This is a genomic window from Streptomyces sp. NPDC018031, assembly GCF_044327625.1.
Lineage (GTDB): Bacteria > Actinomycetota > Actinomycetes > Streptomycetales > Streptomycetaceae > Streptomyces.
The window spans coordinates 617,048-673,711 of record NZ_JBIRFT010000002.1 but is presented as its reverse complement, the minus strand read 5'-3'; the positions used below and the strand labels follow the sequence as shown (position 1 = coordinate 673,711).

The 56,664-nt window shown below is 73.9% G+C and carries 53 protein-coding genes; 16 read left to right on the top strand and 37 right to left on the bottom strand.

The genetic code is table 11. The features are described 5' to 3' along the window. Window positions 1-31 precede the first annotated feature (31 nt). The 5 genes from ACH4B3_RS09265 to ACH4B3_RS09245 all read right to left on the bottom strand — a co-directional run bounded on the left by ACH4B3_RS09265 (window position 32) and on the right by ACH4B3_RS09245 (window position 4,868). Window positions 32-679, bottom strand: a complete 648-nt coding sequence (locus ACH4B3_RS09265) for a GNAT family N-acetyltransferase (RefSeq protein WP_398462124.1) — start codon at window positions 677-679, stop codon at window positions 32-34. Between the two features lie 315 nt (window positions 680-994). Beyond that, window positions 995-1,804 (bottom strand): MetQ/NlpA family ABC transporter substrate-binding protein, encoded by an 810-nt coding sequence (locus ACH4B3_RS09260; protein WP_398462123.1) that lies wholly within the window; start codon window positions 1,802-1,804, stop codon window positions 995-997. 89 nt (window positions 1,805-1,893) lie between these two features. After that, on the bottom strand, window positions 1,894-2,664 hold the full coding sequence (locus ACH4B3_RS09255) for a methionine ABC transporter permease (protein WP_398462122.1): 771 nt from the start codon (window positions 2,662-2,664) through the stop codon (window positions 1,894-1,896). After that, window positions 2,661-3,758: a methionine ABC transporter ATP-binding protein gene (locus ACH4B3_RS09250; RefSeq protein WP_398462121.1), complete on the bottom strand. Its 1,098-nt coding sequence runs from the start codon at window positions 3,756-3,758 to the stop codon at window positions 2,661-2,663. The genes ACH4B3_RS09255 and ACH4B3_RS09250 overlap by 4 nt, the downstream gene beginning before the upstream one ends. A 462-nt stretch (window positions 3,759-4,220) precedes the next feature. Next, window positions 4,221-4,868, bottom strand: coding sequence for an HAD-IA family hydrolase (locus ACH4B3_RS09245; protein ID WP_398462120.1), 648 nt, complete (start codon window positions 4,866-4,868; stop codon window positions 4,221-4,223). Window positions 4,869-5,016: 148 nt separating this feature from the next. Between ACH4B3_RS09245 and ACH4B3_RS09240 the strand changes: the two genes are divergently transcribed. Then, window positions 5,017-5,385, top strand: coding sequence for a hypothetical protein (locus ACH4B3_RS09240; protein ID WP_398462119.1), 369 nt, complete (start codon window positions 5,017-5,019; stop codon window positions 5,383-5,385). Next, a complete protein-coding gene (locus ACH4B3_RS09235; protein ID WP_398462118.1) occupies window positions 5,378-5,842 on the top strand; it encodes a hypothetical protein in 465 nt (154 codons plus the stop codon). Before ACH4B3_RS09240 ends, ACH4B3_RS09235 begins: the two co-directional genes overlap by 8 nt. A 194-nt stretch (window positions 5,843-6,036) precedes the next feature. Here the strand turns inward: ACH4B3_RS09235 and ACH4B3_RS09230 are convergent, their stop codons facing one another. The 3 genes from ACH4B3_RS09230 to ACH4B3_RS09220 form a co-directional block, all read right to left on the bottom strand. After that, window positions 6,037-6,540, bottom strand: coding sequence for a GNAT family N-acetyltransferase (locus ACH4B3_RS09230; RefSeq protein WP_398462340.1), 504 nt, complete (start codon window positions 6,538-6,540; stop codon window positions 6,037-6,039). 142 nt (window positions 6,541-6,682) lie between these two features. After that, window positions 6,683-7,204, bottom strand: a complete 522-nt coding sequence (locus ACH4B3_RS09225; protein WP_398462117.1) for a sigma-70 family RNA polymerase sigma factor — start codon at window positions 7,202-7,204, stop codon at window positions 6,683-6,685. Window positions 7,205-7,351: 147 nt separating this feature from the next. Then, window positions 7,352-8,494, bottom strand: coding sequence for a glycerophosphodiester phosphodiesterase (locus ACH4B3_RS09220; RefSeq protein WP_398462116.1), 1,143 nt, complete (start codon window positions 8,492-8,494; stop codon window positions 7,352-7,354). Between the two features lie 329 nt (window positions 8,495-8,823). Between ACH4B3_RS09220 and ACH4B3_RS09215 the strand changes: the two genes are divergently transcribed. Both ACH4B3_RS09215 and ngcE read left to right on the top strand, forming a co-directional pair. Beyond that, window positions 8,824-9,501: a lysophospholipid acyltransferase family protein gene (locus tag ACH4B3_RS09215; protein ID WP_398462115.1), complete on the top strand. Its 678-nt coding sequence runs from the start codon at window positions 8,824-8,826 to the stop codon at window positions 9,499-9,501. A gap of 168 nt (window positions 9,502-9,669) precedes the next feature. After that, window positions 9,670-12,567 carry an N-acetylglucosamine/diacetylchitobiose ABC transporter substrate-binding protein gene (gene ngcE / locus ACH4B3_RS09210; RefSeq protein WP_398462114.1) on the top strand — a complete coding sequence of 966 codons (2,898 nt, stop codon included), beginning with the start codon at window positions 9,670-9,672 and terminating at the stop codon, window positions 12,565-12,567. A 15-nt stretch (window positions 12,568-12,582) separates the two neighbouring features. On the opposite strand, the gene ACH4B3_RS09205 is transcribed toward ngcE, so the two are convergent. From ACH4B3_RS09205 to ACH4B3_RS09150, 12 genes are all read right to left on the bottom strand, one after another. Then, window positions 12,583-14,124 carry an MFS transporter gene (locus ACH4B3_RS09205; protein ID WP_398462113.1) on the bottom strand — a complete coding sequence of 514 codons (1,542 nt, stop codon included), beginning with the start codon at window positions 14,122-14,124 and terminating at the stop codon, window positions 12,583-12,585. Continuing rightward, on the bottom strand, window positions 14,121-14,672 hold the full coding sequence (locus ACH4B3_RS09200; RefSeq protein WP_398462112.1) for a TetR/AcrR family transcriptional regulator: 552 nt from the start codon (window positions 14,670-14,672) through the stop codon (window positions 14,121-14,123). The genes ACH4B3_RS09205 and ACH4B3_RS09200 overlap by 4 nt, the downstream gene beginning before the upstream one ends. An 81-nt stretch (window positions 14,673-14,753) precedes the next feature. Beyond that, window positions 14,754-16,181, bottom strand: a complete 1,428-nt coding sequence (gene argH, locus ACH4B3_RS09195; protein WP_398462111.1) for an argininosuccinate lyase — start codon at window positions 16,179-16,181, stop codon at window positions 14,754-14,756. A 147-nt stretch (window positions 16,182-16,328) separates the two neighbouring features. Beyond that, complete coding sequence (locus ACH4B3_RS09190) at window positions 16,329-17,525, bottom strand: argininosuccinate synthase (protein ID WP_398462110.1); 1,197 nt, start codon at window positions 17,523-17,525, stop codon at window positions 16,329-16,331. Between the two features lie 350 nt (window positions 17,526-17,875). Then, window positions 17,876-18,262: a DUF488 domain-containing protein gene (locus ACH4B3_RS09185; RefSeq protein WP_398462109.1), complete on the bottom strand. Its 387-nt coding sequence runs from the start codon at window positions 18,260-18,262 to the stop codon at window positions 17,876-17,878. Window positions 18,263-18,453: 191 nt separating this feature from the next. Next, a complete protein-coding gene (locus tag ACH4B3_RS09180; RefSeq protein ID WP_398462108.1) occupies window positions 18,454-19,029 on the bottom strand; it encodes an arginine repressor in 576 nt (191 codons plus the stop codon). Between the two features lie 7 nt (window positions 19,030-19,036). Further along, entirely contained in the window at window positions 19,037-20,254 is a 1,218-nt protein-coding gene (locus ACH4B3_RS09175) for an acetylornithine transaminase (protein WP_398462107.1), read from the bottom strand. Between the two features lie 47 nt (window positions 20,255-20,301). Beyond that, window positions 20,302-21,249, bottom strand: coding sequence for an acetylglutamate kinase (gene argB, locus ACH4B3_RS09170; RefSeq protein WP_398462106.1), 948 nt, complete (start codon window positions 21,247-21,249; stop codon window positions 20,302-20,304). After that, on the bottom strand, window positions 21,246-22,400 hold the full coding sequence (gene argJ, locus ACH4B3_RS09165; RefSeq protein WP_398462105.1) for a bifunctional glutamate N-acetyltransferase/amino-acid acetyltransferase ArgJ: 1,155 nt from the start codon (window positions 22,398-22,400) through the stop codon (window positions 21,246-21,248). Before argJ ends, argB begins: the two co-directional genes overlap by 4 nt. Beyond that, window positions 22,397-23,425, bottom strand: a complete 1,029-nt coding sequence (gene argC / locus ACH4B3_RS09160; RefSeq protein WP_398462339.1) for an N-acetyl-gamma-glutamyl-phosphate reductase — start codon at window positions 23,423-23,425, stop codon at window positions 22,397-22,399. Before argC ends, argJ begins: the two co-directional genes overlap by 4 nt. 279 nt (window positions 23,426-23,704) lie before the next feature. Continuing rightward, window positions 23,705-24,535 carry a MerR family transcriptional regulator gene (locus tag ACH4B3_RS09155; protein ID WP_398462104.1) on the bottom strand — a complete coding sequence of 277 codons (831 nt, stop codon included), beginning with the start codon at window positions 24,533-24,535 and terminating at the stop codon, window positions 23,705-23,707. 236 nt (window positions 24,536-24,771) lie between these two features. Further along, on the bottom strand, window positions 24,772-25,869 hold the full coding sequence (locus ACH4B3_RS09150) for a methyltransferase domain-containing protein (protein WP_398462338.1): 1,098 nt from the start codon (window positions 25,867-25,869) through the stop codon (window positions 24,772-24,774). Between the two features lie 265 nt (window positions 25,870-26,134). On the opposite strand from ACH4B3_RS09150, the gene ACH4B3_RS09145 reads away from it, so the two are divergent. The 7 genes from ACH4B3_RS09145 to ACH4B3_RS09115 all read left to right on the top strand — a co-directional run bounded on the left by ACH4B3_RS09145 (window position 26,135) and on the right by ACH4B3_RS09115 (window position 33,106). Next, entirely contained in the window at window positions 26,135-26,893 is a 759-nt protein-coding gene (locus ACH4B3_RS09145) for a VOC family protein (protein ID WP_398462103.1), read from the top strand. Window positions 26,894-26,899: 6 nt separating this feature from the next. Then, a complete protein-coding gene (locus ACH4B3_RS09140; RefSeq protein ID WP_398462102.1) occupies window positions 26,900-27,655 on the top strand; it encodes a 2-phosphosulfolactate phosphatase in 756 nt (251 codons plus the stop codon). A 209-nt stretch (window positions 27,656-27,864) separates the two neighbouring features. Continuing rightward, the gene (locus ACH4B3_RS09135; RefSeq protein ID WP_398462101.1) at window positions 27,865-28,731 is read left to right on the top strand and encodes a GyrI-like domain-containing protein; all 867 of its coding nucleotides are present in this window, start codon (window positions 27,865-27,867) and stop codon (window positions 28,729-28,731) included. 540 nt (window positions 28,732-29,271) lie between these two features. Then, window positions 29,272-29,472, top strand: coding sequence for a hypothetical protein (locus tag ACH4B3_RS09130; protein ID WP_398462100.1), 201 nt, complete (start codon window positions 29,272-29,274; stop codon window positions 29,470-29,472). Continuing rightward, window positions 29,469-31,040: an alpha/beta hydrolase gene (locus tag ACH4B3_RS09125; RefSeq protein ID WP_398462099.1), complete on the top strand. Its 1,572-nt coding sequence runs from the start codon at window positions 29,469-29,471 to the stop codon at window positions 31,038-31,040. The genes ACH4B3_RS09130 and ACH4B3_RS09125 overlap by 4 nt, the downstream gene beginning before the upstream one ends. A gap of 302 nt (window positions 31,041-31,342) precedes the next feature. Beyond that, the gene (locus ACH4B3_RS09120) at window positions 31,343-32,494 is read left to right on the top strand and encodes a pyridoxal-phosphate dependent enzyme (RefSeq protein ID WP_398462337.1); all 1,152 of its coding nucleotides are present in this window, start codon (window positions 31,343-31,345) and stop codon (window positions 32,492-32,494) included. Between the two features lie 264 nt (window positions 32,495-32,758). Next, the gene (locus ACH4B3_RS09115; RefSeq protein ID WP_398462098.1) at window positions 32,759-33,106 is read left to right on the top strand and encodes a VOC family protein; all 348 of its coding nucleotides are present in this window, start codon (window positions 32,759-32,761) and stop codon (window positions 33,104-33,106) included. Between the two features lie 239 nt (window positions 33,107-33,345). On the opposite strand, the gene ACH4B3_RS09110 is transcribed toward ACH4B3_RS09115, so the two are convergent. After that, entirely contained in the window at window positions 33,346-34,797 is a 1,452-nt protein-coding gene (locus ACH4B3_RS09110; RefSeq protein WP_398462097.1) for a PLP-dependent aminotransferase family protein, read from the bottom strand. Between ACH4B3_RS09110 and ACH4B3_RS09105 the strand changes: the two genes are divergently transcribed. Together ACH4B3_RS09105 and ACH4B3_RS09100 are read left to right on the top strand one after the other, a co-directional pair. Continuing rightward, on the top strand, window positions 34,796-35,911 hold the full coding sequence (locus ACH4B3_RS09105) for a DMT family transporter (protein WP_398462096.1): 1,116 nt from the start codon (window positions 34,796-34,798) through the stop codon (window positions 35,909-35,911). The genes ACH4B3_RS09110 and ACH4B3_RS09105 overlap by 2 nt on opposite strands. Window positions 35,912-36,304: 393 nt before the next feature. Beyond that, window positions 36,305-36,517, top strand: a complete 213-nt coding sequence (locus ACH4B3_RS09100) for a DUF1918 domain-containing protein (RefSeq protein ID WP_398462095.1) — start codon at window positions 36,305-36,307, stop codon at window positions 36,515-36,517. A 273-nt stretch (window positions 36,518-36,790) separates the two neighbouring features. Here ACH4B3_RS09100 and ACH4B3_RS09095 read toward each other — a convergent pair whose 3' ends face one another. Then, window positions 36,791-38,059, bottom strand: a complete 1,269-nt coding sequence (locus tag ACH4B3_RS09095) for a glycoside hydrolase family 10 protein (RefSeq protein ID WP_398462094.1) — start codon at window positions 38,057-38,059, stop codon at window positions 36,791-36,793. A gap of 222 nt (window positions 38,060-38,281) precedes the next feature. Between ACH4B3_RS09095 and ACH4B3_RS09090 the strand changes: the two genes are divergently transcribed. Beyond that, window positions 38,282-39,151 carry a 3-hydroxybutyryl-CoA dehydrogenase gene (locus ACH4B3_RS09090; RefSeq protein ID WP_398462093.1) on the top strand — a complete coding sequence of 290 codons (870 nt, stop codon included), beginning with the start codon at window positions 38,282-38,284 and terminating at the stop codon, window positions 39,149-39,151. A gap of 281 nt (window positions 39,152-39,432) precedes the next feature. On the opposite strand, the gene ACH4B3_RS09085 is transcribed toward ACH4B3_RS09090, so the two are convergent. From ACH4B3_RS09085 to ACH4B3_RS09075, 3 genes are all read right to left on the bottom strand, one after another. Further along, the gene (locus ACH4B3_RS09085) at window positions 39,433-39,849 is read right to left on the bottom strand and encodes a hypothetical protein (RefSeq protein ID WP_398462092.1); all 417 of its coding nucleotides are present in this window, start codon (window positions 39,847-39,849) and stop codon (window positions 39,433-39,435) included. Continuing rightward, window positions 39,846-40,226 carry a hypothetical protein gene (locus ACH4B3_RS09080; RefSeq protein ID WP_398462091.1) on the bottom strand — a complete coding sequence of 127 codons (381 nt, stop codon included), beginning with the start codon at window positions 40,224-40,226 and terminating at the stop codon, window positions 39,846-39,848. Before ACH4B3_RS09080 ends, ACH4B3_RS09085 begins: the two co-directional genes overlap by 4 nt. 114 nt (window positions 40,227-40,340) lie before the next feature. Beyond that, entirely contained in the window at window positions 40,341-41,510 is a 1,170-nt protein-coding gene (locus tag ACH4B3_RS09075) for a helix-turn-helix domain-containing protein (RefSeq protein WP_398462090.1), read from the bottom strand. A 362-nt stretch (window positions 41,511-41,872) separates the two neighbouring features. Between ACH4B3_RS09075 and ACH4B3_RS09070 the strand changes: the two genes are divergently transcribed. Then, entirely contained in the window at window positions 41,873-42,133 is a 261-nt protein-coding gene (locus ACH4B3_RS09070; protein ID WP_398462089.1) for a hypothetical protein, read from the top strand. A gap of 61 nt (window positions 42,134-42,194) precedes the next feature. Here ACH4B3_RS09070 and ACH4B3_RS09065 read toward each other — a convergent pair whose 3' ends face one another. The 10 genes from ACH4B3_RS09065 to infC all read right to left on the bottom strand — a co-directional run bounded on the left by ACH4B3_RS09065 (window position 42,195) and on the right by infC (window position 53,828). Then, entirely contained in the window at window positions 42,195-42,725 is a 531-nt protein-coding gene (locus ACH4B3_RS09065; RefSeq protein WP_398462088.1) for an NUDIX hydrolase, read from the bottom strand. A 137-nt stretch (window positions 42,726-42,862) separates the two neighbouring features. Next, complete coding sequence (locus ACH4B3_RS09060; protein WP_398462087.1) at window positions 42,863-44,200, bottom strand: transcriptional regulator; 1,338 nt, start codon at window positions 44,198-44,200, stop codon at window positions 42,863-42,865. Between the two features lie 275 nt (window positions 44,201-44,475). Further along, window positions 44,476-45,834 (bottom strand): PP2C family protein-serine/threonine phosphatase, encoded by a 1,359-nt coding sequence (locus tag ACH4B3_RS09055; protein ID WP_398462086.1) that lies wholly within the window; start codon window positions 45,832-45,834, stop codon window positions 44,476-44,478. Window positions 45,835-46,167: 333 nt separating this feature from the next. Beyond that, the gene (gene pheT, locus ACH4B3_RS09050; RefSeq protein WP_398462085.1) at window positions 46,168-48,675 is read right to left on the bottom strand and encodes a phenylalanine--tRNA ligase subunit beta; all 2,508 of its coding nucleotides are present in this window, start codon (window positions 48,673-48,675) and stop codon (window positions 46,168-46,170) included. Beyond that, a complete protein-coding gene (gene pheS, locus ACH4B3_RS09045) occupies window positions 48,675-49,814 on the bottom strand; it encodes a phenylalanine--tRNA ligase subunit alpha (protein ID WP_398462084.1) in 1,140 nt (379 codons plus the stop codon). The genes pheT and pheS overlap by 1 nt, the downstream gene beginning before the upstream one ends. A 225-nt stretch (window positions 49,815-50,039) precedes the next feature. Then, on the bottom strand, window positions 50,040-51,203 hold the full coding sequence (locus ACH4B3_RS09040) for an ATP-binding protein (protein WP_398462083.1): 1,164 nt from the start codon (window positions 51,201-51,203) through the stop codon (window positions 50,040-50,042). Between the two features lie 42 nt (window positions 51,204-51,245). Next, entirely contained in the window at window positions 51,246-52,079 is an 834-nt protein-coding gene (locus ACH4B3_RS09035) for a TrmH family RNA methyltransferase (protein ID WP_398462082.1), read from the bottom strand. 297 nt (window positions 52,080-52,376) lie between these two features. Next, complete coding sequence (gene rplT, locus ACH4B3_RS09030; RefSeq protein ID WP_398462081.1) at window positions 52,377-52,769, bottom strand: 50S ribosomal protein L20; 393 nt, start codon at window positions 52,767-52,769, stop codon at window positions 52,377-52,379. A gap of 101 nt (window positions 52,770-52,870) precedes the next feature. Further along, entirely contained in the window at window positions 52,871-53,065 is a 195-nt protein-coding gene (gene rpmI / locus ACH4B3_RS09025; RefSeq protein WP_197991099.1) for a 50S ribosomal protein L35, read from the bottom strand. Window positions 53,066-53,195: 130 nt separating this feature from the next. Next, a complete protein-coding gene (gene infC, locus ACH4B3_RS09020; protein WP_398462336.1) occupies window positions 53,196-53,828 on the bottom strand; it encodes a translation initiation factor IF-3 in 633 nt (210 codons plus the stop codon). A gap of 342 nt (window positions 53,829-54,170) precedes the next feature. On the opposite strand from infC, the gene ACH4B3_RS09015 reads away from it, so the two are divergent. Then, window positions 54,171-54,539 carry a DUF1844 domain-containing protein gene (locus tag ACH4B3_RS09015; protein ID WP_398462080.1) on the top strand — a complete coding sequence of 123 codons (369 nt, stop codon included), beginning with the start codon at window positions 54,171-54,173 and terminating at the stop codon, window positions 54,537-54,539. A gap of 205 nt (window positions 54,540-54,744) precedes the next feature. On the opposite strand, the gene ACH4B3_RS09010 is transcribed toward ACH4B3_RS09015, so the two are convergent. Beyond that, a complete protein-coding gene (locus ACH4B3_RS09010) occupies window positions 54,745-55,497 on the bottom strand; it encodes an aquaporin (RefSeq protein WP_398462079.1) in 753 nt (250 codons plus the stop codon). Window positions 55,498-55,790: 293 nt separating this feature from the next. Then, the gene (locus ACH4B3_RS09005) at window positions 55,791-56,564 is read right to left on the bottom strand and encodes an SseB family protein (RefSeq protein WP_398462078.1); all 774 of its coding nucleotides are present in this window, start codon (window positions 56,562-56,564) and stop codon (window positions 55,791-55,793) included. Window positions 56,565-56,664: the final 100 nt, after the last annotated feature.

Here is a 56,664-nt window from a genome sequence, read left to right as displayed (position 1 = left end):
CGGTTGGTACGGACGTATAGGACGGGGTGGGTCAGCTCCAGTCGGCGAACGCGGAGAAGTCCGTGCCGCCGGACGCTCCGTCGGCGCCGGTCTCCAGGTCCTCGGGGAGCAGGCTCCACACGATGAGGTCGGTGCGCAGCTCGGTCCAGCGGCCGTCCGGGTCGTCGTCCGGCCGGGTCCGGGCTATCCAGGCGTTGCGCAGCACGCCCTCGCTGATGCAGCCGACCTTCTGGGCGACCTGCTGGGCGGCGGTGTTGTCGGCGGGGGTGCGCAGCTCCAGCCGCTCGAACTTCTGGTCGCCGAAGAGCCAGCCCGCGACGGCGAGCACCGACTCCGAGGCGTAGCCCTCGCCGCGCGCCCAGGGGGCGGTGAGATAGGCGATCTCGCTGGACCGGCAGCGCCAGTCGGTGTTGCGCAGCCGTGCGGTGCCCACCAGGCGCTGGGTGAGGAATTCGGTGACGGCGAAGACGATGCCGCGGCCCTCGACGCGCTCGGCGGGCGCCATGTGGTTGATCCACTCCCTGGCGTCGTCGGCGGTGTAAGGGTGGGGGGCGGAGGTCCAGGCGGTGACGAGTTCGTCGTTCATCATCTCCGTCAGCTCCGGGACGTCGGACTCGGCGAACGGGCGCAGCACCAGCCGGTCCGTGTTGAGGGAGATGTCCGGGAAGGTGGATGTCATGGGATCGCTCCGTAACCAGGGCCGGGGGCCATCGGGAGAGCCCAGCATGCAACATCGGCCCGGTGACGTGCAGCACGGGCGGCCCCGGGGGCGGCCGACGGCGGTGGTCGCCCCCGGGGGCGACGGCCGGGACGGCAGCGGCGGGTGCGGCGGGTGCGGCGGGCCGGCGCGTGGCGGCGCTTCCCGGAGGCCCGGTGCCGTCCGGCGGCCCTCCCGGAGGTACGGGCGGGCGTCGGCCCGGGCGCCGCTGCGGGCGCCCGGGTCGACGGATCAGACGGACCAGACGGACCAGACGGACCAGACGGACCAGACGGATCAGAAGGAAGCGATGACGGCGCCGTCGTACTTGTCCGCGATGAACTTCTTCACCTCGGGCGAGGTGAGCAGCTTGACGAGCTTCTTGACGTCCTCGTCGTTCTCGTGGCCCTTCTTCACGGCCAGCAGGTTGCTGTTCGGGTTGTCCTTGGGGGACTCCAGGACCAGGGCCTCCTTGGCCGGCTTCAGGTCGGCCTCGATGGCGTAGTTGCCGTTGATCACCGCGGCGTCCACGTCGTCGAGGGAGCGGGGCAGCTGGGCCGCCTCCAGCTCCTTGAACTCCAGGTCCTTGGGGTTCTCGGCGATGTCGGCGACGGTGGCCTCGCCGTCGATGCCCTCCTTGAGGGTGATGATCCCGTTGGCGTCGAGCAGCCGGAGCGCCCGCGCCCCGTTCGCCGCGTCGTTGGGCACCGCGACGGTCGCGCCCTTCTCCAGGTCGTCGGCGGACTTGACCTCGTGGGAGTACAGGCCCAGCGGCTCCAGGTGCACGTTGACCACGGAGACGATGTCGGTGTTCTTCTTCTTGTTGAAGTCGTCCAGGTAGGGCTGGGTCTGGAAGAAGTTCGCGTCCACCGAGCCGTCCTCGGTCGCCGTGTTGGGCGTGACGTAGTCGGTGAACTCCTTGACCTCGAGGTTCAGGCCCGCGTCCTTGGCCAGGTTGTCCTTGACGTAGTTCAGGATCTCCGCGTGCGGCACCGGGGTCGCGGCGACGGTGAACGCGTCCGAGTCGTCTCCGCCGCAGGCGGTGAGCCCGAGAGCGAGGGCTCCGGCGGTGAGGGCGATAGTGGCGGTCTTGACAGTGTTACGCACGAAAAGTGCCTTTCTTCCTGGGTGTGACGGGCCCGCCGCGGGTGCCGGGGGCACCGCGGTGATCCGGGGTTCGGGGGTGGAGCGGGGGGTCAGAGGGCCTTGGTGGTCTCGGCCGCCGGGACCGTCGCCGCCTGCGGCCCGGCCTCCGCGGCGCGGACGGCCGGGCGCCGCGGCCACAGCCGCAGCCCGGAGGCGGTGGAACGGCCGCGGTGCGACAGCGCCCGGGCGGCGAGGTCGCCGGCGAGCTGGATGACCGAGATCACGACGGCCAGGATGGCCACGGTGATCCACATCAGGCCGGCCTCGAAGCGCTGGTAGCCGTACCGGACGGCCAGGTCGCCGAGTCCGCCCGCGCCGACCGTGCCGGCCATCGCGGAGTAGCCGATGAGCGCCACGATGGTGGTGGTGGCGCCGGCGATCAGCGACGGCAGGGCCTCGGGGAGCAGGACCTTGCGGACCACGGTCCAGGTGCTGCCGCCCATCGACTGGACGGCCTCGACCAGCCCGTGGTCCACCTCGCGTACGGAGGTCTCCACCAGACGGGCGAAGAACGGGATGGCGCCGACGGCCAGCGGCACGATGGCGGCGTCCGGTCCGATGGTGGTGCCCACGATCCAGCGGGTGAAGGACATCAGGGCGACCATCAGGATGATGAACGGCATCGAGCGGGCGACGTTCACCACCTGGCCGACGACCTTGTTCACCACGGCGTTCTGCAGCAGCCCGCCGCGGTCGGTGAGGACCAGCAGCACGCCGAGCGGAAGTCCGCCGACGATGGCGATCAGCGCCGACCAGCCGACCATGTAGAGGGTGTCCCAGCTGGCCTGCTCCAGCAGGGGCTGCATCTCCGACCAGGTCACTTGGCACCTTCCTCGATCAGCTCGGGGCCGGCCGGGGCCGACTCGTCGGCTCCGGCGGCGCCGGACGCGCCGGTCACCTCGGGCACGGGTGTCACGTCGGCCACGTCGACCTGGAGGCCCTGCTCGCGCAGGAACCCGATCGGGACGACGTTCTCCTCGAAGCGGCCGGGCAGTTCGATGCGCATCCGGCCGACCTGCTTGCCCGCGACGGTGTCCATGGCGGCACCGAGGATCGAGACGTCGACGTTGTAGGTGCGCGCCAGTTCGGAGATGACCGGGCGGGTGGCGGCCTCGCCCCGGAAGGTGACGTCCACGACGGTGCGGTCCGGGGCGGACGCCTCGCCGCCGACCGGGAAGAGCGCGTGGGAGAGCTCCGAGCCGGGCGTGGCGAGCAGTTCGGCGACCGTGCCGGACTCCACGATCCGACCGCCGCGCATCAGCGCGGCCGAGTCGCAGATCGTCTTGACCACGTCCATCTCGTGCGTGATCAGCAGCACGGTGAGGCCGAGCTGCCGGTTGAGATCGCGGAGCAGGCCCAGGATGGAACGGGTGGTCTCCGGGTCCAGGGCGCTGGTGGCCTCGTCCGAGAGCAGCACCTTCGGGTCGCCGGCCAGGGCGCGGGCTATGCCGACGCGCTGCTTCTGGCCGCCGGAGAGCTGGGCGGGGTAGGCCTTCGCCTTGTCGGCGAGGCCGACCAGGTCGAGGAGGTCCAGGGCCTTGCGGGAGCGTTCCCGGCCGGAGACGCCGAGGATCTCCAGCGGCAGCTCGACGTTGTCCTGCACCGTGCGCGCGGACAGCAGGTTGAAGTGCTGGAAGACCATGCCGATGCGGCTGCGCGCCCGGCGCAGTTCCCGGCCGGCCCGCGGGCCCCGGCCGGCGAGGGCGGTGAGGTCCTGGCCGGCCACCGTGACCGTGCCGGAGCTGGGGCGCTCCAGGAGGTTCACGCAGCGGATGAGGGTGGACTTGCCGGCGCCGCTCTGTCCGACGACGCCGTACACCTCTCCTTCGCGGACGTGCAGGTCGACACCGTCGAGGGCGGTGACCTCGCGGCCTCGTGCGCGGTAGACCTTGGTGAGGCCTGTCGTGGTGATCACAGGGTTTCCGTCACTGTCGGGTGCGCGGCGGTGGTACCGCCGGGCGCGGGCATGCATTGCGGAACGCGGCAGAAGGAGGGCGCGGCGGCGCGGGGCGCGGCTGCGGGTTTCCGGTGACGCGATGGGTCCCCGGCCGGAGGCTGGGGGCGGCTCGGTCGGTACGGCGGCGTCGGCGTCACCGTCCGGGCCGTGGGCCCGCCGGGCCGGACACGGCTCGGGAGGGACAGGTCTCGCTTCGGGGCGCGAGGCTCAGGCAGGGGCCCTCAGCTGTCACACATTCGACACATACAGCGAGCACCGGGCGTCGTGATCGCCTCGGTCGCAAGGGTGCGGCTGCTCGTCGTGGTCATGCGGCAAGTAAAGCAGACGAGTAGATGGACGGATCAACCATGTCCGAATACCGGACAGCGGCGGTCAGGATATGGACTCTCGGCGGCCTGCCCGGGCGCTCCGCGCGCACCGTCAGTCCGCCACCACGATCTCCAGGCCGCCGGTGGTGGCCTGCACCGAGACGGCCGAGAGGTCCGCCGCCACCGCGTCGGCCTTGAGCTGCTCCCGGGGGTGTGTTGTGGTCAACGCCACGGTCCGCATCCCGGCGGCCCGGCCGGCCGACAGCCCGGCGGGCGCGTCCTCGAAGACCACGCACCGGGCGGGGTCCACCGCCAGCCGCTCCGCGGCCAGCAGGAACGGTTCGGGGTCGGGCTTGCCCCGGGTGATGTCGTCCGCGGTGACCAGCACCGGGGGCCGGATCCCGGCCTCGGCGAGCCGGGCCCGGGCCAGCTGCCCGTTGGCGGAGGTGACCACCGCCCACGGATGGGCGGCCAGGCCGGCTATCAGCTCGGCGGTGCCGGGCAGCAGTGCCACCCCGCCGGGCACGTCCTCCAGCTCCAGCTCGTCGATGCGGGCCCGGGCGCCCGCGACCCGGGCGGGCGGCAGCAGGTCGGCGATGATGTCGGTGGCCGGCCGGCCGTGCAGCTCGACGCGCGCGAAGTCCTCCGCGCGGATCCCGTACTCACGGGCCCAGCGGGTCCAGCAGCGGATCACCGAGTCCAGTGAGGAGACGAGCGTGCCGTCGTTGTCGAAGAGAAGGGCGTCGGCGGAGATCCTCAACTGAGTCTCACCTCGCAATTCGAGACGTACGAAGCGGCCAGCGTACGTGCCGCCCCGGGGGCGGGCGCAACGCGGTGTTTCGGGCCGATTAGAGTCTCCCCATGCCTGTCCAGCCCTGTGTCCGCCGCCGTGTCGCGCGGAGGCCCCGGTGATCGACGCGTTGACGATCGTGATCGGTGTGACCGCTCTCACTCTCGCCGCCTGGTGCGGGTTCGCCGCCTACCGGGACCAGCCCACCAAGGACTGGCACTTCATCGGCATGGCCGTGGTGACCGTGCTGGGGCTGGCGCAGCTGGTGGTCGGCATCGTGCGGCTGGCCCGCGGCGAGGAGCCCGACCAGGGCACCGCGATCTTCGTCGCGTATCTGCTCGGATCGGCGCTGGCGGTGCCCATCGGTGCCTTCATGTCGCTGGCCGAGCGCACCCGCTGGGGCTCGGCGACGGTGGCCGCCGCGGCCGTGGTGATGGCCGTCCTCGAGGTGCGGCTGTTCGACATCTGGGAGGGCACCGGTGGCTGAGCGGACGTCCCCGGCGGCCGGGAGCGGGACGGGGAACGCCGGACCGCGGACCGGCTCCGGAGCCCGGGCCGGCCTGGGCCAGGGCCCCGGCCGGCTGCTGGTGCTGCTCTACGGGGTGTTCACCGTCGCGGCGGCGTCGCGCTCCGTCTACCAGCTGATCGCCCAGTACGAAGAGGCACCGCTGGCGTACGTGCTCTCGGCGGTCTCCGCCGCGGTGTACGCCTTCATCACCCTCTCCCTGGTCCGGGGCGGCGAGGGGGCCCGCAAGGCGGCCCTGGTCTGCTGCGCCGCCGAGCTGCTGGGAGTGCTGCTGGTGGGCACCTGGACGCTCGCCGACAAGTCGGCGTTCCCCGACGAGACGGTGTGGTCGGACTACGGCATGGGCTATCTGTTCATCCCGATCCTGCTGCCGGTCACCGGGCTGCTCTGGCTGCGCCGGGCCCGACCGGACGCCTGACCCGGCACCCCCGTCCGGCGCCTGACCCGGCACCCCCGACCGGCGCCTGACCCGGCACACCTGACCGACACCTGACCCGGCCCCTGACCGACACCTGATGCGGCGCCCCCGTCCGGCGCCTGACCCGGTCCGCCTGGGCGGGGCGCCCCCGGCCCGTGCGGACCGGGGGCGAGCGGTCCCGGCGGGCGAACCGGTCAGACGCCGGCCGCGAGCGCCGGCTCGCCGACCGGCTTCTCCAGGAACACCAGGCTCAGCCGGCGACTGATCTCCTCGGTGCCGGTCTGGGCGTAGCCGCAGCGGCGGTACAGCCGCAGATTGCCCTCGCTGCGGTGACCGGTGAACAGCCGGTACCGGGTGGCCGCACCGGCTTCCGCCAGCCGCTCCTCGATCGCGGCGAGCAGCCTCCCGCCCAGTCCGTGCCGCTGCATCCGGGGATGCACGATCAGCTTGCCGATGGCCGCGACACCGTCCTCGTCGACCGTTCCGCGGACCGAGCCGACGACCTCCGTGCCGAGCCGGGCGACCAGCACCACGCCCTCGCCCAGCTCGGCGCGGAGGTCGTCGAGGGACTGGGTCAGCGGCTCGATGGAGTAGTCGCCGTACAGCTCGGCCTCGCGCTGATAGCACAGGTACTGCAGTTTGAGGATCTGTTCGGCGTCGTGCTCGGTCGCCGCAGAGATGGTCACGCTCATGCCCATGGTGCGCATGCCTCCCCATGTCTCGTCCGCCTGCCGGCCGGGTTCCGTCCGTCCGGGCGATACCCGGGCCCCGGTGCCGGCCGGGCCGGTGTGGCCTGACCGGAGCCGCTGTGAGGGTGCACGCGTCTCCGAGGCGCGATGGTTACGCACGCTCCTTTCCCCGGAGTTCAGGAGTCGCAACCTCCGCCGTCAGCATTCTGCGCAGGCAACCCAGACATCGGGAACGAACCGGGCCCAGGCTGCCCTGTGACATTCCCAACTCCGCCGCGATCTCCCGGTAGGTGGGGTCCGCACGGGACAGCAGGGCGCCGAGCAGCCCGGGACAGCGGCCGGGCAGCCGGCGGACCGCGGCGTGCAGCACCCGGCCGGTCTCGGCGTCCAGGAACCGGCGCTCGGCGGCGGACTCCGGGCCGAGCCCCGGGCCGCCGCCGACCGGGTCGTACGGCACCTCCCGGCGGGCCCGGCGCCGGGCTCCGCGGGCCTCGGCGCGGACCGCGGTCCGCAGCCAGCTGGCCGGGCGGGGCGGCGGGCCGGCGGTACGGGTGTGCTCCAGCAGCCGTACCCACACGCCCTGTTCCAGATCGGCCGGGTCGATGCCCGCGCCGTGCGCCTCCGCCGCCGCCTCGGCGGCCAGCAGCGGACGCAGTTCCTCCCATAGGTCCATGCCCCGCGTGACGTGGCCGGCCCGGGCGCGGTTTCCGGTCCGGCCGCGGCTCACCCGACCGGGCGACACCCGGCCGGGTGCGGGTGACGCGGCGGCGGCGCCCGGTGCCGGACCCCGCGCGTGCGCACGGGCCCGGCGCCGCGCGGGTCAGGAGGAGCGGAACGCCTCCCGGGCGAGCAGCCCGGTGTCCGGGTTGTCGGTGAAGATGCCGTCGATGCCCTGCTCGAAGTAGACCTTGAGGGCGGCGAGCGCGTCCCCGTAGGCGTTCGGGTCGGTGCCGCGGCGGAAGTCCACCGGCAGGAAGGTGTTCTCGTTCCGCAGGGTGTAGGGGTGCAGGACCAGCCCGGCCGCGTGCGCGTCCTTCACCAGGGTGGTGGGCGTGCCCAGCCTGCCGCTCGCGTCCCGGGGGATGATCAGCAGCAGGGTGGGGCCGATGCCCTGGGCGAACCGGGCGATCCACGCCAGGCCCTCGGGCTTCACCAGGTCGGCGACGGTGCGCGGGTCACCGGCCTCCACGAAGTCCCAGGGGCGGGTGTTCGCCCCGTCCAGCAGCACCACCTTGGGGGTGTCCACCAGCTTGGCCAGCCGCTGGATGCTGCTGGGCTCGAAGGACTGGAGGAAGGTCGCCGAGTTCTTCCGGTGCCGGCCGTACCGGCGCAGCAGCTTGGCCAGCGGCTCCTCCAGCCCGAGGCCGAGCTTGCGGAAGTAGCTGGGGTGCTTGGTCTCGATGTGCAGCCAGATCCGGCGGCCGCGCCTGCGGCCCTCGCGCTCCGCCCACTCCATGACCTCCTGGAGGGTCGGCACCTGCCACACCCCGTTGTAGAGGGTGTTGTGCTGGCGGGTGCCCGGTATGCGCTCCTTGGCGCGCAGCGTCTTCAGTTCGGCGAGGGTGAAGTCCTCGGTGAACCAGCCCGTCAGCGAGGTGCCGTCGACCGTCTTGGTGGTCTTGCGGCCCGCGAACTCGGGGTGGTCGGCGACATCGGTGGTGGCCGTGATGTCGTTCTCGTGGCGGCAGACCAGGTGCCCGTCCTTGGTGGGCACCAGGTCCTGCTCGATGACGTCCGCGCCCATGTCCAGGGCGAGCTGGTACGAGCCGAGGGTGTGCTCGGGCCGGTAGCCGCTGGCGCCGCGGTGCGCGATGACGGTCGGCACCGGCAGCTCGCGGTACGAGCCCGGGCCGCCGTGCTGCCCGGCCGCGGCGGTGCCCGCCGCGCCCACTACCGCCACGCCCGCACCGAGGGCCGCGACCCCCAGAAGGGCGCGCCGCCCCGGCTGCTGCTCCTGCTCCATGAGCACTCCTCGCTGTGATGTCGCCGTGTGACGTGGGGGGTGGGTCGCGGCGGGGCCGCCCGGGTCGTCGGGCTGTTGCCGCTGCTACCGCCCGCAGCACGTCGTGACCTGCCGGAAGAACGGCCCGATCGTAAGGGTGTTCGTGTTTCCGGCGGGAGACGCCGGACCGAACGCGACGCAAACTGGAGTCAACACTGCGTGTCGGCGCCGTGCACCCGGTGTGCGCCCGGAGGTGACTCGCGAGTATCGTCCACACCTGCGCGGGTGAGGGGCGGTGGATCCGGCCCCGGCGCCGGCGCAGCGACTGACGACCACGACCGGAGGGCCCGTTGTCCCGCATCTTCCTCAAGGCGACGCTCGGTGTGCTGTTGCGCGTCCTGTTCCGCCCGCGTGTCGAGGGGGCGGAGCACATTCCGCAGCGCGGCCCGGTGATCCTCGCCGGCAACCACGTCACCTTCATCGACTCGATGTTCCTGACGCTGGTGGTGAAGCGTCCGGTGTTCTTCATCGGCAAGGACGAGTACGTGAAGGGCAAGGGCCTCAAGGGCCGGCTGATGGCCTGGTTCTTCACCGCCGCCGGCATGATCCCGGTGGACCGGGACGGCGGGCACGGCGGGGTGGCCGCGCTGATGACCGGGCGCCGGGTGCTGGAGGAGGGCCACGCGTTCGGCATCTACCCGGAGGGCACCCGTTCGCCGGACGGGCGGCTGTACCGCGGTCGCACCGGTATCGCCCGGCTGACCCTGATGACGGGGGCGCCGGTGGTGCCGTTCGCGATGCTGGGCACCGACAAGGTGCAGCCCAGCGGCAGCGGCATGCCGCGGATCGCGCCGGTCACGGTCCGTTTCGGCGAGCCACTGGACTTCACCCGGTACGAGGGCATGGACCGCGACCGGTATGTGCTGCGGGCGGTGACCGACGAGGTGATGAGCGAGGTCATGCGGCTCTCCGGCCAGGAGTACGTGGACGTCTACGCCACCAAGGCCCGGACCCAGCAGGCGGCCTGACCCGCCGCGACCCCGCCGGCACCGGCCCACGGCCCCGCTTCGAGCGGGGCCGTGATCTTTCTCCCCGCAAACCCCGGCGGCAGCCGTCCGTTTGGACGATACTGACGAGCGCTCGGACGACACCGGCGAGCGCTCGGCGCCGGTTCCGGGTACGCGGAAGGGGATGCGGTGAAGAAGCGGCTCGCGGCGGACGACCCGAGACGGATCGGGCCGTTCCGGCTGTTCGGCCTGCTCGGCGGCGGGGGCATGGGACGGGTCTACCTGGGCCGGTCGCCCCAGGGGCGCACGGTCGCGGTGAAGGCGGCGCGCGCGGAGCTCTCCGACGATCCGGTGTTCCGGCGCCGCTTCGCCCGCGAGGTGGCGGCGGCCCGCCGGGTCGTCGGACCGTACGTGGCCCCGGTGGTGGACGCCGACCCGGACGCCGGGACCCCGTGGATGGCCACCGCCTACGTCCCCGGCGTCTCGCTCACCGACGCCGTCACGGAACACGGCCCGCTGCCCGAACCGGTGGTGCGGCTGCTCCTCGGCGGACTGGTCGAGGCGCTCACCGCGATCCACGCCGCGGGGCTGGTCCACCGCGACCTGAAGCCCTCGAACGTGCTGCTGGCACCGGACGGTCCGCGCGTCATCGACTTCGGCATCGCCCACTCCGCGACCCACAGCGCGCTCACGCACACGGGTACCTCGCTGGGCACCGCCGGCTACATGGCGCCCGAACAGGTGACCGGCTCCGGCCCGGGTGTCTCCGGAGCCACCGACGTCTTCGCCCTGGGCGGTGTGCTGGTCTTCGCCGCCACCGGGGCCGGCCCGTACGGCGCGGCCGACCCGCAGATCCTGATGTACCGCACGGTCCACGAGGGCCCGCTGCTGGCGGAGGTGCCCAAGGGGCTGCGCCGGATCGCCGAGCGGTGCCTGGCCAAGGATCCGGCGGCCCGGCCCGCACTGCCGGAACTGGCCCGGGAGTTCGGCCCGGTGGGGCCGGCGGCGTACGCGCAGTGGCTGCCGGCCGCCGTCTCCTACCGGTTGCTGGCACTGGCGGGTGAGATCCTCGGCGCCGCCGCCCCGGACGACGCGCCGGAGGAGGCGCTGGAGGGAACTCCGGCGGAGGGCCGGGCGGAGTCCCCCGGCGCCGGGCACGGGTCCGGCCCCGCCCCGCAGGCCGGCCCCGGTGCCGGTCGGGTGCCGGACGCGCCGGGAGGGCCCGGCCCGCGGGCCTCCGGCGAGACCGGTCCACCGCCCGGGCCGGCGGGGCCGCCCGCCTCCGGCGCCCAGGCGCCACCCGGCTCCGGCGCCGCGCCCGGGCCGGCCTTCGGTCCGCCGCCCGGACCACTGCCCGAGCCACTGCCCGCCCCGTGGACCGGTCCGTCCGCCTGGCCGCGTCCGGCGCCGCCGGACGCGGCGTGGGACGCCGCGCTGCCGCCCACGGTCGACGGCACCGGGACCGGTGGCGGGCCGGCACCCGCCCGGCCGTCCGGACCGGCCCCCACCCGGCCGCTGCCGCCGCCCGGTGCCGCGGGGGACGGGGCCGGGTGGACCGGACCCGGCGCGGCACCGGTCGCCGGGCCGGGAGCCGGGCAGGTCGCCGGGCCGGGGGCGGCCGGTCCCGCGGAACGGCGGATCGGCCGGCGCGGTCTGCTGCGCGGTCTGTCGGCCGCCGCCGTGACGGCCGCGGCCGGTGGCGGCGTCGCCTGGTGGCGGCTGGCGTCGGGCCCGGACGACGACGGCGGTGGCGGCTCCGGCGGTGGCAGCCCCCGGCCGGGCGGGTCCACCGACGGCGAGAACACCGGCCCCGGCAACCCACTCGGCGCCGAGCCCGGCGCACGGGTGGACGTCCTGCTGTTCCGCGGACAATTCGTCGATACCTATCTGCCGTACCCCGGCGAGGTGTACCGCAAAGCGTTCGACGGCGCACAGGTCAAGAAGGAGACGACCGACCAGATCGGGGCGGTGATGACGACCCGGCTGTCCGGAGACAGCCCGCCCGACCTGGTGGAGAACTCCGGACCGGACCAGCTCACGCTCGCCACCCTCGCGAAGGAAGGCCGGCTGACCGACCTCACGGCGCTGCTGGACGCCCCGTCCTACGACGACCCGGACACCCGGGTCCGGGACACCCTGCGGCCCGGGGCGCTGGAGACCGACGACACCGGGCGCAAGGTCCTCGCCCTGCACTACTCCTACACCGTCTACGGGGTGTGGCACTCCGGGGCGCGACTGCAGGAGCTCGGCCTGGAGTCCCCGAAGACCTGGGACGACATGCTGGAGGCGTGCCGGGCGGCGAAGTCCGCCGGCACCGCCGGCTGGACCTACGCCGGCACGTTCCCCTACTACCTGGGGTACGCGCTGCTCCCGTTCATCGGCAAGATCGGCGGCCCGGCGGTGCTCGCCGCCATCGACAACCTGGAGCCGCGAGCCTGGCGGCACTCCGCGGTGCGGGACGCGTTCGAGGCGTACTACCAGTTGGGGCGGGACGGCCACGTCCTCCCCCGGACGGCGGACATGAACCACACCGAGTCCCAGCAGGCCTGGGCCGCCGGCAAGGCGCTGTTCCTCCCCAACGGCTCCTGGATCGCCCAGGAGACCGAGGAGGCCGGCCGGCCGGAGTTCGAGCTGGCGGTGGCCGGATCCTACTCCCTGAGCGCTTCCGACAAGCTGCCGTTCGGGGCGGTGTGGGGGGCCGGCGGCGCGCCCTTCCTCGTGCCCAGAGCGGCCCGGAACCCGGCCGGCGCCCAGGAACTGCTCCGCATCATGCTCTCCCAGGACGCGGCCCACCAGTTCGGCGACGAAGCCGTTTCGCTGACCTCCGTGGTCGGCACCGGGAGCACCGACCGGAAGAAGTCGCCGCTGGTCGCCGCCACCTCCGCGCTGGACGCGGCGGGGAAGAACCTCCTGCGGCCCCGGATCACCGAGTGGTACGACACGCTGTACCGGGAAGGGATCGCCCCGGTCTTCGGCCGGCTCCTGCAGGGCGAGGTCCGGCCCGCCGACGCGGTGCGGGAGATCCAGCGGGCGGCGGACCGGACCGCCGGCGACGCGGAGGTGCCCAAGCGCCGCCACCCCGGCTGACCCGGCGCCGGCACCTCACTCCTCGTGGGCGCTGTCCGCCAGCCGCTGCCCGCGCAGCGCGAACCAGGCGCCCAGCGCGGCCACCAGCAGCACCAGTGCGCCCATCCCGGCGGCGATCCGCAGGCCCTCCACGAACGCTTCGCGTGCCGAGTCGAGCAGCTGTGCGCCGGTGTCCCTGGGCAGTCCGGCCGCTGCCTCCACGGCCCCGCCCAGCGACTCGTGGGCCTCCGCGGCCGCCGCATCGGGCACGCCCTGGGGCGTGTCGAAGTTCCGGTAGACACCGGTCACGATGGAGCCGAGCAGCGCGATACCCAGCGCCGCGCCCAGTTCGTACGCCGTCTCCGAGACCGCGGACGCCGCACCGGCCTGGTGCTTGGGCACACTGGAGAGGATGACGTCGGCGGTGACGGTGAACGAGAAGCCGGCACCGACGCCGACCACCAGCAGCACCGTGCCCAGCAGCGGGTAGCCGGTGTCGGCCTGCAGCGAGGTGAGGGCGGCGAGGGCCAGGCCCAGCGCGGCCAGGCCGCCGGAGACCACCGCCCGGACCGAGAACCGGCGGGCGGCGTGCCCGGCCACCAGACCGGCGGCCACCGCGCCGATGGCCGCGGGCAGTTCCGCCAGGCCGGCCTCGAGCGGCTCACGCCCCTGCACCAGCTGGAGGAACTGGGAGAGGAAGAAGATCAGCCCGGCCAGTCCCAGGATGGTGAGCAGGTCCGCGAGCACCGCGCCGGAGAATCCGCGGCGTTTGAACAGCCGCATGTCCAGCAGCGGCACCGGCAGCGTGAGCTGGCGCCGGACGAACCACACCAGGGCCAGCGCGCCGATCGCGAGCGCAGCCGCGCTGTCGGCGTGCATCCCGTGGGCGGCCGTCTCCTTGATCGCGTACACCACGGCGACCACACCGATCAGCGACAGGAAGACGCTGAGCAGGTCCCAGGGGCCGGGTGCGGGGTCCCGGGACTCGGGCAGCAGTCTGATGCCGACCAGCACCAGGACCGCCATCACCGGGAGGTTGATCAGGAAGACCGAGCCCCACCAGTAGTGCTCCAGCAGGAATCCGCCCACCACCGGGCCGACGGCGGCGCCGGCCGAGGCGGTGGCTCCCCAGATGCCGACGGCGAGACTGCGCTCGCGGGGGTCGTGGAAGAGGTTGCGGATCAGGGCGAGGGTGGCGGGCATCAGGGTCGCCCCGGCCACTCCCAGCAGCGCCCGGGCCACGATCATCATCTCCGGGCTGGTGGCGTAGGCGTTGAGCACCGACACCGCGCCGAAGGCGACCGAGCCGCACAGCAGCAGCCGCTTGCGGCCGATCCGGTCCCCCAGGCTGCCCATCGAGACCAGCAGGCCGGCGATCACGAACGAGTAGACGTCGCCGATCCACAGCAGCTGGGTGCTGGAGGGCTGGAGGTCCTCGCTGAGGTAGGGGGTGGCCAGGCCCAGCACGGTCGCGTCGACGGCGACCAGCAGTACGGCGAGGACCAGTACGGCCAGGGCCAGCCAGCGCCCGGGCCGCAGTTGCTCGCCGCTCTTGGGGTCCATCAGCTCGGTGCTCATCGGTCGGTACTCCGTCGTGCTCCACCGAGCAGCAGCTCGATGACCATGTAGTCCATGTCGTTGGCCGCGACCCGCCCGTCCTGGACGGCCCAGGCGCCCGCGGCGACCAGCCCGTACAGCGCCTCGGTGAGCCAGGCCGGGGTGAGGTCCAGCCGGATGGCGCCCTCCTCCTGGCCCCGGCGGAAGAGGGCGGCCACCCGGGCGTCCAGCCGGGCCCAGCCCTCGTGGATCTCCTCACCCTCGAAGAGCTGGTTCTCGGTGTAGAGGAAGGCGAGGAATCCGGCGACCGGGTGCGTCGCGGCGACCAGGCGCCGGAGGGCCTCGACGGGGTCGCCCTGCTCCAGCCGGGCGCCGTCCAGCGCGCCCTGGAGCTGTTCGATGCACAGCTCCTCCAGCGCCCGTATCAGGGCGTCCCGGCCGGCGAACTGCCGGTGCAGGGTGGCGCGGCTGATGCCGGCCGCGCGGGCGATCTCATCCATGGAAGCGGTCGACTTCCGGGTGAGCAGAGCGGCGGCTGCGCGGAGGACCTGGCCACGGTCAACAGTCATGAGACAACAATAACCCGCATGAGACAAGAATGTCTCATGCGGGTGGGGATCGCTCCTGCCCGCACTGCCCGGAGGCAGTGCTCAGCGCTTGGCGTCCGCCCAGTCGCGCTGGACCGCGAGGTCGGCCTTCACCTCGGCGAGCTGGGTGGCGACGGCGGACGGGGCGGTGCCTCCGCGGCCGCTGCGGGCGGCGAGCGCTCCGGCCACGTTGAGGACCGAGCGGACCTCCGGGGTGAGGTGCGGGGAGATCTTGACGAACTGCTCGTCGGTGAGCTGGTCCAGCTCGATGGCGTGCGCCTCGCACTCCTTGACGCACTCCCCCGCCACCTCGTGGGCGACGCGGAACGGGACGCCCTGCTTGACGAGCCATTCGGCGATGTCGGTGGCGAGCGAGAAGCCGGCCGGGGCCAGTTCCGCCATCCGTTCCCGGTTGACGGTGAGCGTGGCCATCATCCCGGTGAACGCCGGCAGCAGCACCTCCAGCTGGTCGCAGGAGTCGAACACCGGCTCCTTGTCTTCCTGGAGGTCGCGGTTGTAGGCGAGCGGAAGCGCCTTGAGGGTGGCCAGCAGGCCGGTGAGGTTGCCGATGAGCCGGCCGGACTTGCCGCGCGCCAGCTCGGCGATGTCCGGGTTCTTCTTCTGCGGCATGATCGACGAGCCGGTGGAGAAGGCGTCGTGCAGGGTCACGAAGGAGAATTCCTTGGTGTTCCAGATGATGACCTCCTCGGCGATCCGGGAGAGGTCGACGCCGATCATGGCGGTGATGAAGGCGAACTCGGCCACGAAGTCACGCGAGGCCGTGCCGTCGATGGAGTTCCCCGAGGAGCCGCGCTCGAAGCCGAGGTCCCGCGCCACCGCTTCGGGGTCGAGGCCCAGCGAGGATCCGGCGAGCGCTCCGGAGCCGTAGGGCGACACCGCGGTCCGCTCGTCCCACTGCCGCAGCCGCTCGGCGTCCCGGGAGAGCGCCTGGACGTGCGCGAGGACGTGGTGGGCGAAGAGCACCGGCTGGGCGTGCTGGAGGTGGGTACGACCGGGCATGGCCACATCGGGGTGGGCCTCGGCGAGGTCCACCAGCGCCTGCTGGAGGTCGGCGATCAGCCCGCCGATGATCCGCGCGTGGTCCCGCAGGTACATCCGGAAGAGGGTGGCCACCTGGTCGTTCCGCGAACGGCCGGCGCGGAGCTTGCCACCGAGGTCGGCGCCGAGGCGCTCCAGCAGTCCCCGCTCCAGGGCGGTGTGCACGTCCTCGTCGGCGATGGTGCCCACGAAGACCCCGGACGCGACGTCCGCCTCGAGCCGGTCCAGCCCCTCCAGCATCCGCTCCAGTTCGTCGGCGGTCAGGAGGTCGGCCTGGTGCAGCACCCGGGCATGGGCGCGGGAGCCGGCGATGTCGTACGGCGCGAGCCGCCAGTCGAAGTGGACGGACGCCGAAAGCTTGGCCAGTGCCTCCGCCGGGCCGTCGGCGAAACGCCCGCCCCAGAGCCGGACGTCACCGCTGTTGCTGCTCACTGCTGCTGCTCGCTTCTCTTCGTGTCCCTGCGCGAACGGAGGGGGACGGGTGGACGGGACCGGTGTGTGGAGCCGCCTCCTCACGGCAGGTGGCGAGGAGGCGGCAGTGGCACGGGGGGCCGGCTCGCGAGCCGGGGCGGCGCGGGGTTACGCGCTCAGGTCACGGCGCGCCGCGATCTTGGACGACAGGCCGAAGATCTCGATGAAGCCCTTGGACAGCGACTGGTCGAAGGTGTCGCCGGTGTCGTAGGTGGCGAGGTTGAAGTCGTACAGCGAGGCGTCCGACTTCCGGCCGGTGACGACGGCACGGCCGCCGTGCAGGGTCATCCGGACGTCCCCGGTGACGTGCTGGTTCGCTTCGTTGATGAAGCCGTCGAGGGCCCGCTTGAGGGGGGAGAACCACAGGCCGTCGTAGACCAGCTCGCCCCAGCGCTGCTCGACCTGCCGCTTGTAGCGGGCCAGCTCACGCTCGACGGTGACGCTCTCCAGCTCCTGGTGCGCGGTGATCAGCGCGATGGCACCGGGCGCCTCGTACACCTCGCGGGACTTGATGCCCACCAGCCGGTCCTCGACCATGTCGATCCGGCCGACGCCCTGAGCACCGGCACGCTCGTTGAGCTGCTGGATCGCCTGCAGGACGGTGACGGGCTTGCCGTCGATGGCGACCGGGACGCCCTCCTTGAAGGAGATGATCACCTCGTCGGCGTCACGCTGGGCCGCCGGGTTCTCCGTGTACTCGTAGATGTCCTCGATCGGGGCGTTCCAGATGTCCTCCAGGAAGCCGGTCTCCACGGCCCGCCCGAAGACGTTCTGGTCGATGGAGTACGGGGACTTCTTGGTGGTCGCGATCGGCAGGTCCTTCGCCTCGCAGAAGGCGATGGCCTTGTCCCGCGTCATGGCGTAGTCCCGGACCGGGGCGATGCACTTCAGGTCCGGGGCGAGGGAGGAGATGCCCGCCTCGAACCGCACCTGGTCGTTGCCCTTGCCGGTGCAGCCGTGGGCCACCGTGCTCGCGCCGTGCTTGCGGGCCGCGGCGACGAGGTGCTTGACGATCGTCGGCCGGGACAGCGCGGACACCAGCGGGTACCGGTCCATGTACAGGGCGTTGGCCTTGATCGCCGGGAGGCAGTACTCGTCGGCGAACTCGTCCTTGGCGTCCGCGACCTCGGCCTCGACGGCGCCGCAGGCGAGGGCGCGCTTGCGGATGACGTCCAGGTCCTCGCCGCCCTGGCCGACGTCCACGGCAACGGCGATGACCTCGGCGCCGGTCTCCTCGGCGATCCAGCCGATGGCGACAGAGGTGTCCAGACCGCCTGAATAGGCGAGTACGACGCGCTCGGTCACGGGTTTCTCCTTACGGTCCATACGCTCTTGGGTATAAGTATGCACTCCACCGTATGTTTCGTCAACGCGGCTGGTCGGAGCCGGTCCGGCGGGGCTGGGCGGGACGGGTGACACGGGCGCGGGGCCGGGGGCGCGGGGCCGCGGGCCGGTGGTCCGGTCGGGGGCGGAGGGCCGGCGGGCGGGCGGAGGGCCGGCGGGCGGGAGAACCGGTCGGAGAGCGGGCGGGCGGAGGGCCGGCGGACCAGCGGGCCGGAGGACTAGCGGGCGGGGAGGCCCGGCCGGCGGCAGAACCCGTCGGCCGCAGAGCCGGCGGGCGGGCGGAGGACCGGCGGGCGGGGAGGCCGGTGGGCTCAGTCGGCGGTGTCGCGGACCACCTCGGCCAGCACCCCGGCGTGGGCGTGCGACAGGTCCCGGGTCGCGGTGAGCAGGGTCAGCGGCCCTTGGGCGGCCAGTCGGCGCAGCCGGTCCACCGCCTCCCGGCCGGCCGGTTCCGCCAGCTCCGCCCGGTACCGCTCGGCGAACGCCTCGAACTTCTCCGGGGTGTGCCCGTACCAGCGGCGGAGTTCCGACGACGGGGCCACCTCCTTGGCCCAGTCGTCGAGCCGGGCCGCCTCCTTCGCCAGCCCCCGCGGCCAGAGCCGGTCCACCAGGACCCGGGCCCCGTCGTCCGGCCGCGGTTCCTCGTACACACGGCGGACCGCGACCCGGTCCTGCCCGCCCTTGCGCGCTCCGGTCATGCCCCCATGAAACCCGTCCGGGGCCCCTGCGGGAACCAGCGAACCGCCCGGTCCCCCGGGTGGCCCAGCGGCGGCCGGAGGCGCGCCCGGGCATCCCCGGCCGGACTCGCCGGGGGTGTCGCGTCGCCCTCGGTGGGGTCGCCCTCGGTGGGTTCGCCCCCGGTGGGTTCGGGCGCCGGCCGGGGCTTGTGTCAGCGGGCTTTCTGCGCCAGCCGCAGCAGGTGGTCCGCCAGCGCCTGGCCGCCGGCGGGGTCACGGCTGATCAGCAGCAGGGTGTCGTCGCCGGCGATGGTGCCGAGGATGTCGTGCAGCTCGGCCTGGTCGATCGCGGAGGCCAGGAACTGCGCGGCACCGGGCGGGGTGCGCAGCACCACCAGGTTGGCCGAGGCTTCGGCGGAGATGAGGAGTTCGCCGGAGAGGCGGCGCATGCGCTCCTCCTTGGCGGACTCCCCCAGGGGTGCCTGCGGGGTGCGGAAGCCGCCCTCGCTGGGCACGGCGTAGATCAGCTCCCCGCCGGTGTTGCGGATCTTGACCGCGCCCAGTTCGTCGAGGTCCCGGGAGAGGGTTGCCTGGGTGACGGACAGCCCGTCGTCGGCGAGCAGCTTGGCGAGCTGGCTCTGGGACCGCACCGGTTGCCGGTTGAGGATGTCCACGATCCGGCGGTGGCGGGCGGTGCGGGTCTGTGGCACGGCCTGGCCGGCGGCGTGTGCCGCGGCAACGTCTCGTGCCTCGCTGTCCCGTAGCTCGTTGTGCTGCGCCTCGGTCATCGTGTCGTCAGTCTCCGGATTGTCGTTCCCCGTGTCCCGTCCGGCCGACGGGGCGGTGGGCGGCGTCCAGGGCGCCGGGGAGGGCCTGGAGGAAGGCGTCCACGACGGCGTCGTCGACGATCAGCGGCGGAGCGAGCCGGATGACGTCCGGCGCGACCGCGTTCACCAGGAGTCCCGCGTCCTGAGCCGCCTGCTGCACCCGCGGCGCGAGGGACTCTGTGAGCACGATACCCAGCAGCAGCCCCGCGCCGCGGACCTGGCCGACCAGCGGATGGCGGATGGCCTCGATTCCGTCGCGCAGCCGCTCCCCCGCCCGCTTGACCCGGTCGAGCAGTCCGTCGGCGGCGATGGTGTCCAGGACGGCGAGCGCCGCGGCGCACGCGACGGGGTTTCCGCCGAACGTGGAACCGTGCTGGCCGGGCGTCAGGAGTTCGGCGGCGGGGCCGAAGGCGATGGTGGCGCCGATGGGGAGGCCGGCCCCGAGGCCCTTGGCGAGGGTGACGACGTCCGGCTCCACGCCCTGTGCCTGGTGCTCGAACCAGTGGCCCGTTCGGCCGATACCCGTCTGGATCTCGTCGAGGACCAGCAGCGTCCCGGTCGCCCGGGTGATCTCCCGGGCCGCCGCGAGGTATCCGGGGGGCGGGACGACCACGCCGTTCTCGCCCTGGATGGGTTCGATGATCACCAGGGCGGTGTCGGTGGTGACGGCCGCCCGGAGTGCTTCGGTGTCCCCGTACGGCACATGGGTGACATCACCGATCAGGGGCAGGAACGGGGCTTGCTTGGCGGGTTGGCCGGTGAGGGCGAGGGCCCCCATGGTCCGGCCGTGGAAGCCGCCGGTGGTGGAGACCATGTGGGTGCGCCCGGTACGCCGTCCGATTTTGATCGCCGCTTCCACCGCCTCGGTGCCGGAGTTGGCGAAGTAGACCTTGCCCGGGCGGCCGGACAGCTGGAGCAGCCGTTCGGCGAGCGCCACCGTCGGCTCGGCGAGGTAGAGGTTGGAGACGTGGCCGAGGGTGGCGATCTGCTCGGACACGGCGCGCACCACGGCGGGGTGGGCGTGGCCGAGGGAGGTGACCGCGATCCCGCCGATGAAGTCCAGGTACGCGTTGCCGTCGGCGTCCCAGACGCGGGCGCCGGCGCCGCGGGCGAGTGGCAGCCGGGGGGTGCCGTAGTTGTCCATCATCGCGCCCTGCCAGCGCTGTTTCAGCTCGGAGTTGGTCACGGCTGCGGCTCCTTCGTGTCAGTGTGGGTGGCCGGCCCGACGGGGGCTCACCGACCGGGGGCGAGCGGGTGGGCCCGCGCGGCGGGCCGCGGCTCGGTGCGGGCGCCGGGAGCGTCCGGGAGGACCATGGTGCCGATGCCTTCGTCGGTGAAGATCTCCAGCAGGATGGAGTGCTGGACCCGCCCGTCGATGACGCGCGCGGTGTTCACCCCGTTGCGCACGGCGTGCAGGCAGCCCTCCATCTTCGGGACCATGCCGCTGGCCAGGTCGGGCAGCAGCTTCTCCAGCTCGGCGGCGGTGAGTTGGCTGATCACGTCGTCGCTGTGGGGCCAGTCGGCGTAGAGGCCCTCGACGTCGGTGAGCACCATCAGCGTCTCGGCGCCCAGCGCGGCGGCGAGTGCGGCGGCGGCGGTGTCGGCGTTGACGTTGTAGACGTGTCCGTCGTCGGCGCTGCGGGCGACGGAGGAGATGACCGGGATGCGGCCGTCGTCGAGCAGGGCCTGTATGACTCCGGTGTCGATGTCGGTGACCTCGCCGACCCGTCCGATGTCGACCCGTTCGCCGTCCAGCTCGGCGTACCGCTTGACGGCGGTCATCGTGTGGCCGTCCTCGCCGGTCAGGCCCACGGCGAGCGGGCCGTGCTGGTTGAGGAGTCCGACCAGTTCCCGCTGCACCTGTCCGGCGAGCACCATGCGGACGACGTCCATCGCCTCCGGGGTGGTGACCCGCAGACCGGCTTTGAACTCCGACTCCAGGCCCAGCCGGTCCAGCTGGGCGCTGATCTGCGGTCCGCCGCCGTGCACCACGACGGGCCGGATTCCGGCGTGCCGGAGGAAGACGACGTCCTGGGCGAAGGCGGCCTTGAGCTCGTCGTCGATCATGGCGTTGCCGCCGAACTTGATGACCACGGTCTTGCCGTGATGGCGGGTCAGCCAGGGCAGCGCCTCGATGAGGGTGCGTGCCTTCGGGAGGGCGGTGTGCTTACGGGTGCTCATGAGGAGTAGGCGCTGTTCTCGTGGACGTAGTCGGCGGTGAGGTCGTTGGTCCAGATGACGGCGGTCTCGGACCCGGCAGCGAGGTCGGCGGTGATGCGGACCTCGCGGTAGCGCATGTCGACCAGGTCGCGGTCTTCACCGACCGAGCCGTTCTTGCACACCCAGACGTCGTTGATGGCGACGTTGAGCTGGTCCGGCTCGAAGGCGGCGGACGTGGTGCCGATGGCGGACAGCACCCGCCCCCAGTTGGGGTCCTCGCCGTGGATGGCGCACTTCAGGAGGTTGTTGCGGGCGATGGAGCGGCCCACCTCGACCGCGTCCGCCTCGGTGGCCGCGCCCACCACCTCGATACGGATGTCCTTGGAGGCGCCCTCGGCGTCACCGATGAGCTGCCGCGCCAGGTCGTCGCAGACGGTGCGGACGGCCTCGGTGAACTCGTCCGGCCCGGGGACCACCCCAGCCGCTCCGGAGGCGAGCAGCAGCACGGTGTCGTTGGTGGACATGCAGCCGTCCGAGTCCACCCGGTCGAAGGTGGTGCGGGTGGCGGCGCGCAGCGCGGTGTCGAGCTGCGGGGTGTCCACGTCCGCGTCGGTGGTGAGCACCACCAGCATGGTGGCGAGGCCGGGGGCGAGCATGCCCGCGCCCTTGGCCATGCCGCCGACCGTCCAGCCCGCGGGGCTCTGCACCACGGCGGTCTTGTGCACGGTGTCGGTGGTCTTGATGGCGATGGCGGCCTTCTCGCCGCCGTGTGCGGAAAGCTCGGTCGCGGCCTTCGCCACTCCGGGCAGCAGCTTGTCCATCGGGAGGCGGATGCCGATCAGCCCGGTGGAGGCCACGGCGATCTCACCGGCACTGTGCCCCAGGACCTCGGCGGCCTTCTCGGCGGTGGCGTGGGTGTCCTGGAAGCCCAGCGGGCCGGTGCAGGCGTTGGCGCCGCCCGAGTTGAGGACGACCGCGGAGAGCCGGCCGCCCTTGAGCACCTGCTCGGACCAGAGCACCGGGGCCGCCTTGACGCGGTTGGAGGTGAACACGCCCGCGGCCGCGAGGCGCGGCCCGTTGTTGACCACGAGCGCCAGGTCGGGGTTGCCGTTGGCCTTGATCCCCGCGGCGACGCCGGCCGCGGTGAATCCCTGTGCTGCCGTGACGCTCAAGGTGCCACTCCGATCGTGGAGAGTCCGGTGTCCTCGGGGAGGCCGAGGGCGATGTTCATGCTCTGCACCGCGCCGCCCGCGGTGCCCTTGGTGAGGTTGTCGATGGCGCTGATGGCCACGATCCGGCCGACGGCCTCGTCGAGTGCGACCTGGATCTGGGCGGCGTTGGAGCCGTGGACCGCGGCGGTGGCGGGCCACTGCCCCTCGGGGAGGAGGTGGACGAACGGCTCGGCGGCCAGCGCCTTCTCGTACGCCTCCCGGAGCCCGGTGGCGGTCACTCCGGGCCGGGCCCTGACGGTGCAGGTGGCGAGGATGCCGCGGGACATCGGGGCGAGCGTGGGGGTGAAGGAGACCTCGACCCGCTCCCCGGCGACCGCGGAGAGGTTCTGGATCATCTCGGGGGTGTGCCGGTGGCCGCCGCCGACCCCGTAGGGGCTCATCGAGCCCATGACCTCGCTGCCCAGCAGGTGCGGCTTGGGGGCCTTGCCCGCGCCGGACGTACCCGAGGCGGCGACGATCACCGCCTCCGGCTCCGCGAGGCCGGCCGCGAACGCCGGGAAGAGCGCGAGGGTCACCGCGGTCGGATAGCAGCCGGGCACCGCCACCCGCCGCGCCCCGCGCAGCGCGTCCCGGCCTCCGGGCAGCTCGGGAAGCCCGTACGGCCAGGTGCCCGCGTGCGCGGATCCGTAGAACTTCTGCCACTCGGCGGCGTCCCGCAGCCGGAAGTCCGCTCCGCAGTCGATGATCAGCACCTCGTCGCCGAGCTGCTCCGCGACAGCGGCGGACTGCCCGTGCGGCAGCGCGAGGAAGACGACGTCATGGCCGGCGAGGGTCTCCGCCGTCGTGGGCTCCAGGACGCGGTCCGCCAGGGGGAACAGATGGGGCTGGAGGGCACCGAGCCGCTGCCCGGCGTTGGAATTGCCGGTCACGGCGCCGATCTCCACGCGCGGGTGGGCGGCCAGCAGCCGCAGCACCTCGCCGCCCGCGTAGCCGCTCGCACCGGCCACCGCCACTCGTACGGTCATCGGACCCTCCTCAGTCATGGCATGACTATACGGTCGATGGCAGTTTTATGCAATAGTGCCCGGGGCGGCCCACGACACCGAGATGTGCCGGAGCGCTTCGCTCGGCGGAGGAGTGCTCGAGTGGGCGGGTGAGCGTCTCGGGTGGCGAGGACGTTCTCATCGATCCAGGTGGCGAGCTCGGCGGCGTACTCGCTCGGCGCAGCGGTATCGAGGACGTCTCAGCGTTGAGCGCTCCGCCACAGGGCGGCGGTGACCCGGGCCTACCGGCCGACGCTTCGCTCAGTGGTCTCGGGCGCGCAGCTCGCTGGCGAGCTCCATGCAGCGCAGCCGGGCGGGCGAGAAGTCGTACGGCATTCTGCCGATTGCTTCGAGGGCGCTCATCGAGGAGTTCTCCTCCCCCTTCAGATCGGCGTCGTACAGGTCGAAGAGCTCCTCCTCGGCCTCTTCGAGCCCGGCAGCCTCGATGGCCCGGTCCAGGGCTTTCTGGAAGGCGCATCGCCGGACGGCGATCTCTTCGACGCGCGGGTCGTGGGGATCGACGCTCTCGTCGAGAGCTGCCTCGGCTTCGTCAAGGCGGTCGGATTCGGCCCGTAGCTCGGGGTCGCCCGCGAGAACGATGCAGACACTGGCCTGGAGAGCGGGGCCCAGCGGGCCGAAGATCCGTTCCGACACCAGCAGGTTGTCCAGGTCGGACTGGCGCAGGGCGCCCGAGGGCAGGTCCCGGAGCCGGTTGGCGACCAGGGGGGAGAGGAGGCCCAGGGGGCTGCCCGCTTCCCGTAGCCGGCGCACGGCCGCACGCTGGCGCTGGAGGGCGGCTTCCCGGGCAGCCAGGTTCTCGTCCAGCCGTTCCAGGATCTCCTCGATGCTCTGGGTGCCATCGAAGGCGGTCCGGATGTCATCCAGACTGATGCCGGCATCCGCCATCTTGCGGATCCACAGCAGGCGGATCATGTCGTCGTAGCCGTAGCGGCGTTTTCCGTCCCCGCCCCGCACGGGCTCCGGCAGCAGACCAATGGCGTGGTAGTGCCGGACAGCCCTGGGCGTCGTTCCGGCGAACGCGGCGGCATCACCGATCTTCACCTGACGGGGCACGGCGAGGGGGAAGTCCACGAGGAGCCTTTCGTGCAGTACTCCCTTCACGACACCACATGACGCTACGGCACGTGCAACATCACCCGCGACACACCGCGGCCCAGCGTGAACCGCCCAGGGTTCGCTGGGACCACTCGACCTGCGAGGCGACGGGCCCGCTCCCGGCCGGGGGCTGCTGTGGGCGGGGTGAGCGGGGCAGCGCGCGGGGAAGGCATCGGGACCGACGCCCGGGACGGCCCCGTTCGTGCCCCGGTTCAGGCTATGAGCAGGCGGAGGCCGAGATCTGCCGCGTCCAGGTCGGCGAGGTCGCTGTTGCGCTCGGCCCACCGGCCGGAGTCGAGGTCGGCGCGGAGGCTTCGTACCGCCCGCTGCTCGGGCTCCGGCCCGACCCGCGTCCACACCGACATCGCGCGGCGCACGTGATCCTCCAGATAAGCCCCCGGACGGCGCCAGTACGCCTCGAACAGGCCGTCGGCGCAGTCCCATGGGACGGGTACCGGTTCCGCGCGGGCGCCGATCGCGTCGACCATCCCGGCAAGCGAGGGAAATCCCGCGAGGACGTCGGCGAACTCGGGCAGGTAGTCGCGGGTGAGCCAGAACCGGTCCTGCCATCCGGGCTCGTCGGTGTCGAACGTGAGCACCACCACCCGGCGGGCCACACGCCGCATCTCGCGCAACCCCGCCAGCGGGTCCCCCCAGTGGTGAACGGTGGAGACGGCCATGGCGACGTCGAAGGAGTGATCCTCGAACGGCAGGTTCTCCGCGGCGGCGGCCACGCACGGCGCCGAACCCGCGGGCCGCTGCGCTCGCATGACCGCAGACGGCTCCACCGCGGTCACCTCGCGATCAGCGGGTTCGTAGGAGCCGGTGCCGGCGCCGACGTTGAGCACCGTCCGGGCGTCCCCGAGCGCGTCCCAGATCTGCGCGGCGATCCGCGGCTCGGTACGCCGTGTCGCGGGGTAGGCGCCGCCGATCGCGTCGTACAGCCGCGCACCGAGCACCTCCAGTTGCTCCTCCGGTGTCACCATGAGTCCCTTCGCCCGTGCGTCGAGTTCCTTGTCGATGGCCGCCACCATGGCGTCGGTGCGATCACGCCGCTCCAGCAGCAGGCCGCGCAGTCGGCGCAGGTGCGCGACCGCGTCGGTGGACGGGTCGCCGACCAGTTCCGCGACCTCGCGCAGCCCGAAGCCCAGCCGCCGATAGGCCAGGACCTCCCGCAGCCGCTCCACGTCGCCCGGCGAATAGGCCCGGTACCCGGCCGCGGTCCGCGTCGACGGCCGGACGAGCCCGATCGCGTCATAGTGATGCAGCGTGCGGACGCTCACACCGGCCAGCTCGGCCACGCGTCCCACGGTCCAGTGATCTTCCACGGCACCGACTATGGAGCCTGACGTCACGTGAGGGTCAAGAGCCGGCGCCGGCCCCGAACGATGTCCGTCGGGGCCGCCCACCAGCGCTCTTCAGGGCCGACAACAGGCCCTCGCCGGTCTCTGGCCGCCTGCTGCCGGACGTCGCCGGGCCACCGGTCGGCACCGCGCTTGCGGCCGGCGTGCGAGTCGATCTCCGTTCGGCGAACACAGGTGCGGATGCCGTCGTGGAGTGCATAAGGTCGTCGGCATGGCACTGCGACCGGTCAACGTGAACATCAAGGCCCTCGACGACTCGGCGGTCGGCCGGTTCTGGGCGGAGGCGCTCGGCTGGGGGGTCTCCAGTGAGGGGCCCGGCGTGACCAACGTCGAACCCGGCGGCGACTTCGTGTGGCCGGACCCGGTCGCCGTCTGCGTCGACGTCGTCGCCGTCCCGGAACCCAAGACGACGGTGAAGAACCGGGTGCACCTCGACCTCGCCACCACCTCCGCGGCCCATCAGGCGGAGTTGGTCGCCCGCCTCCGGGCCCTCGGCGCGACGCCCGCCGAGGTGGGCCGGGGCGACGTGCCGTGGACGGTCCTCGCCGATCCGGAGGGGAACGAGTTCTGCGTGCTGGAGCCCCGGGAGATCTACCGGGACACCGGGCCGATCGCCGCGGTGGTGGTCGACTGCGTGGATCCGCGGGCCATGGCCCGGTTCTGGGGCGAGGCGATGGACTGGGACCTGCACGAGGTGACCGACGACCACGCGGTGCTGCGCTCCGCCGAGGGTGTCGGCCCGTATCTCGAGTTCCTCCGCACGCCCGGCGGGAAGACGGTGCCGGACCGGGTGCACATCGACCTGCTGCCGTACCCCGGTGACGATCAGGAGGCGGAGGTGGCCCGGCTGCGGGCGCTCGGCGCCACCGACCTCGACCTCGGCCAGGGTGACGCCCCCTGGAAGTGCCTGACCGACCCGGAGGGCCACGAGTTCTGCGTCCTCGCCCCCCGTCCGCACGCGGCGTCCTGACGGCCCGTGCCCGACGACTTCCGGCAGACCGGCCACGGGGTGCGGTTCGAGTGGGGCCCGGTCGGCGCGCGGCAGCTGGCGCCCGAGGTGTCCTGCCTGGTCGTCGTCGACGTGCTGTCGTTCACCACGTCCGTGTCGGTCGCGGTCGAGGCGGGTGCCGCCGTGTTCCCGTATCCCTGGCGGGACGGGACGGCGGCGGCGTTCGCCGAGCGGCAGGGCGCCCGGCTCGCCGTGGGGCGCCGGGCCGTGAGCCGGGAGACCCCGTGGACCCTGTCGCCGGCCGCGCTGCGCCGGGCTCCCGCCACCCCGCGGCTGGTCCTCCCGTCCCCCAACGGCTCGGCGATCGCGGCGGCGGCGGACGGGGTGACGGTGGTGGCCGGCTGCCTGCGCAACGGCGCCGCCGTGGGCCGGTGGCTCAGCGGGCGGGGCTACGGGACGGCCGACCGCCCGGTGGGGGTCGTCGCCGCCGGTGAACGATGGCCCGACGGCGGTCTCCGCCCCGCGCTGGAGGACCTGCTCGGCGCCGGGTCGGTGATCGCGTCCCTGCGGCGGGAGGGCCGCGCGTCGCTGTCGCCGGAGGCCGCCGCGGCGGCCGCGGCGTTCGGCTCCGCCACGGACGTGGCGAGGGACGTGCGGGAGAGCGCGTCCGGGCGGGAACTGGCCGACGGCGGTTTCGCCGAGGACGTGTCGGTCGCCACCGAGCTGGACGCGTGCCCGCTCGTTCCGGTCCTCACCGACGGGGCCTTCGCCGCGTCGCGGTGACCGCCCGCCGCCCGGCCCCGGCAACCGGTCCGACGGGCGCCGGACGGCCCCGGCAGCCGATCCGACCGGGTTCCGGAGGGCTCCCGGCGCCCGATCCGGCCGGGCACCGGACGGCCCCCGGCACCCGATCCGATCGGGCACGGGATGTCGGGTCCGGCCCGGTGGCCGCCGCCTAGCGTGATCAGCACATCGAAGGAAGGGAACCGGGCGTGCTGGAGCGGCTCAACCAGGCCATGGAGTACATCGAACGCCACCTCGGCCGGAACATCGACGTGGCCGAGCTGGCGCGCACCGCGGCCACCTCGGAGTACCACCTGCGCCGGATGTTCTCCTCGCTGGCCGGCATGCCGCTGTCGGAGTACGTCCGGCGCCGGCGGCTCACCGTCGCGGGCGCCGAGGTGCTCGCGGGGGACGAGACGCTGCTGGACATCGCGGTCCGGCACGGCTACGGGTCGGGCGAGGCGTTCGCCCGGGCGTTCCGCGCCGTGCACGGCGTCGGACCGGGCGAGGCCCGGCGCACCGGCGCCGCGCTGAACTCCCAGCCCCGGATGACCTTCCGCCTCACCATCGAAGGGAGCAACAGCATGCGCTACCGCGTCATGGACAAACCGGCCTTCACCGTCGCCGGCTTCAAGGCCCGGGTCCCGCTGGTGCACAGCGGACCGAACCAGGCGCTCGTGGAGTTCGTCCGTGGGCTCGACCAGCGGGCCCTGGAGCGTCTGGCGGAGCTGTCGGACCAGGAGCCGCACGGCATCGTCGCGGTCTGCGACGACCTGGACCCCGGTCGCGCCGAAGGCACCGAACTCGACTACTACCACGGTGTGATCACCTCCGGGCCCGCCCCCGAGGGCACCGCCGTGCTGTCCGTCCCGGCCGGTGACTGGGCGGTCTTCAGCACCTCCGGGGCGGCCCCGCAGGCCGTCCAGGAGCTGTGGCGGGACGTCTTCACGCAGTGGTTCCCGTCGAACCCCTACCGCAGCCGGCCCGGCCCCGAGATCCTGCGCACCCGGCTGTCGCCGGACCGGACGGAGGCCGAGGCCGAGCTGTGGCTCCCGGTGGAGCGGGAGCAGGGCTGAGCCCGCGGCCCGGGCCGCGGCCCGGGGCCACCGTGCGCGCCGCGGCCGGCTTGTCCGGCCGCTGCGCCGCCGGGATCGGCCGGCGCCGCAGCCGCGTCAGGGGGCGCCGTGCCCGTACCGCACACCGGCCCGCCGGTCCGGGGATCTCGCGCGAGCGGGTCTCCGGCCGGCGGGCCGTCGGCCTGTCCGGCGCGGTCCGAGTGGTCCGAGTGGTCCGAGTGGTCCGCGGTGAGCAGTGGGACGACGGCTTCCGCGCCGCCGCGGTCCGGCGGTGCCGGGCACTCCGACGTGGTGCTACCACCAGTGCGGTTGGGGGGACAGCCGGAGTGAGGGACGGCGGCCGCGCCCCTAACGTCTGGAGCCGTGAGTCATTTACCGAACAGAGTGGGAAGACCGGCTTCGGGTGTGCGGCGGCCGGGCCGTCACCCGGCCGGGCCGGCCGGGACCGCGGCGGCGCCGGCGCTCGCCCCGGGCGAGCGCCGTCCGCCGGGGCCGGTCCGGGGCGGTGGCCACGACGGCCGCGCCGTCCCCGTACGGCGGTTGCCCCGGCACACCAGCGGACTGCCCGACCGCGTCGACGCCGTTGCCGGGCGGGGCGCGGTCGGGCCCGGGGGCCGCAGGGTCTCCCCCGTCCTCACCGAGGTGCCCGGTAGCGACCGGGCCGAGGCGGGATGCCGCACCGCCGTGGACACCGCCTTCCGCGCCACCACCCCCGTCCGCCGTCTCCAGGAGTCCCAGTGATCACCTCCCGTCCGGCCGTGCGCCGCCTCCCGGCCGCGGGGCTCGCCCTCGCCGCCTGCCTCACCGCGTCCCCCGCCCTCGCCACCGCCGCGACGCCGGCCGAAGCGCGCACCGGCCCCGGACTCGACCGCTTCTACCAGCAGCGCCTGGCCTGGGGCCGGTGCGCCACCGGCCCCGACGACACCATCGGCCGGGACCTGGACAAGGCCGGTGCCCAGTGCGCGGACGTGGCCGTCCCCCTCGACTACGCCGATCCGCAGGGCCGGACCGTCACCGTGGCGATATCGCGGCTGAAGGCCACCGACACCCGCCACCGCATCGGCTCGATCCTGCTCAACAACGGCGGGCCGGGCGGGACCGCGGTGGAGTCGCCGCCCAGCGTCCGCGCGATGATGAAGGAGGTCGGTCCGCGCTACGACATCATCGGCTTCGACCCCCGTTTCGTCGGCCGCAGCACCCCGCTGGACTGCCACTGGCCCGTCGGCACCGCGATGCTGGCGGCCGGGCCCGACCGGGAGAGCTTCGACGGCCAGGTAGCCCTCCAGAAGGACCTCGCCGCCAAGTGCCGCGCCACGAACGCCTCGGTGCTGCCGCACGTCAACACCCGCAACACCGCCCGTGACATGGACGTCATCCGGGGAGCCCTGGGCGAACGGAAGGTCTCCTACCTCGGCTACTCGTACGGCTCGTACCTCGGCACGGTCTACACCCAGATGTTCCCCGGCCGCTTCGACCGGATGGTGCTGGACGGCGCCATCGACCCGCGCCGCTACGGCCCGCTGCTGATGCGGAGCATGGTCGCCCCGAACCGGAAGGCGCTCGCCGACTGGGCCGGGTGGGCGGCGCGGCACCACGGCACCTACCGGCTCGGCGACACCCGGGACCGGGTCCTGGACACCGTCGACCGCATCCTGGCGGAATCCGGCCGCCGTCCGCTGACCGTCGGCACCGCGCCGGACACCTTCCGGGTGGACGCCACCCGGGTGCCGTTCCTCGTGTTCGTCGGGCTGGCGTCCGACACCGAAGCGGCCCGGACGTCCCTGGCCGAGCACGTCGCGGTGCTGAAGCAGGCCGCGGACGGTCAGGCGACCCGGCTGTCCCCCGAGTTCGCGGAGACCCTGCGGGTGGTGCTGACCGGCGAGTACTCCTCGAGCGGCAGCGCGCAGACCGCGATCCTGTGCGGGGACGGGGTGGCCCCGCGCGACCCCGAGGTCTACTGGCGCGACATCGAGCGCAGCCGGGACACGGACCCGCTGTTCGGCCCGTACCTCAACAACATCAACCCGTGCGCCTTCTGGGACGAGCCCCGGGAGCGGCCCACCGAGGTGCGGCGGGACGCCGATCCGCTCATCGTGAACGCCACCGGTGACACCCGGACCCCGTACGACGGCGCGGTCGCCCTGCACCGGCTGCTGCCGGGCTCCAAGCTGATCACCCTGCGGGGGGCGAACCAGCACGGGGTGTACGGCGAGTACGGCAACGCCTGCGTGGACGACAAGGTCAACCGCTATCTGGCCACCGGCCGGCTGCCCGCCCGCGACCAGAGCTGCACCCAGCAGGCCGGGTAGCGGAGCGGCCGTCCGTCCGCCGGGGACCGTCCGGCCCGCGCACGACGGGTCCGGGGCGCCGTGCCCGTACCGCACATCACCGGCCCGCCGGCCGGGGCTCGCACGAGCGGGTCTCCGGCCGGCGGGCCGTCGGCCTGTCCGGCGCGGGGCCGCGGGGTCTAGGCTCGGTCGGCGTGACGGCGAACGGTACGGCGGCAGACGGGGCGTCCATCGCGGAGCGGCGGGCGGCGGCGGCGCGTTCGTCGGCGACCGGCCAGCGGTCGCTGGCCGACCGGGATTTCCGCTATCCCCTGTGGCCCCCGCTGACCGGTGGCTGCCCGCGGAGCGGCACGGACGAGATGGCCTATCCGGTCGAGGTGGACTACGACTACGACCGGGTGCCCGCCGGGCTCTTCGCGGCGGGCGGGCCGGCCGCCGGGCGCGGTCTGGACCGGTGGGCCCCGCTGCTTCCGCCGCTGGTCGCGCCCGGCCTCGGGGAGGGCGGCACGCCGCTGGTCGAGCTGGAGCCCGGCCTCTTCGTCAAGGACGAGTCGCGCAACCCGACCTGGAGCCACAAGGACCGGCTCAACCGCTGCACGCTGAGCGCGGCGGTGGGGATCGGCGCGCCGGGTGTGGTGGTCGCCTCCTCGGGCAACCACGGCGCGTCGGCGGCGGCGTTCGCCGCCCGGGCCGGGCTGCGCTGCGTGGTGCTGGCCTCGGCGGACGCGCCGCCGGCGGTGCTGTCGTTCCTCCAGGCGTACGGCGCGGTGGTGCTTCCGGTGCCGCCCGGTGGCCGGTGGCCGCTGATGCGGCGGATCGTCGAACGGGTGGGACTGCACCCGGTCAGCAACCTCACGGTCACGCACACCGGGCACGGCTTCGGCCCGGAGGGCTACAAGACCGTCGCGTACGAGATCTTCACGGAGATCGGCGTGCCCGCCGCCGTGTTCGTCCCCACCGGCTACGGCGAACTCCTCTTCGGCATCGGCAAGGGCTTCGCGGAGTTGCGCCGGCTGGGGCTGGCGGACCGGGTGCCGCGGCTGTACGCGTGCGAGCCGGCGGCGGGCGGCCCGCTCGCCGCCGCGGTCCGTACCGGCCGTCCCGCGGCGCAGGTGGACGTGGGGCCCACCGAGGCGTACGGGATCGACTGCTCCGTCGGAGGCTACCGGGGGGTGGTGGCCCTGCGTGAGAGCGGCGGCCGCGCCCTGTTGGTGACCGACGAGCAACTGCGGGACGCCCAGGGCGAGCTGGCCCGCTGCGGTCTGTGGGCGGAGCTGTCGAGCGCCGCCGGGCTGGCGGGGCTGCGCGGGATGGGGGACCTGCGCCGGGCCGAGGGGCTGGACGGGCCGGTCGTGTGCGTCTCCACCTCCAGCGGGTTCAAGGACCGGTCGGTCGGCTCGCACCGGATCGAGCCGCTGGCACCGGAGTGGGCGGCGGTCTCGCGCGAGCTGCGGCGGGCGGGCATCGACGGGTGAGCCCGGGGCACCGGCCGGGGCGGTCATCGCCGCCCGCGATACCCGGGGCACTGCCGCGATGCGCGGGGCGCCGGCTGCCGGACCGGCCGCGATGCCGGGGTGCCGGCTGCCGGCCGGGCCGCGGTGCCGGGGCGCCGGCTGCCGGACCGGCCGCGGTGCCGGGGCGCCGCCGCCCGGACCGGCCGTGGGAAGTCGCTGCGCCGGGGGCGGCTCCCGTAGTACTCCTGGGTGGACGCCTACCCGTCCTTCCCCCGGGAGCCCTTGATGACCGTGCGCCGTGTCGTGCCCAACGTCCGCTCTGCCGAGCCGGCCGAGTGCCGGGAGTTCTACGGGCTGCTGGGTCTGGAGGAGGTCATGAACCACGGCTGGATCATGACGCTCGCCTCGCCGTCCAGCCCGTCGGCACAGATCAGCTTCATGTCCGCCGACCGGACGGCGCCGGTGGTGCCCGACATGAGCGTCGAGGTGGACGACGTGGACGCGGTCCATGCGGCCGTCCTGGCGAGCGGCGCCGAGATCGTCCATCCGTTGCAGGACGAGGAGTGGGGCGTGCGCCGGTTCTTCGTCCGCGACCCCGGGGGCCGGGTGGTCAACGTGCTGGGCCACCGCTGAGACCGGCCCGTGCCCGGGGCGCCGGTCCGCCCCGGCGGGGGGCGAGGCCGCGCCGGGGGCCGGCCCTGCCGGCGGGGGGGGGCGAGCCCGCGCCGGGGAGGCCCGCCCGCGCCGGGGAGGCCCGCCCGCGCCGGGGAGGCCCGCCGGGGTCCGGCGCCCGCGCCGCCCGCCGGGGCTCCGTCAGCCGTCGGCGCGTCCGTCAGCCGTCGGCGGGTCCGGTCAGCCGTCGGCGGGTCCGGTCAGCCGTCGGCGAGGTCCGGGAAGGCGGTGCGGAGCCTGCGCGCCCCCGCTTCCAGCTCCGCCGGGCCGGAGGCGGAGGCGAAGCCCACCCGCAGGTGGGGCGCGGGGGGCTCGGCGCTGAAGTAGGGGCGGCCCGGCGCGACGGCGACCCCGGCGCGCAGCGCGGCGGCGGCGAGCCCCCACTCGTCGGTGCCGTCGGGGAGCCGCAGCCACAGGTGGTACCCGCCGTACGGCACGTGCCCCACCTCGGCGGCGGCGGGCAGTTCCCGGCGCAGCGCGGTCAGCAGCGTCTCCCGGCGGGCGCGGAGTTCGGTGGCCACGGTTCGCAGGTGGCGGGGCCAGGCCGGGGCGCCGACCAGTTCGAGGGCGGCTTCCTGGAGCGGCCGGGGGACGAAGAAGCTGTCCACGACCTGGATCGCGCGGAGGCGTTCCAGGGCTGTCCCGCGCGCGGCGAGGGCACCGACCCGGAGGCTGGCTGAGGTGATCTTGGTGAGCGAGCAGATGTGGACCACGACCCCGTCGGGGTCGTCGGCGGCGAGGGTCGGGGGCAGCGGCGGGGCGTCCTCGTGGACGAGCCGGCGGGCGAAGTCGTCCTCGACGACGAACGCGCCGGCCTCCCGCGCCACCCGGAGCACCTCGGCGCGCCGTTCGGCGGAGAGCACCGCGCCGGTCGGGTTCTGGAAGAGCGGCTGGCAGACGAAGACCCGGGCGCCGCTGGCCCGGAACGCCTGGGCGAGCAGATCGGTCCGTACCCCGTCGGTGTCGGCGGGCACCGGCACCGGCCGGAGTCCGCAGGCACGGGCGGCGGCGAGCATGCCCGGGTAGCTGGGGGACTCCACCAGGACCGGCGCGCCGGGGCCCGCGAGGGCGTGCAGGGCGGTGGTCAGGGCGCTCTGCCCGCCCGCGGTGATCAGCACGTCCGACGCGGCGACGGCGCCTTCCGGGCCCCCGATCTCGCGGGCGAACCAGGCGCGGAGTTCGGGGAGGCCGTCGGTGGGCGGCCGGCCCCAGGCGCCCGGCCGGCGGCCCGCCCGGGCCAGGGCGGCGGCCATGGCCCGTTCCGGCTGGAGGGTGGGGTGCAGGTAGCCGCCGTTGAGTTCGATGACGCCGGGGGGCGGTGCGGCGAGGGTGGTGAGCACTCCGGAGGCGTCCACCGAGCGCGGTACCGCCTCGCCCGGCGGTTCGGCGCTGAGCGCCACCTCCTGCCAGGAGGTGTCCCCGGGCCGGTTGCGGGGCCGGGGGCGGTCCGCGCGGAAGGCACCGGCGCCCGGCCGGGTGACGACCAGCCCTTCGGCGGCGAGGGCGGCCAGGGCACGGGAGACGGTGACGGGGCTGACCCGGAACCGCTCGACGAGGGCGCGACTCGACGGCAGCTTCTCACCCGGAGAGTAGCGGTTCAGCTCCCTTCGGAGGAGATTCGCCAGCTCAGCCACGCTGCTACGCTCTTGCATGACAGCAGAGGATAGCGCTACCGGCGTCGCCGGGATAGCAGTGAACGGCCGGCGGACCACGACCCACGGCGACGGCTCCCGGGCCGGGGCGGCGGCACCGCGCCCCACCGCCGCCGGCCCGGCGGACCCCCTGGCGCGGCCGGGCGGTGGTCCGGCCGGCGGCGGTCGCACCGGTCACCCGGACGGCTCCGGGCCGGACGCCGGCCTCGGGGACCGGGGCCGCGGCGCGGCACGCACCCCCGCCGCCCGGATCTCCGGCCCGGCCGCCGGCACCCTGCTGGCCGGACTGGGGGTGGCGGCCTTCTCCCTCACCTTCCCCGCCACCGCCTGGAGCCTGGAGGGGCTCGGGCCGTGGTCCGTCACCTCGGTACGCATGGTGCTGGCGGCGCTGATCGCGGGGGGCTGCCTGGTCGCGCTGCGGGTGCCGCTCCCGGCCCGCCGTCACCGGTTCGGACTCGCGGTGGTGGCGGCCGGTGTGGTGGTGGGCTTCCCGCTGCTGACCACGCTGGCGCTGCAGACCTCCACCACCTCGCACGCCGCGGTGGTGGTCGGCCTGCTGCCGGTGACGACGGCCGCGTTCTCCGCGGTCCGGACCGGGGCGCGGCCCTCCGGTACGTTCTGGGCGGCGGCGCTCTCCGGCGCCGCGGTGGTGATCGCGTTCGCGGTGCAGCAGAGCGGCGGCGCGCCGACCACCGGCGACCTGTATCTCTTCGCGGCGCTGCTGGTGTGCGCCGCGGGCTACACCGAGGGCGGCCGGCTGGCCGGTGAGATGCCCGGCTGGCAGGTGATCGGCTGGGCGCTGGTGGGCTGTCTGCCGCTGTCGGTCGCGGGCGCGGTGGTCGCGCTGTCCGTGGAACCGGTCCACCTCACCGGGCACACCGTGGCGGGCATCCTCTGGCTCGCCGCGGGCTCGCAGTTCCTGGGCCTGGTGGTGTGGTACCGGGGGATGGCGGCGATCGGGGTGGCACGGGCGAGCCAGTTGCAGTTGGCCCAGCCGTTGCTCACTCTGGTGTGGTCGGTGTTTCTCCTCGACGAGCGGCTCACCGTGGCCGCGCCGGTCGCGGCCGTCGCGGTCCTGGTGTGCATCGGCGTCACCCAGCGGGCGCGTACCTGACGGGGCGCGTGGCCGGGGCCGCCGGCCGCGGCCGGCGAGGCCCCGGAGGGCTCCGCCGGGGGGCGGCGAGCGGAGACGCACCGGCGTCCGCCGTCGACACACGGCCGCCGACGGACGACCATGGATGCAGTGACCGGAAAGCGCGGCCGCGGCGGACGCCGGGACCGCGGACGCGGTGGTGGCGGAGCCGCCGCCATCGCCGGGCCGGGGCCGGGCCCGGCACGACCGGGGACGCGGCGCCCCGCCGTACGGCCCCTCCGACCGACCGACGAGAGCTTGACGACAACCACACGGGCGACAACCACACGGGCGACAACGTCACGGGCGACCGTCGTGACCGGCGGCGGCCGGGGACCGTGTCCCCTTCCGGGACCGGACAGGAGGTCTGGGCTGATGCGAGCGAGCAAGGGTGACCATCTGGTGAGGCACGGCAGGGTCGTGGGAGAGCACGACCGGGTCGTGGAGGTCGTGGAGGTGCTCGGCCAGAACGGTGATCCGCCGTTCCGGGTCCGCGCCGAGAACGGCCATGAGTCGATCATGTCGCCGGGGCCGGACTGCGTGGTGGAGCCCCGGGAGAGCCGCAGGGGCGGGAGGACCCCCGCCTAGCGGCACCACGGACGATCCACGCACCGGGTCGGACACGACGGGCCGGGGAGCAACGGCGGGCCGGAGCTCCCCGGCCCGGGCGTCCACCGGCCGGGTGGACGCGCCCGTCGGCCGGGTGGACGCGCCCGTCGGCCGGGTGGACGCGCCCGTCCGGCCGGTTGGACGCCGCCCCGGCCGGCATCCGGTGCTCCCCGAGCGCGCCGCCGCCGGCCGGGAGCGTGCCCCGGTCCGGCGCGGGGCGTGCCCCGGTCCGGCGGTGCGGGCCGGGGCCGGTCAGTGCGGCGGCCGGACCCGGGTCGGGTAGTGGTCGGCGACCACCCGCGCCATGGCGCCGATCCGGTCCTGGACGACCTCCTTGGCGGAGAAGAACACGTTGCCGCGCACCTCCGGGTGGTCCCGGTCGAGGGTGAGGTGCCGGGAGAGCTCGGCCGGGTCCTGCCAGGCCGCGGGCTGCGCCGGGTCCCCCGCCTTGTACAGCGCCTCGCCGACGTACAGCCGCACCCCGGTGCCGCGGACGGTCTCCGCCCACCAGGGGACGAGCCGGGCGTAGTCGGCGGCGGCGAAGCCGATGTTCCAGTAGACCTGCGGCACGATGTAGTCGATCCAGCCTTCGCGGACCCAGCGGCGGGTGTCGGCGTACAGGTCGTCGTAGGTCTGCACCCCGGCGCGGGTGTCGGAGCCGAGCGGGTCGGTCGCCCGGTTGCGCCACACCGCGAACGGGCTGATCCCGAAGCGCACCCGCTTCTTCAGCCCCTTGATGCGCCGGGCGGTCTCCAGGACCAGCCGGTCGGTGTTGTCCCGCCGCCAGGAGGCGCGGTCCGGGAAGGCACCCCCGTGGCGGGCGTACGCCTCGTCGTCGTCGAAGGTCTGCCCCGCCACCGGATAGGGGTAGAAGTAGTCGTCCCAGTGCACCGCGTCGATGTCGTAGCGGCGGACCGCGTCCAGCATCGCGTCCTGCACGAACCGGCGGACCTCGGGCAGCCCGGGGTTGTAGTACAGCTTGCCGCCGTAGGGGACGACCCAGTGCGGGCGGAGCCGGGCCGGATGGTTGGGCACCAGCCGGGCGGGGTCGGTGTGGTTGGCCACCCGGTACGGGTTGAACCAGGCGTGCAGTTCCAGGCCGCGCGCGTGGGCCTCGGTCACCGCGGTGCCCAGCGGGTCCCAGCCCGGGTCCCGGCCCTGGGTCCCGGTGAGGTACTCGGCCCACGGCTCGTAGGGGGACGGCCACAGCGCGTCCGCGGTCGGCCGCACCTGGAAGATCACCGCGTTCAGCCTGCGCTCCACGGCGGTGTCCAGATAGCGGAGGAGTTCCTCGCGCTGCCGGTCGGCGGGCAGACCGGGGCGGGACGGCCAGTCGCGGTTGGCGACGGTGGCCAGCCACATCCCCCGGAACTGCTTGCGGTGGTGGCGGGGGGCCGGCGGAGCCGCCCCGGCCGCCGGGTCCGCTCCGGCGGGCCGCGCCACCGCCTGCCCGGGCACGGCGGCCGCCGCCAGCGCTCCGGCCGCCACCGCTGTCAGTCCTCTGCGCGTGATCTGCCCCATGACCGCTCCCTGAGGGTGTGTCAGTGACTCGGGTCCCGACGATGATGCGGGCGGTCCGGCCGTACGGCAATCCTCCAACCGGGTCCCGGCCCGCCGGCGGGCCGGGAGCGCTCCCGGTGGCCCGGCCGGGCGGCACCCCACCCCGGCGGAGTAACGTCTGCCGGGAGGCGGGCACGGAATCAGACGAAGTCCGCCGGCCCGCAGATCAGCGAAAGGCACGAGGTGACGGACACATTTGCCGACATTGCACGCGTCGGAGTGGTGGGCTGCGGCCAGATGGGCGCGGGCATCGCAGAGGTGTGCGCTCGGTCCGGCCTGGACGTCAAGGTCGCCGAGACCACCGGCGAGGCCCTTGAGCTGGGCCGTACGCGCCTGACCAACTCCCTCGGCAAGGCCGCCGAGCGCGGCAAGATCACCGCCGAGGAACGGGACGCGGCACTCGCCCGGCTCAGCTTCACCACCGACCTGGGCGAGTTCGCCGACCGCGACCTGGTCGTCGAGGCCGTGGTGGAGAACGAGCAGGTCAAGACGGAGATCTTCCAGATCCTGGACCAGGTGGTCACCCGCCCGGACGCGATCCTCGCCTCGAACACCTCCTCGGTCCCGCTGGTGAAGCTGGCCGTGGCGACCTCCCGCCCGGACCAGGTCATCGGCATCCACTTCTTCAACCCGGCACCGGTGCAGCGGCTGGTGGAGCTGATCCCCGCGCTGACCACCGGCGAGGACACCATCAAGCGCTCCGAGGCGCTGGTGCAGGACCTGCTGGGCAAGCACGCGATCCGCGCCCAGGACCGCTCCGGCTTCATCGTCAACGCGCTGCTCATCCCGTACCTGCTGTCCGCGATCCGGATGTTCGAATCGGGCATCGCCAGCCGCGAGGACATCGACAACGGCATGGAGATGGGCTGCGCCCACCCGATGGGTCCGCTGAAGCTGTCCGACCTCATCGGCCTGGACACCATCGCGGCCATCGCCGACTCGATGTACGAGGAGTTCAAGGAGCCGCTGTACGCCGCTCCCCCGCTGCTCCAGCGGATGGTGGACGCGGGCCGGCTGGGCCGCAAGTCCGGCTCCGGCTTCTACTCGTACTGACGACTCGCGAGAACGGGGGCCCGGCACCGCGTCGAAGGTGCCGCGCCGACTCCGAGGACAGCGCCCCGGACGCCGTGAGGGCGTCCGGGACCGCGGCCTGGCGCTGTGGCCGGTCAGCCGGCAGTGCCTCACTCCTGCCTGGCGGCGGGGGCGGCGGCGGAGTCCACGGTTTGATCGGGGCGGGGTCACTTGTGCCCGGCCACGGGTGGCACGCGGCTCACCTCATGGTGATGTCGGCGCGCGGGGCCCTTCCCCCGTGCTGCACAGGGCGGTTCCGGCGTTCACCGGTCTCCCTCCGTGCCCTCCGTCCCCGCGGCGGTCAGTTCGGCCGCGGTCTCGGCCAGGGCGTCGTGCAGCAGCCGGGTGTCGGTGAGGTACTTGCCGTCCGGCGGCACGGGGCGGTGCCAGTGGAGATCGCGGCCGCGGGTCGCGTACCGGGACGGGACGCCGACGAACGCCACCTCCCGGTCGGTGTCGCCGAGGACCTGCACCTGCGGGATGTGCCACCCGGTCGCGCTCCCGGGCTCCACCAGCCAGTACAGGAGACTCCCCGACCCGTCGATGATGACCGGTCCGGACTTCTCCCCCAACTGGTCCAGGGCCGGGCCGCCGAGGGACGCCGGTACGCGGACGGCGTCCCACCAGCGTCCGGCCCGCTGCGCCGTGCTCTCCTCCGGCGGCACCCAGCGGCCGGTCACCGCTCGGGCTCCGTGACGGCGAGGAACGCCCGGCGGTCGTCCAGCCACGCGTCGAGGGTCAGGAACCGGTCGACGTACCGCACGTCGGTCCACGCGGGGGTGACGATGCCGCGGGCGGATCCGTGGGTGATCAGCCGGTCGATGCGGGGCCACTGCCGGCGGTGGGCCATGGGGACGGCGGGCGGCGCGTGGTCGATGATCTCGGCGGTGACCTCGCAGCGCTGCCGGGCGGCGTACCGGCGCAAGCGGCCGAGCAGGACGTCCGGACGGCCGGGGCGGGCCGTCCTGGCGTAGAGGATGACCGGCCCGCCGCCGATCGGTAACGGGCTACCCCGGAGTACATCCGGGCGGCGCGGGGGCGCGGCAATGGTCGTCATGGTCGGGCTCCGTGTACGGACGGTGTACTGACAGTCACATCGTGCCGACCGAACAAGGTCCTGGTGTCCGCTCGTTGCGGACGCCGGAACCCTTGACTGTTGGTGATCGTTTCGCTACACGCCGCTCCAGTGGGCGTACTCGCGCAGTTGCTGAGACGGGCGGGGCCGTGCCCGGAGCAGGGTTCCCACCGTCTCCCGTGTGGTCGGGTGATACCGGGTCTGCTGCGGCGTCACCTTCCGGGCCTCCAGCAGCGATGCCAGCGCGTCCTCCGGACGAGCCATGAGCGCCTCCGACCGGGCCCGGTCAACCAGGAACTGGCCCGTCCGCAGAGGGGAATAGTCCTCGGGGGGATGGACATCCGCAGCCCGCTCCAGCGCTATGCCGTGCTCGTCCCGGTCGCCGGCGGCGGCAACCCCGTGCTGCCCTACGTTGGTCGGGCCGAACACCATCCCGTAGTGGTCCGTCTCACCGAGATCGCCGGCCAGACCCTGCGCCTCGGCCAGCCACGTATCGGAGTCCTCGCCACGACCCACCAGGGCGTACAGCTGCACTCCCTTGAGCACCAGGCCGCCGCGGACCGCACGGGTGGGCGCCGTCCCGTCGTCGTCCAGGTCGTCCAGTGCCCGGTTGACGAGACGTAGGCCCATCTCTATGGCGGGTCCGTTCGCCGACAGCTGCGCCCGCTTCAACCGCTCGACAGCCACCTGCCGGGGATCTCCCGACTGGGCGGCAGCGGCGGCCATCCGAGCGAGGGCCAGCCGCGCGAGGTCGAGATACCCGAGCTTGTACGCCACACTGAAAGCACCCAGGGCGGCCTCGGACTGCAACCAGCATGCCCGCTCCCGCCGCGTGCCGGACGGGGTGTCCAACACGGCGTACGACAGCTCTGCCAGCGCGCTGGGCAGCATCCTGGCCAGCGCACCGAACTGGCCTGTCGAGCGCAGTTTGTAGAAGCTCCCCACCGTGTTCTCGATCTCGGCGACCGGTCGCGGCGGCGGGGTGTCGTCGGCCGGCGGGATGTCCCAGTCGTCCAGCGCGTTCGACAAGGGGGCGATCAGCTGGTCGAGTTCGTCCTGGCGCAGCTGCTCGATGTACGGCTGACCGTGGATCACTGGCACCGAGACGCGTAACGCCTTGGCGACGGCGGCGACGACCTGCTCGCTCGGCTGCCGCTCCCCGCGCTCGACATCGGACAGCATGCTCTTGGAAACGTGGGCCAGTTGGGCGAGTTCCCGCAGGGAGTAGCCGCGGAGAGCGCGCAGCTCTTGAATGCGTGCTCCCACACCCTTCGGGCGCCCGTCAGCGGCTTGTGCCATGATTGGGCTCCGTTCTGACTTCGACACTCGGAACGGTACTCCTGGTCGGCTCCAGGAGGTGTACGACCAACGGCCCCCACCCCGCGGTGAGGGCCGTCGCCATCGGTCGTCCCCGTGGAGCCGGTGTTCCCCAGGGGGCGGGTGTTCCGCACGGCACCGGTGTTTCCCGGCGTCGCCGCGCGCACACGGGTGTTCACACGGGGTGTGCGCCGCTGACCCGCGTTCGTGGCCCGCACACGCTCCCGCCCGGCCCGGCGGAGCGGTTCACTCGGAGGGTCGGAACATCCGCGCACCCGCCGTGCGCCGGGACAGCTCAAGGGAGCCAGGTCGTGACCATCCAGTCCGAGCACACCGCCGGAACCGCCGCGGAGCTCGCGGACATCCGCCGGAGCGTCGATGTAGGAATGACCCGTGTCGAGGGACAGCTCGCGCTGCTCGCCCACCGGGGCGACCAGGCGGAGCAGGAGCTGGCCCGGCTGACGTCGCGGGTGCGGTTGCTGGAGCACCGGCGGTGGCCGCTGCAGTCGATCGCCGCGCTCACCGGGGTGTGCGGCCTGGCGCTGGCCCTGTGGCAGGCCTTCGGCCGCTGACCCGGCCCGCCCGGCGGCCTCCCCCGCACCGCATCCGCGACGTCCCGTCCGGCCGGGCCGCTCAGCCCAGCCGCAGGTGGTACAGCATCAGCAGGCCCGCCGCCATGTTCGCGGCGGGTACCTCACCGCGCGCGATCATGTCGGGGACGAGCTTGAGCGGCACCCACTCGCGCCGGTCGGACTCGAAGTCGTCCTGGGGCGGGCCGGCGTAGGTGGCCTCCTCCGTCCAGTAGATGTGGTGCCGGGCGTCGGTCAGCCCGTTGGACGGCTCCACGGTCATCAGATGCCGCAGCGGGCCGGGGCGCCAGCCGGTCTCCTCCTCCATCTCCCGGGCCGCCGCGGTGGCGACGTCCTCGCCGTCCTCGACGACCCCGGCGGCCAGCTCCCAGCCCCAGGTGCCGGTGATGAAGCGGTGCCGCCACAGCAGCAGCACCTCGTTGGCCTCGTTGACCGCGGTGGCCACCGCGACCGGCCGCATCCGGATGAGGAAGTGGTCGAGCCGGTGACCGTCGGGGAGTTGGACGTCGGCGAGATTGACCCGGAACCAGCGGTTCTCGTAGACGGTCCGTTCCTGAAGATTCTTCCACTGCATGTGTGCCACCTTCCACCGTGGGAGCGCCTCCCGGCGCTTTCCGGGGTGGGGGCACCACCCGGTCTGCCGGAGCCGCTGGGGCCTCCGGTGGCCGGGGGAGATGGCAGCTTGCCGACGCCGGGCGGCGCCGCCCGCACTCAGAGCGGGACGCGCAGCGCCCCGTCGATCAGCTCGGCGGCTTCCGATGTCGCCGAGCAGCCGCTCTGCACCAGGTGCTCACGCACCGCGCGGAGCCGGTCCCGTAGGCGCCGCGACTCCATGCCGCGCGCCCGCTCGGTCATTTCCACGGCGGTGGCCACCGCCCGGTCGGCGTCTCCCTGACGGAGTTCGATGTGGGTGAGCATCGCCAGCCGGTGGACCCGGCCCCGGTCGTGCGCCGGGGCGCCGACCGCGGTGGCGGCGTGCTCGCGGGCGGCTCTCAGGTCGCCCAGGCTGAGTAACGCCTCGGCGACCTGGACGTTCACCAGGCCCGGCTGGACGTAACCGGTCTCCTCGGGCTCCTGCCCCCGGCTGATGCGCTCGGCGGCGGCCTCGGCCCGGCGGATGCAGTCCAGGGCGCTGGTGCCGTCGCCCAGCCGCGCGTACGCCTTGGCCTGCATGGCGTACAGGTCGGCGGCGAGCGCGGGGGTGATGCCCACGCCGGCGGCGCGCAGCGCGGACTCGGCGAACGCCACGGCCTGGCGGTACTCCTTCAGGTACAGGGACTGGTTGACCAGCAGGGCGATGACGTAGGCGCCGAGCCCGCGGTCCTTGCTGGCCTTGGCCAGCCGCAGCGCCTGGTGGAAGTAGCGCTGGGCCAGACCGTGCGCGTCGGAGTCGTAGGCGCAGATGCCGGCGACCGACACCAGGCCCCCGGTCGCCCGGTGCAGCTGCCGGCCGGTGGCGTCGGTGTAGCTGCCGCGCAGCAGTGGTGCGGCCTCCGCGTTGAGGAAGCCCACCACCCGGGCGCGGGTCGCGACGCCGCCCGCCTTCCGGTACATCTGCTCGTAGTGGGCACGGGCGGCCCGCAGCATCGCGATGTCGGCACGGCCCACCCGGGTGGGCCCGCTCCGCGAGACGTCGCCGTCCTCCGGCGGGTTCTCCCACTCCCAGACCGGGATGACGGCCCGGGTGCCGGTGACCGCGGGGGCGGTGACGACGTGCGGGCGCTGCTGTTCGTCGGAGCGCCACAGGGCGGTGGCCCGCTCGACGAAGCCGGACAACGGGGTGTCGGGGGCCCGGCCGCGGCCGGGGGTGCCCAGGCCGATGTCGTCGAGGGTCAGCGCGCGGTGCAGCCGCTGCCCCAGTACCTCGCAGATCAGGTCCGGGACCTGGCCGCGCGGGCGCTGGCCCTTCAGCCAGCGCGCCACCGCGGTGTGCTCGTAACGCAGGGACAGTCCGCGTGCCCGGCCCGCCTCGTTGACGTGTGCGGCCAGTCCCGCGTGCGAGATCCCGGCTTCGTCGAGTACGGAGTCGAGCAGAGTGTTGGGCTCCATGGCGTGGCCCTCCCCACAAGGTGCGCGGTAACGCCAGGGTAGGCCAGACGTTTTCACACGGGGTGTGAAAGGGCCGCCGGGGGCGGGGAGTTCGGGCGTCGCACGGGGGGTGCGGCCGGCGGGCCGTTCGGCGGTGGCGGCCCGGGCCCGCTCCGCCGGCAGCGGCCGGGGGCGGCCCGGCGGTGGCCCGCGGTGGCCCGGGGCCGGTCCCGCGAGTGGTGGTGTCCCGGCCCCGGGTTCCGCCGCCGATGGCCGGGGGCCGCGGGAGGCGGCGGTCAGGCGCGGGAGCGCGGTTCGCCGGCCGGGGAGGGCTGCCCGGCCGACACGGCTGCGCCGGGCCGCCGGTCCTGGCGCAGCACGAGCAGCGCGACGTCGTCCGCCGGCCGCCCGCCGGTGTGGGCCAGCACCCCGGCCTGGACCTCCGCGACCACCGCCGACGGCACGATGACCGGCTGACCGGCGGCCTGTGCCAGGGCGCGTTGCAGCGGGAAGAAGGAACCGTGCACGTCCCGGGCGTCCTCGGCGCCGTCGGTGTGCAGCACCAGGGCCTCGCCGGGGCGGAGCCGGGCGCACGGCAGGGCGGCCAGACCGGCGGGGAGCGGGAAGAGGCCGAGCGGCGGCAGCGCCTCGCCGGGGGCGACCTGCCGGGCCCGCGGCCCGTCGGTCCGCAGGTCGCAGAGCAGATAGGGCCAGGGATGGCCGCAGTTGAGGGCGGTGACCGAACCGTCCGGGCCGATCTCCAGCAGCAGCACGGTGACGAACTCCTCGGCGAGCGGGAGCGCGCCGTGCTGCTCGTCGGGGGTCTCGCGGGGGTTCTCGTGGGGATCGTGGGGATTCTCCGGCGCGGCCGGGTGGTCGCCGGCCGCCGCGCAGGCCGGACACGGTTCGGCCGAGGGGCAGCCGGGGTGCGGCCGGGCCGCGGTGGCCGGGTGCCCGGGGCGCGCGCCCTCCCGCTGGTGCCGGTGCCAGGCGCGCTCCAGTCTGCGCAGCACGTCGGGGAGTTCGGCCTCGTCGTGGGCGGCTTCGCGGAAGCTGCCCAGGACGGCGGCGACACCGCCCATCGCGGCCAGCCCGTGGCCGCGCACGTCGCCGATCACCACCCGGACGCCGTGGCTGGTGGACAGGGCTTCGTACAGGTCGCCGCCGACGGCCGCGCCGCGGGTGGCGGAGAGATGGCCGCCGGCGAGGGTGACCCCGCCGAGCCGGGCGGGCAGCGGACGCAGGACCACGTCCTGGGCGGCGGTGGCGACGGCCCGGGCCTCCTCCAACTCGCTGACCAGGCGCCGGCGGCGGCCGGAGGTGAGGTAGCTGGCCGCGACCACGGCCACGATGGCGCCGCAGGTGCCGACCCTGGGGGCGGCGTCGGTCCGGTCACCCGGCTCGGCCGCGCTGATCGGGACCAGCGCGCATATCGCGCTGATCCCGCCCATCAGCACACAGCGGCGGCGGCCGCTGCCGGCGCAGGCGATGGCGGGCGCGGCGGCGAGCAGTTGCACCGACTGGCTGCCGCCCGGGCCCCACCACTGCCAGGCGAGTACCGAGAGGATCCACAGAGCGGGCAGGACGAAGACGAAGTGCCGCCAGAGCCGTGCCGCGCGCGTACGCGGCAGGCCTGCTGCCTTGCTCCGGATCATGCAGTCGGCCCCCTAGCAACCGATGACGCGGTTGGCCGGGCCCGGTCGTGGTGAGCGAGGCTGGGCCGTGGCGGTGGCCACGATTCTTGCGACCATCCGCACCGAATTGACCGGACTCCTGGTGATTCTCACCCGATCGGGTGAGGCCCGGTGGGGGGCTGACCTGGTGACCCGGCCGGGAGCGCGGCGAAGGGGAGGAAGCGCCGGGGGCGCACCTCGCACGGAGCGAGGTGCGCGCCGGGATGCGCTCTCTTCACCGGTGCGCGGTGCGCGCACCGGTGAAGAGAGCGCGTCCCCGGGGTAAGCACCGTCGGGCGCGCCCCGGGGAGGGGATCAGGCGCCCCGGAGGGACGCCCCGGTGCGCTCGACCGCGGCCGCCACCGCGGCGTCCCGGGCGGCGGACGCCTCGTCGGCGGTCAGCGTCCGGTCGGGGGCGCGGAACCGCAGCGCGTAGGCGAGGGACTTCCGGCCCTCGCCGATCTGCTCGCCGGTGAACACGTCGAACAGGCGCAGCGACTCCAGCAGGTCACCGGCTCCGGCGCGGAGCGCCGTCTCGACGTCGGCGGCCGGCACCGAGGCGTCGACCACCAGCGCCACGTCCTGGGTCGCGACCGGGAAGGCCGGGACCTTCGGGGCGGTGACCGGGCCGGGCGCCGCCTGCTCCAGGCGGTCCAGCTCGATCTCCATGGCGCAGGTGCGCTCCGGCAGGCCGAGGGCCTTGATCACCCGCGGGTGGATCTCACCGGCGTTGCCGACCAGGATCTCCTGGCCGTCCACGACGGCGAGCAGGGCCGCGCAACGGCCGGGGTGGAAGGGCGCCTGCTGGTCCTGGCGGACGATCAGTTCCACGCCCGCCTCACGGGCCACGGTGCGCCCCGCCTCGACGGCGTCGGCCCAGGTGGCGTTCCGGCCCGCGCCCCACCAGCCGGCCTGCTCCCGCGCCCCGGCGAGGACCACGGCGGCCCGGCGCGGCTGGTGCGGCAGCGCGGCGTCCAGCGCGGCGAGTTGTTCGTCGCTGGGGCGCCGGTCGACCGGCAGTCGGACGGCGGCGGGCTCGTCACCGGAGGGACGGAAGACCAGACCGGTCTCGAACAGCGCCAGGTCGTGCCCGCCCCGGCCGTCGTTGCGGCGCAGCGCGGCGAACAGCCCGGGCAGCAGGGTGGTGCGCAGCGCGGGCTCGCCGTCGGAGAGCGGGTTGACCAGGCGGACCACCCGGCGGCGGGTGTCGTCGGGCGCCATGCCGAACTGGTCGAAGACGTCCTCCCCGATGAACGGGTAGTTCAGGACCTCCACGTAGCCGGCTCCGGCGAGCGCGCGACCGACCCGGCGGTGCAGCCGCTGCCGCTCGGTGAGGCCGCGGCCGGCCGGCGGCCGCGGGAGGGTGGCGGGCAGGTTCTCGTACCCCTCCAGCCGGATGACCTCCTCGGCGAGGTCGTTGGGGTCGGCCAGGTCGGGCCGCCAGCTGGGCACGGTGACCGTGAGGTCGTCGGCGCCGTAGACGTCGCAGCCGACCTCCTGGAGGCGGCGGACGACGGTCTCCCGGCCGTAGGTGACGCCGGCGACCCGGTCCGGGTGATCGGCGCGCAGGGTGATGGTCCGCGGTCCGCGCGGGGCCACGACCTCGGTCACGCCGGCCTCCGCGGTGGCGCCCGCGAGCAGCACCAGCAGGTCGACGGTGCGCTGGGCGGCGGCGGAGGCGGCGGCCGGGTCCACGCCGCGCTCGAAGCGCCTGGACGCCTCGGAGGACAGCTTGTGGCGGCGGGCGGTGCGGGCGATCGACACCGGGTCGAAGTGGGCGGCCTCGATGACGACCTCGGTGGTGCCCACCTCTGCCGCCAGGTCGGCGATCTCGGTGTCGGCGCCGCCCATCACCCCGGCGAGCCCGATCGGGCCCCGGTTGTCGGTGATGACCAGGTCCTCGGCGTCGAGCACCCGGTGGGTGCCGTCGAGGGTGGTGAGCTTCTCGCCCGGCTCGGCACGGCGCACCCCGATGGGGCCGTCGACCCGCGAGCGGTCGTAGGCGTGCAGCGGCTGGCCCAGTTCGAGCATCACGTAGTTGGTGACGTCCACGGTGAGCGAGACCGGGCGCATGCCCGCCTTCTGCAGCCGGCGCTGCAGCCAGACCGGAGACGCGGCGTGCGGGTCCAGACCGGTGACGGTGCGGGCGGTGAAGCGGTCGCAGCCGACCGGGTCCGCGACCTGCACCTGGTAGCCGTAGCTGTTGGGCGCGGGGACGTCCAGCAGCGCCGGGTCGCGCAGCGGCAGCCCGTAGGCGGTGGCGGCCTCGCGGGCGACGCCGCGCATCGACAGACAGTAGCCGCGGTCCGGGGTGACGGCGATGTCCAGGACCTCGTCGCGCAGTTCCAGCAGCTCGATCGCGTCGGTGCCCGGCTCGTACTCCGGCGGCAGGACGATGATGCCGTCGTGGTCGTCGGACATGCCCAGTTCGCTGGCCGAGCAGATCATGCCGTGCGAGACCCGGCCGTAGGTCTTGCGCGCGGCGATCTTGAAGTCGCCGGGCAGCACGGCGCCGGGCAGCACGACGACGACCTTGTCGCCCTCGCGGAAGTTCCGGGCGCCGCAGATCAGCTCCTGCGGCTCGCCGGTGCCGTTGGCCTGGCCGACGTCGACCGTGCAGAAGCGGATGGGCTTCTTGAAGCCCTCCAGCTCCTCGATGGTGAGGACCTGCCCGACGACGAGCGGGCCGGACAGTCCGGCACCGAGCTGCTCGACGGTCTCGACCTCGAGACCGGCGGCGATGAGTTTGGCCTGTACGTCGCGGCCGGTGACGCCGGCCGGGAGGTCGACGTACTCCCGCAGCCAGGAAAGCGGGACCCGCATCAGATCTCCATCCCGAAGGGCCGGGTGAAGCGCACGTCACCCTCGACCATGTCTCGCATGTCGTCCACGTTGTGCCGGAACATCAGCATCCGCTCGATGCCGAAGCCGAAGGCGAAGCCGCTGTACTTCTCGGGGTCGATACCGCAGGCGACGAGCACCCGGGGGTTGACCATGCCGCAGCCGCCCAGCTCGATCCAGCCTTCGCTGGAGCAGGTCCGGCAGGGGCGGTCGGGGTTGCCGACCGACTCGCCGCGGCACACGAAGCACACCATGTCCATCTCGGCGGACGGCTCGGTGAACGGGAAGTAGTTGGGCCGCAGCCGGGTCCGCATGTCCTCGCCGAAGAGGGCGCGCACCATGTGGTCCAGCGTGCCCTTGAGGTCGGCCATGGTCAGGCCCTCGTCCACGGCGAGCAGCTCGACCTGGGTGAAGACCGGGGTGTGGGTGGCGTCCAGCTCGTCGGTGCGGAAGGTGCGGCCCGGGCAGATCACGTAGATGGGCGGCTCGCGGTCGATCATCGACCGGATCTGCACCGGCGAGGTGTGGGTGCGCAGCACGACGCCGGACTCGTCCGCGGCGGCGGAGCCGCCGGCGGCCCGGGCGCCCTCGACGAAGAAGGTGTCCTGCATCTCGCGGGCCGGGTGGTCCGGGGGGAAGTTCAGGGCGTCGAAGTTGTACCACTCCGCCTCGACCTCGGGGCCCTCGGCGACCTCGTAGCCCATGGCCACGAAGACGTCCTCGATCCGCTCGGAGAGCGTGGTGATCGGGTGCCGGGCGCCGGCCGGGGTGCGGTCGTGGGGCAGCGAGACGTCCACCGCCTCCTCGACCAGCACGCGGGCGTCGCGCTCCGCCTCCAGCTCTTCCTGCCTGGCCTTGAGCGCCTGGTTGACCGCGCCGCGGGCCTGGCCGACGCGCTTGCCCGCGTCCGCCTTGGCGTGCGGCGGCAGCGCGCCGATCTCACGGTTGGCCAGTGCGAGCGGCGAACGGTCACCGGTGTGGGCGATCTTGACCTCGCGCAGCGCGTCCAGGTCCGCCGCGGCGGCGATGGCGGCCTGCGCCTCGTCCCGCATCCGGGCGATCTCTTCCGGTTTCAGTGCCTCGACCTCGACCGGGTCGTACGACTTGTTGGGTGCCGACATCTCTTCCCGTGCTTCCGATAGCTGGCTACTGCGTCTTTACCGGGCTTCGGCCCCCGGCGGCACGGCCGCGGGGCCCCGGCCCCTCGCGGGCCCCGCCCGACGACAAGGACGCAAAGGTGCCAAAGGTCGAGTCTACGGGGCTCCGGAGCGGCGGTGAGCCCGTGGGCGTCCCCGTCCCTTCCCGTCGCGCGCCGCCACCGTGGTCCGGGGGTCGCGCGACACCTCCTAGTTGAGGAAGGCGGGGGTGCCCACGGGCAAGGTAAATCGGAACTCGGCACCGCCACCGCGGGCCCGGTCGACGGTGATCGTCCCGCCGTGCGCCTCGACGATGCCCTTGACGATGTACAGGCCCAGGCCGGTGCCGCCGCGCTTGCTCCCCCGCCAGAAGCGGGTGAAGACGCGGGCCATCGATTCCTCCGGGATGCCGGGGCCCTCATCGCTCACGGTGACGGCCGTTCCTTCCGCCTGGGTCTTGGTCGGGGCTGGTGCCACCTCGATGGTGACGGTTCCCTCCCCGTGCCGCACCGCATTTTCCAGCAGGTTGCCCAGCACCTGGTCGACCTTGTCCGGATCGGCCCACAGGCGGGGCAGCGGTTCGCGGACCCGGATGTGGAAGCGCTCGGGGCGCTGGCCGGCCTCGGTGTGGGCCTGGACGTGGCGGCGGACGGCGGCGGTGACGTCGACCGGCTGGCGGCGCACCTCCAGCCGCCCGGAGTCGATCCGGGAGATGTCCAGGAGTTCGGCGATCAGCCGGGTGACGCGGTTGGCGTCGGCGTCGACGGTCTCCAGCATCAGCCGCTTCTGGTCGTCGGTGAACCGCTCCCACTTGGCCAGCAGGGTGGCGGTGAAGCCCTTGACCGAGGTGAGCGGGGAGCGCAGTTCGTGCGCCACGGTGGCGATCAGCTCGGCGTGGCTGAGTTCGGTGCGGCGCCGCGCCTCGGTGCCGCGCAGCGTGACCACCAGGCGGCGCACCGGCCCGGTGGGGCGGTCGCGGACGTACCGGGCGGAGACCAGTACCTCGCGGCCGCCGGGGAGCAGCAGGTTCCGCTCCGGCTGGCCGATCCGGATGGCGAGTCCCCCGTACGGGTCGGTCAGCGCCCACCAGCGGCGCCCCTCGAGGTCCTCCAGCGGCAGCGCCTGCTCCACCGGCAGCCCGATCACCTCGGCGGGCACCACGTCCGTCAGCCGGGCCGCGGCGGCGTTGAAGCAGGTGACCCGGCCGGTCTCGTCGGCGATCACCAGGCCGTCGGGCAGGTCGTCCGGGTGCAGCCCGGGGCCGGTCGGGCCGGCGGCGGACGGTCCACACCGGGGGCCGGGCGGGCCGGCCGCGGGCGCGGGTGTGCCGGACGGACGGGTGCCGGTACCGGTGTCCGAGGTCCTGACGTCCATCCCCGCACCCCTCCCCTCGGGCCCTGAGTGGTGGCAACCCTACTAGCTGGACGTCACGGAGCGGCACCCTCCCACCGCGCGCTGCGCACGGGCGGAGGCGTACAGGCACACGGCGGCGGCCGTCGCCAGGTTGAGGCTCTCGGCCTTTCCGTGGATGGGGACGCGCACCACTTCGTCGGCGAGTGCGCGGGTCTCCTCCGGCAGGCCCCATGCCTCGTTACCGAAGATCCAGGCGGTGGGACCGCCCATGGTGCCCCGGTCGAGCTCGGCGTCCAGGTCGCGCGGGCCGGCCCCGTCGGCGGCCAGCAGCCGCACGCCCGCGCCGCGGAGTCCGGCCACCGCCTCCTCGACCGGCACCCCCACGGCCACCGGCAGGTGGAACAGGGACCCGACGGAGGCGCGGACCGCCTTGGGGTTGTACAGGTCCACGGAGGCGTCGGTGAGCACCACCGCGTCGGCCCCGGCGGCGTCGGCGCAGCGCAGCACGGTGCCGGCGTTCCCGGGGTCCCGGACGTGGGCGAGGACGGCGACCAGCCGGGGCCGGGCGGCGACGATCTCCTGGAACGGCGAGTCGAGGAAGGCGCAGACACCGACGATGCCCTGCGGGGTGACGGTGTCGGACATCGCGGCGATGACCTCGTCGGTCGCGGTGAGCACCGGTACCGAGGCGGCGCGCACGGCGGCGACGATGTCGGCGTGCCGGTCCGCCGCCTCGGGGGTCACGTACACCTCGATCAGGTGCCGGCCCGCCTCGCGGACGGCCTGCGGGCCCTCGGCCAGGAACCGGCGCTCCTTGCCCCGGAAGCTGCGCTTCGCCAGGCGGCGGGCCGCGACCACGCGCGGTGATCGCAGGGAGGTCAGCTCGTGGGCCGCCATGTGGTGTGCACTCGCTTCCGGGAGGAGGGCCGGGAGGGCCGGGACCCGCGTCCGGAGGGGACGGGGGCCGGGCGTCCGGGACGACGGGGTGGGGGCGCGGCATACGCCGGGCGGCCGCGCTGCACGGGTCGTGGCCCGCGCCGGGGCCGGCCGCGGCGGAGGGCGGCGCCCGGCGCCTGCCGGGCGCCGGTGGTCCGGGCGGTGTGCCGTCCGGGCCGGGACGCGCGCGGACCCGCAGGCGAATCCTCGCCTGCGGGTCCGGCGTATCCCGTGACGAAGTCCGGGGCGACGCGGCCGTCAGGCCGCGTCGGCGGCCTTCGGAGCGTTGACGTCGCTCGGCAGGGCCTTCTGGGCCACCTCGACCAGTGCGGCGAACGCGTTGGCGTCGTTGACCGCGAGGTCGGCCAGGATCTTGCGGTCCACCTCGATGTTGGCGGCCTTCAGACCCTGGATGAAGCGGTTGTAGGTCATGCCGTTGGCGCGGGCAGCGGCGTTGATGCGCTGGATCCACAGCTGACGGAAGTCGCCCTTGCGCTTCTTGCGGTCGTTGTAGTTGTAGACCAGCGAGTGGGTGACCTGCTCCTTGGCCTTGCGGTACAGGCGGGACCGCTGGCCCCGGTAGCCGCTGGCCTGCTCCAGGATCGCCCGGCGCTTCTTGTGGGCGTTGACTGCGCGCTTGACGCGTGCCACTTGGTTAACTCCTTGTACGGGGCCGCAGGGGTGTCACACGGCCCGGAAACGAATAGGTCCCGATCGATCGGCGAGCGCCCCACCGGAGCGGGGCGGGGGCGTCACTTGCCCAGAAGCTTCTTGATCTTCTTGGCGTCGGCCGGGGCCATCTCGGCGGTGCCGCTGAGGCGACGCGTCAGGGTCGAGGGCTTGTGCTCGAGCAGGTGGCGCTTGCCGGCGCGCTGCCGCAGCACCTTACCGGAGCCGGTGATCTTGAAGCGCTTGCTGGCACCGCTGTGCGTCTTGTTCTTCGGCATGGCGCCGTACTCTCCTCGTCGGTGGCACTTCCGGTTCGGCCGGCCGGGAACCGGCAGGCGGAAGCGTCAGCTGTTTCGGTTGGTCTCCCGGAGCGACGAGCCCCGGGCTGTCGGGGCTCGCGCCCCGAAGTCACGCCTCGGCGGTCTCCTCGGCGGGGGCGCTGCCCTGCTGGCGCTCGGCCTTGCGGGCCGCCTGCGCTTCACGGGCCTCGGCCATCGCCGCGGTCTTCTTCTTGTGCGGACCGAGGACCATGACCATGTTGCGGCCGTCCTGCTTGGGGTTGGACTCCACGAAGCCCAGCTCCTGAACGTCCTCCGCGAGCCGCTGCAGCAACCGGTAGCCCAGCTCCGGACGCGACTGCTCACGGCCGCGGAACATAATCGTGATCTTGACCTTGTCGCCCTGCTTGAGGAACCGGACGACGTGACCCTTTTTGGTGTCGTAGTCGTGCGGGTCGATCTTCGGCCGGAGCTTCATCTCCTTGATGACCGTGTGCGCCTGGTTCTTGCGCGCCTCACGGGCCTTCATCGCCGACTCGTACTTGAACTTTCCGTAGTCCATGAGCTTGCAGACCGGCGGACGTGCGTTCGCCGCCACCTCGACCAGGTCAAGGTCGTACTCCTGCGCAAGCTCCAGGGCCTTGGCAAGCGGCACGATGCCGACCTGCTCGCCGCTGGGACCGACGAGTCGCACCTCGGGGACGCGAATCCGGTCGTTGATGCGGGGCTCGGCGCTGATGGATCCTCCTCGGTTGCACCACACGACCGCCTGGCGGACAGCCGCGTAACCTCTGTTCTCGGCAGACCACCCGAACACCGGGAAACAGAAAAGCCCCGGACGGGTACACAGGCGGGGCTCCAACGGACCGGGAGCACCGCCGCGAACACACCGCGGGGCGCAGCCTGACCAGGTGACCCGCTGACCCTGAGGGTCGGTCGGGTGGGAGATCGGAGCCTCCACTTGTGGGCCGGACACACGGGTCCAGCCGGTCGTTGCTCAACTCTACACGACCTCGGGCCCGGCTGCCGACCGGCGGGGAGGCCCCGCGGGACCGCGCGGAACGGGTCCTACGCTGGGGGCCGATACCCATCCGGAGAGTGAGTCATGAGCGACGCGACCCCCGCCCCCAACGACCGGCCCGACTTCGACTCGGTCACCCGCGACATCGCGGACGTGCCCGCCGTCGAGGTGATCACCACGGTCGCGGTCCACCTGATGAGCGCCGCCGCGGTGAACCTGGGGCTGGCCGAGGACGCCGCGGACCGCAAGGACCTGGACGAGGCGCGGAAACTGATCAACGCGCTCGCCGGGCTGGTCACCGCCAGCGCCACCGAGATCAGCTCCTTCCACGCGGCGCCCCTGCGGGACGGGCTGAAGTCGCTGCAGCTGGCGTTCCGCGAGGCGTCGGTGGTGCCGGACGAGCCGGGCCAGGGCCCCGGCGAGAAGTTCACCGGACCGGTCTTCGGCGGCTGACGGCGGCGGCCGCGGCCGGGCGGCCGCCTCACCCGGCCACCCGCCCGGCCGCCCGCCCGGGTGCGGGGCCGCCGCGGGTGGTCCGCACGGCCCGGAGCCGGGGCGGGCCGGTCTCCCGCCCGGGAGCGGGCCTACCGACCGCTCGGCGCGGCGGCCGCGCCCGCGGGGAGCGACCGGCAGCCCAGTCGGGGCCGCCGCCGGCCCGCTATTCGATCTCCCGCTCCCGGGCGACCCCCTCGGCCGGCAGCCGGGCGTGGGTGAAGCGGTAGGCCACCGCGGCCAGCGCACCGCCGACCAGCGGGGCGATCAGGAAGAGCCAGTACTGCTCCATCGCCTCCCCGCCGGCGAACATGCCGGGCCCCAGGCTGCGCGCCGGGTTCACCGACGCCCCGGTCAGCGGCACGCCCACCAGGGTCACCACGGTCAGCACCAGGCCGATGGGCAGCGGCTCCAGCCCGCCCACCGCCACCGCGCGGGTCACCGCGAGATAGACGAAGACCATCAGGAAGGTGAGCATCACCTCGGCGAGGAAGGCCCCTCCGGCATCCATGTGGACCGCCGACCGGTCGCCGTAGCCGTTGCTGCCGAAGGCACCGGAGGTCTCCAGCCCCGGCACCTGCTTGGCGAGCAGCAGCAGGAGCGCCGCCCCGACGATGGCGCCCAGGAACTGCGCGATCCAGTACTCGATCGCGGTGCGCAGCTCGATGCGCTTGGCGAGCAGGACGCCCAGGGTGACCGCCGGGTTGACCTGGCATCCGGAGATCCGCCCGAGGGCGTAGGTCAGCGCGATGAGCGTGAAGCCGAAGGCCAGGGCGATACCGACGGTGCCGATGTACTCGGCGCCCAGGACCGCCGAGCCGACGGCGAAGAACACCAGCAGCGCGGTGCCGACGAACTCGGACACGACCGTACTGGTGTCGACCGCGGTGGCTCCCTCGGTCGTCGTGGGTTCTGCCATGTGCGCTCTCCTCGACCGGTTGCGAGCTGTCCGACGCCTGCCGGGCGCGTCCGCGTCAGCGTCAGCCTCGGCGACGGGTCGGCACGGCGTCTGCTTCTGCATACTCCGGCAAACCGGGAGATTTCGCCTCTCGAAGATCGACCGGTGGGAGGCGCGCGGCCGGTCGGCGGGCGGTGACCTGGCCGGGCCGCCCGCCGCGCCGTCGGTCCGTCAGGGGCGCCGGGCGTCCCCGCCCGGCGGTGCCGCGGCGGCCCGGTGCCCCGTGGCTCCGGCGGTGGCGGACCGGCCGGGGGTCAGCGGACGAAGAGCGGCTCTCCGGGCACCGTGGCCTCGGGCGGCAGCAGCGCGAGGTCGAGCCCGGACACCAGGCGGGCCCGCAGCACCTCGTGCGCGGCGAGCGCGCCGGCCACCCGCTGCGCGGTCTCCCGGATGCCGGGGTGGGGCGTCAGGCTGAGCGCCAGCGTCGCGTCGGCGGCGGCCGCGGGCGCCAGATGGGCGCGGAGGACGGCCGGCTCGGCCGCCAGCACGGAGCGCAGCGCCTCCCGGACGGCCGGGTCGGCCAGCGGGTCGGCGTCGGTCCGCCCTTCCGCCAGGGCCCGCAGGGCAGCCCCGGTGAGCTGGTACGTCACCGGTCCGGCGAGGTCCAGCACGATGGTGTCGGCCTGCTCGTGCGCGGCCGCCTCCAGCGCCTGCCGCAGCGGTACGGCGACCGGCCGGGCGTCCGGCCGCCAGCGGGCCAGCGCCTCGGTCGAGGTGAAGGCGGGCAGCGCTCGGCGGCCGCCCGGCGCTTGGAGCAGCGCCACCGCCATGTCGCTACTCTTCTCCCGGCGCAGACCGGCCGTCCGCCCGGCGGCGGCGCCGGCGCCCTCCGGGGCGGCGGGCACCTCCTCCACCTCACCGAGCACGGCGACCACCGGCACCAGCAGCCGGGCCCCGGCAAGCACTGCGAGCAGGCCGGACTCGGTCGACGGGTCGGCCGACCAGGCGGCGAGGGCCGCGGTCAGCCGGGGGTCGGCGGAACCGTCGTCGTCGGAGAAAGCGGAGTCGGGAATGTTCTTGAGCGCCACCCCAGGAGGGTAGCCGGAGCAGGCCGGGTGGCCGTCCGGCGGGGCGCTGGTACGCCCGGGGCGGCCCGAACACCCGGTGCCGGGCGCGGCACCGCCCGAC

Excerpts from the sequence above, each read along its gene's own strand:
- ACH4B3_RS09265 (WP_398462124.1), bottom strand. The coding sequence starts at position 679 with ATGACATCCACCTTCCCGGACATCTCCCTCAACACGGACCGGCTGGTG.
- ACH4B3_RS09230 (WP_398462340.1), bottom strand. The coding sequence starts at position 6,540 with ATGGGCATGAGCGTGACCATCTCTGCGGCGACCGAGCACGACGCCGAA.
- ACH4B3_RS09225 (WP_398462117.1), bottom strand. The coding sequence starts at position 7,204 with ATGGACCTATGGGAGGAACTGCGTCCGCTGCTGGCCGCCGAGGCGGCG.
- ACH4B3_RS09220 (WP_398462116.1), bottom strand. The coding sequence starts at position 8,494 with ATGGAGCAGGAGCAGCAGCCGGGGCGGCGCGCCCTTCTGGGGGTCGCG.
- ACH4B3_RS09205 (WP_398462113.1), bottom strand. The coding sequence starts at position 14,124 with ATGAGCACCGAGCTGATGGACCCCAAGAGCGGCGAGCAACTGCGGCCC.
- ACH4B3_RS09200 (WP_398462112.1), bottom strand. The coding sequence starts at position 14,672 with ATGACTGTTGACCGTGGCCAGGTCCTCCGCGCAGCCGCCGCTCTGCTC.
- ACH4B3_RS09185 (WP_398462109.1), bottom strand. The coding sequence starts at position 18,262 with ATGACCGGAGCGCGCAAGGGCGGGCAGGACCGGGTCGCGGTCCGCCGT.
- ACH4B3_RS09180 (WP_398462108.1), bottom strand. The coding sequence starts at position 19,029 with ATGACCGAGGCGCAGCACAACGAGCTACGGGACAGCGAGGCACGAGAC.
- argB (WP_398462106.1), bottom strand. The coding sequence starts at position 21,249 with ATGAGCACCCGTAAGCACACCGCCCTCCCGAAGGCACGCACCCTCATC.
- argC (WP_398462339.1), bottom strand. The coding sequence starts at position 23,425 with ATGACCGTACGAGTGGCGGTGGCCGGTGCGAGCGGCTACGCGGGCGGC.
- ACH4B3_RS09145 (WP_398462103.1), top strand. The coding sequence starts at position 26,135 with ATGGCACTGCGACCGGTCAACGTGAACATCAAGGCCCTCGACGACTCG.
- ACH4B3_RS09115 (WP_398462098.1), top strand. The coding sequence starts at position 32,759 with ATGACCGTGCGCCGTGTCGTGCCCAACGTCCGCTCTGCCGAGCCGGCC.
- ACH4B3_RS09105 (WP_398462096.1), top strand. The coding sequence starts at position 34,796 with ATGACAGCAGAGGATAGCGCTACCGGCGTCGCCGGGATAGCAGTGAAC.
- ACH4B3_RS09110 (WP_398462097.1), bottom strand. The coding sequence starts at position 34,797 with ATGCAAGAGCGTAGCAGCGTGGCTGAGCTGGCGAATCTCCTCCGAAGG.
- ACH4B3_RS09100 (WP_398462095.1), top strand. The coding sequence starts at position 36,305 with ATGCGAGCGAGCAAGGGTGACCATCTGGTGAGGCACGGCAGGGTCGTG.
- ACH4B3_RS09095 (WP_398462094.1), bottom strand. The coding sequence starts at position 38,059 with ATGGGGCAGATCACGCGCAGAGGACTGACAGCGGTGGCGGCCGGAGCG.
- ACH4B3_RS09080 (WP_398462091.1), bottom strand. The coding sequence starts at position 40,226 with ATGACGACCATTGCCGCGCCCCCGCGCCGCCCGGATGTACTCCGGGGT.
- ACH4B3_RS09065 (WP_398462088.1), bottom strand. The coding sequence starts at position 42,725 with ATGCAGTGGAAGAATCTTCAGGAACGGACCGTCTACGAGAACCGCTGG.
- ACH4B3_RS09060 (WP_398462087.1), bottom strand. The coding sequence starts at position 44,200 with ATGGAGCCCAACACTCTGCTCGACTCCGTACTCGACGAAGCCGGGATC.
- ACH4B3_RS09055 (WP_398462086.1), bottom strand. The coding sequence starts at position 45,834 with ATGATCCGGAGCAAGGCAGCAGGCCTGCCGCGTACGCGCGCGGCACGG.
- pheT (WP_398462085.1), bottom strand. The coding sequence starts at position 48,675 with ATGCGGGTCCCGCTTTCCTGGCTGCGGGAGTACGTCGACCTCCCGGCC.
- pheS (WP_398462084.1), bottom strand. The coding sequence starts at position 49,814 with ATGTCGGCACCCAACAAGTCGTACGACCCGGTCGAGGTCGAGGCACTG.
- ACH4B3_RS09040 (WP_398462083.1), bottom strand. The coding sequence starts at position 51,203 with ATGGACGTCAGGACCTCGGACACCGGTACCGGCACCCGTCCGTCCGGC.
- ACH4B3_RS09035 (WP_398462082.1), bottom strand. The coding sequence starts at position 52,079 with ATGGCGGCCCACGAGCTGACCTCCCTGCGATCACCGCGCGTGGTCGCG.
- rpmI (WP_197991099.1), bottom strand. The coding sequence starts at position 53,065 with ATGCCGAAGAACAAGACGCACAGCGGTGCCAGCAAGCGCTTCAAGATC.
- ACH4B3_RS09015 (WP_398462080.1), top strand. The coding sequence starts at position 54,171 with ATGAGCGACGCGACCCCCGCCCCCAACGACCGGCCCGACTTCGACTCG.
- ACH4B3_RS09010 (WP_398462079.1), bottom strand. The coding sequence starts at position 55,497 with ATGGCAGAACCCACGACGACCGAGGGAGCCACCGCGGTCGACACCAGT.